The sequence below is a fragment of the Dactylosporangium sp. NPDC051541 genome, from assembly GCF_044454505.1.
GTDB lineage: Bacteria > Actinomycetota > Actinomycetes > Mycobacteriales > Micromonosporaceae > Dactylosporangium.
On the sequence record NZ_JBITDU010000007.1, the window covers coordinates 1 to 57,671 of the forward strand.

The window sequence follows — 57,671 nt, forward strand, 5'->3', positions numbered from 1 at the left end:
TCCACCTGCCCGGCCTGCTCGTCGGACAGCCGGGCCGGGCGTCCCAGCCGCGCCGCACCGACCAGCGCGTCCCGGCCGCCGGACCGCCATGCCTGGTACCACCGCGACGCCGCCTGCGCCGTGACACCCAACGCGTTGACCACGTCGACCTGCCGACTGCCGGCCTCGAACATGTCCACCGCCCGCATCCGCTGCTCCCGCAACGCATCCACGTCACGAACGACACCGCGACGCGGACCGGCCGACCGAGGTACAGCAGTCATACCCCTGATTGTCTTACCCGCCAACCCGATCGACCGGCAGCGACTCACCGAGAACCCGAAAGATCTTTAATGGCTCGGGAGCGCCGGTGGCCGGCTCCAATCACTCACCACCGCGAGGTGGGCGATCGGAGCTCGGCCAATTCCGCCGGTTGCTGTGCTCGCACGGGCAGGGTCACCTCGCCTCGCGCTGCGCGACCGCCGTCGAGGGCGTGGGCTCGGTGGCCGGTGCGGCGGTCATGCCTTTGCGCACGGTTTCCAGCAGCATGGTTCCCTGCGCGGCGAGCGAGGCCACGACGCTGTTGAGCCCCTCGGCCCCGTCCAGGACGGTGAGGTTGGCCCCCTGCAGACCCTCCGCGGCGGCGCGGAGCAGGTCCGGCAACTGCTCGATCATCATCTGGTCGAGGGCGATGCGACCCTGCGCGGCGGCGGCCTCCGCGGACAGTTTCGTGGCGTCGGCGTCGGCCCGGGCCAGGGTGACGATCCGTTCCGCCTCGGCCTGGGCCGGGCGGATGACCTCGGCGATGAGCTGGGCCTGGCGCAGCTCGGCGTTCTTCTGCGCGACGAGAGCCTGCTCGGCCAGCACGTGCTGCTGCGCCTGGGCGGCGGCCAGCGGGCCGGCCTGCGCCGCGGTCTGCTGAGCCTGGTCGATCTCGGCCTGGTAGCGGGCCTGGGCGATGGCCGTCTGGCGGGCGTACTCGGCCTGGTTGCGCGTGCTCTCCTGCCGGGCCATCGCGCTGGCCTGGTCCGCGATCGCCTGGGCCACGTTGGCCTCCTGGTTGACCCGGGCCTGGTGCGGGGCGGCGAGGGCCTTGATGTAGCCGACGCCCTTGTCGTGGATGCTGCTGATCTGCAGCGAGTCAATCTCCAGACCGATGCGGGCCATCTCGGTCTTGCTCGCGTCGACGATCGCGTCGGCGAGGGTCTGCTGCTCGCGGATGATCGCCTCCACCGTCATACTGCCGATGATGCTGCGCAGGTGACCGCTGAAGATCCGGCCGACCAGCACCGGCATCTGCGACTGGTCACCCTGGAACCGGCGGGCCGCGGCCGCGATCGACTCGTGGTCATCGCCGACCTTGAACGCGATCACGGCCTGGACGTGCAGGGTCAGGCCCTGCTGGGTGTAGCAGTCCTCCTCGACCTCGGCCTCCTGCATGGCCAGGGTCAGCCGGGACGCCTTGGAGAAGATCGGGACGACGAACGTGCCGTGCCCGGTGACGATCTTGAACGGCAGGGCATCGGCTCCGCGCTGCTTCCTGCCGCTGATCAGCAGGGCTTCGTTCGGGGCGGGTACACGGTAACCGAACATCGGGTTGGCCTCTCTCAGCCAGAAGGGGTGTGATCCGCCGGCATCGGCGGCCACGGTTCGACGTCGACCTGACGCGTGCCGCGGAAGTTGATGACGAGCACCTCCGCGCCGGTCGGCAGCGGCTCGACGGCATAGGCGAGGTAGTGGTGCGGGGTGCCTTCGACCACAACGCGGATCTCGCCGGGCAGCTCACCGCCACGCACCGCGGTGACCACCACGCCGACCTTGCCGACCAGCGACTGACCGCGCACAGACTGCTCCAAACCAAGTCGCCCGCCCCGCACGAACCCCAGAGCGACCACGCATCGTTGACGTGTGCGATCCAGATTGTGCACCCGCCACGCCACCGCGTGTGTCCCCGGGCCCGGACGGACGGGGTGGCGGTGGTCACGCGCCGGCACACCGGTGGCTCACCAGGGCACAGGTTCAGTGGAACGGGATGGAACACGGTTCAGGCAAGGATCTATCGCACCCTATGCGTGGAGATCCACTCACTGAGGACGTGACCATGCTGCGCAGGGGTACGGCAGATCGCATGCTGCTCCTCGACGTCCTCCGGGCCACGTTGGCCCGCTGCGGCGCCGACCGGTGGGAGGTGATCGCCGACGAGGCGTGGTGCCGGGTCAACCCGCCGGCGGTGGCGCCGCGGCCGCACGGCTGGAAGCTGCACGTCACCGCGACGCCGCTCGGCGCGCCGCTGGTGCTGGCCCGGGCGGTCGAGGTCCTCGTCGCGCACGAGGCCCGGTTCAAGTTCGCGGCCGACATCCCCCGGGTCGAGGCGCTGGTCGACGTCTGGCACCACCGCGGCGGGGCCGGGAAGTTCATCACGGTGTACCCGCGCGACGACGCCCACCTGCGCGAGGTGGCCGGCGAACTGGACCGGGCGCTGCGCGGCCTGTCCGGGCCTCGTATCCTCTCCGACCGGCCGTACCGCCCGGGCAGTCTCGTGCACTACCGGTACGGCACGTTCGACGAGAAGCCGACGTTCACCGCGGACGGGCGGTACGAGTCCCGGATGGTCGGGCCGGACGGCACGGCCGTGTCCGACGAGCGCCTGGCCTGGTTCGCCCCGCCGCCATGGGCCGAGTCGCCGTTCCCGGCCGATCCGGCCGCCGGGGACCCGCACCCGGCGTCGGTGCGGCTGGCCGACCGCTACGAGGTGCGCAGCGCCCTGCGCCACGCGAACAAGGGCGGTGTGTATCGCGCGCGGGACACCAGTACCGATGCCGAAGTGGTTATCAAACAGGCCCGAGCGTTCGTCGGTGCGCGACTGGACGGCACCGACGTGCGCTCGGTGCTGCGTGACGAGGCCCGGATGCTGGAGGCGCTGGCCCCGCTGGGGGTCGCGCCGGCCAAGGTGGAGCTGTTCGAGGAGCAGGGCGACCTGTTCCTGGTTGAAGAATTCCTGGCGGGTACTGTCCTGAGCCGCTGGACCATCGCGCGCACTCGGCTCGCACCGGACGTGGCGCTCGCGCTGGCCATCCGGCTGGTCGAGCTACTCGCGACCGTCCACGCGGGCGGGTTCGCGGTGCGGGACTTCAAGCCGGCCAACGTGATGGTCGACCCGGACGGCGGCGTACGCCTGATCGACGTCGAGTACCTCACCACGATCGGCCGGGAGCACACGTACATCGGCACGCAGGGGTACGCCGCGCCCGAGGCCGAGGCGGCCCGCGACCGCGACGACCCGGTGACGGCCACGGTGGCCGCGGACCTGTTCGGCCTCGGGGCCACGCTGTTCTGCGCGATCACCGGCACGCCGCCGGGCTGGGTCCAGGGCCGGCCCGAGCTGGCCCGTCCGGCCGTGGAGCGGCGCCGGGTGCTCACCCGGATCGCCGCCACCCACCCGGTTCTCGCCCCGTTCATCCCCGTGATCGTCGGACTCACCGACGAGGAGCCCGGCCGGCGCTGGTCGCTCGAGCGGGTCCGCGCCCACCTCGGGCAACAGATCCCCGCACCGTCGGCCGGTATCCGGACGATGCCCGCCCTGGCCCGCGACGACGGGTGGCCGACGCTCGTCGACGACGCCCTGGCTCACGTGCGGCGGGGGATGCGGGCGCGGCCGGGAAGCCTTTGGGAACCGTCGGCCCCCGCCCGCGAGACCGACCCGGGGAATCTGTGGCACGGCGCGGCCGGCGGACTGGCGGTCCTCACCCGGGCCGCCGCCGTCCGGGACGAACCGTGGCTGCCGGCCGCCGTACGGGAGGCGGCGGACTGGCTCGACGCCCGCCGGTTCGACGTGCCGCGCCTGCTGCCCGGGCTGGCCTTCGGGCGCGCCGGCACCGCCTGGGCCCTGCACGACGCCGCCCAGCAGCTCGGCGACCCGCGCCTCGGCGGACGGGCGGTGGAGCTGGCCGCCGCGCTCCCCACCACCGCCCCGAGCGCTGATGTCACGCACGGGCTGGCCGGGGCCGGACTGCTGCACGTCGCCCTCTACCAGCGCACCGGCCGCCCGGAACTGGCCGAGCGGGTACGCCACTACGCCGACACGATCCTGGGCGCCGCCCGGCGCCGCGGTCCGGACTGGGCCTGGCCGGTCAGGTCCGACGCCGACTCGCGCTTCGCGGGCCGGGCCGCGCTCGGGTTCGCCCACGGTGTGGCCGGCATCGGGGCGTTCCTGCTGGCCGCGGCCACGACGCTGGGCGAGGACCGGTACCGTGCGGCGGCCGTCGGGGCCGGTGACACACTGGCCCGGGCCGCCCAGGTGGAGGACGGCGCGGCCCGGTGGCGCGGCGACGTCGACGAACCATACGACCCGGTGGTGGTACGGCTGGTCGGCCACTGGTGCAGCGGGCCGGGCGGCATCGGTACCTTCCTCATCCGCCTCTTCACGGCCACCGGCGAGCAGCGCTACGCCGACCTCGCCGTCCAGGCCGCCGCCGCGACCGCCCAGGACGTCTGGTCCGCCGCGGTGGGTGCCTGCTGCGGGCTGGCCGGTGACGGGCACTTCCTGCTCGACCTGGCCGAACGAACCGGCGATGAGCGGTATCGGGCCCGCGCCGAGGAGATGGCCGAGGTGATCCATATCGAGCGGTATCGGCGCGACGGACTCGACCTGCCGTCCGACCCCGACCGCGGGTACGACTACGGCCACGGTACCGCCGGCGTCCTGGATTTCCTGCTCCGGCTGCGATACGGGGGACCCCGCCCCTGGACCGCGGATGCCGATGTGGGCAGGGAGCGGGAGCAGCAGCACCGGCGAGAGGAGGAGTACGCCGTACCACCCCGAACGTGACCGCAACCGCAACGAAGGAGATCAACCATGTTCGACATCGCCGCACTGCAGACCCTTCCCGAGGAGCAGGGCCCGGAGAGCGACCTGATGGTCGCCGAACGGCTCATCTGTACTGAGTGGGGCACCTGCAGCTACCAGGTGACCGAGTCCACGGTGTCCAGCACCCACTGCAACTGACCCCGTAGCGCCCCGGCGCCGCGGCACCACGCCGCGGCGCCGGGCTCCGCCGTCCGATTCGCCGCCGTCCGCGGGGAAGGTCTGGATTAGACGGAGCCGGTAGCCTGTCGTGATGATCCGAGGACACGCCCGGGTGTACGGATGAACGCGGAGCGGCGGGCCTGGGGCTCGCTCGAGTCGGAGGTCATGGCGGTGCTCTGGGCCGCGACCGCCCCGCTGGCCCCGGCGCAGGTGCAGCAGCTGCTCGGAGGTCAGCTCGCCTACAACACCGTCCAGACCATTCTCACCCGGCTCCAGGAGAAGGGACTGGTGCGGCGGCGGGCCAACGCCACCGGTGGCCGCAGCTACCTCTACTTCGCGGCCGAGGACCGGGCCACCGCGGCCGCGCGGCGGATGCGGGCGGTGCTGGAGAGCCCCGGTGACCGCCGGGCGGTCCTGCAGCAGTTCACCGCCGGCCTCGACCCGGCCGACGCGGAATTTCTCCGGGCGCTGCTGCGCGATCCTGAGCCGGGAGAGCGCTGAAAGGGCAGCCTTCGCCACGGTCGGCGCCCCGCCTCAGGCCGGTCGGCCGCCGTCCACGGCCGTGATGTGCCGGACGGGGTTGAGGCCGAGCACTCGGGCCGGCGCGCCGCTGCCGTCGACCAGGGCCGGGACGCCGACGACGACGATCGCGCCGGCCGGTGCGAGCAGATGCAGGTTGGTCAGGTTCTCCACGCCGTATCGCCGGTCCCGCAGCCAGCATCGATGCACGGCGGAGCCGGCCCGCTCGCCGGCCGCCGAGTCCAGGCTCGGCGTGTCGATACCGAGGGCGCGGACCTGAGGCCGGTGCGCGACGAGGAACCGCGCGAGCTCCGGTGCGAATCCCGGCCAGTGCGGGTCACCGGTGGCATCCAGGCCCAGGTAGCGGCGGCGGTCGCCGATCCGCTCGGACCAGCCGGTCAGCGCCAGCACCGCGCACGCCTCCGGCAGCGGGCCGTGGCATTGTTCCCAGGTGAGAACGTCCTCGACCCGCACGTGTGCATCGGCGTCGGCCCGCGCCCGGATGTCGAGGACCGCGGCGAGCAGGACCAGATCGCCCGCGGGAATGGCGTCGACGGAAAGCCCGGAATCGGTGAAGTGCGCGGGCGCGTCGACATGGGTGCCCGAGTGCTCATCGAGGTCCCAGCGACCGGCCCGGCATCCGTCCCGGTCGAAGCCGGCCACCCCGGTCACCCGGGGCGGGTCGACGGCAGGGTGGTGCGGCAGGGCCGCCGACAGTGGATGGGTCAGATCCACCGTGGCGCCGATCCACTCCCCGAGACCCGGCACGGGCGTCAGCGTACGCGTCGCGAACCTGGCGACCGGACCTCGCGCTGGACCCTGGGTGGCGCGCCGGCGGTGTGCGGCTGGCCGCGGGCCACCGTCGCGTTGCCGGCCCGTGACGACCGCGAGCCGATCGGGGCAGCGGCGGCCATCGCTTGTCGCTAATGTGTGGGTGAGGTCTCCCACCGCGGCCGGCCCGCCGGCGCCGAGGAGGGCACGACGTGGTCTGGCTGGTGCTCGTACCGCTGCTGCTCCCGCTCCTGCTCTGGCCGCTGGCCCGGCTCACGGCCGGATCGGCCCGGCCCGAGCGGGCCGCCCGCGCCCTCGCGCTCGTCGCGTCGATCACGGCGGCCTCCGGGCTGACCGGTCTGATCCTCGTCGCGGCCACGCTCGCCGACGACATCCCGTCGGTCGTGGCCTACTCGCATCGGGCCCGCAGCCTGGGCCATGTGCTGCCGGAGCCGATCCCGGACGCCGTCGCCATCGCCGTCACCGTGCTGCTGGCGTTGATCGCCGGGCGGGCGGTCGTCGAACTGCGCCGCCACCGGCTGGTCGCCCGCGACCTGCACGCGATCGGGCCCGCACCGCACTGGCTGCTGGTCGTCGACTGGGACAGCCCGCGCGCGGTCGCCGTGCCGCCACACCGCGGTCGCCGCGGCCACGTGCTGGTGACCAGCGGGCTGCTGCGCCTGCTCAGCCCGCGCGAGCAGGCCGCGGTGCTCGCACACGAACGCGCCCACCTGCGGCGCCGGCACTACCGCACGACCGCGCTCGCCGCGGCCGCGGCGGCCGTGAACCCGCTGCTGCGGCCGGTCGAGTCGGTGGTGCGGCTCCTCGCCGAGCGCAGCGCCGACGAGGACGCCGCCCGGGAAGTCGCCGACCGCCGCCTGGTCGCGCAGACGGTGGCGAAGGTCGCGATCGCCGCCCACGGCTCCGCCGACGCGCTCGGCTTCGGTGGATCGAACACCCGGCGGCGGGTCGAGGCCCTCGTGCTGCCGCAGGTCGGCCGGCTCCGGTCGGTCGCCGCCCCCGACGCTGGGGCGGCCCTGCTGGGCGCGGCCGCACTCCTGGCCACCGCGGCCGCCTGCATCGGGTTCGTCGAGCTGCTGCTGGCCTGGTTGCCGGGCCGCTGACCCGGCCGTACTCCGGATCCCGCCTTGCCGCTCCGCAGCCAGCGGGGTGGCCGGGGCTTGACCAGGGGTTTTCACCAGTATTCACGGCCATATCCCCGCGAATCGGACACCCCCTTGTGTTGATATTGATCGGTCTCTACGGTGCCAGGAAAGCGCTTTCCCCGCCCAGGAGAGCGCAATCGACCTTCGGAAGGTGAGGCACGGATGAGACGAGCCCCAGTCTCTGTGCGGTGGCTGGCCGGCGGTGCCGCGGCGGTTGCGGTCGCCGCGGTCACGCTGGCGATACAGATCCCCAACGCCGCGGCCGCCACGAATCTCAGCATCGGCGCCGGTGCGGACGGCTCCAGCAAGGCCAGCGGCACCAGCTACGGCAACGTGATCGACGGCAACACGAGCACCTACTGGTCGCCGAGCGGCAGCACCGGCCAGATCAACGTCAAGTGGAGCAGCGCGACGACGGTGTCCTCGGCCGTCATCAAGCAGGCCTCGGGCGGCGGCTCCATCAGTTCGTGGCGGCTGCTCAACTACGACTCGGGTGCGGTCCTGGCCAGCGGCAGCGGCACGCCGAGCACGATCAACTTCTCGTCGACCTCGTTGAAGAAGATCTCGCTCGACATCACCGGTGCCTCGGGCACGCCCCGGATCGCCGAGTTCGAGACGTACTCCTCCGGAGGCTCGAACCCGACGCCGACCTCGACCGGCGGTGGCGGCAACCCGACACCGACCGCGACCGGTGGCGGTGGCGGTGGCGGCGGCAACCCGACCACGTCGTGGCCGTCGTCCGCGGGCAACGTCTCGCTCTCCAGCACCAAGAGCGTGTCCGGGACGTTCGACGGCGGGATGAAGACGTACTGCTGCATCGGTGACGGCAGCCAGTCCGAGAGCCAGGACCCGATGTTCGAGCTGGCCAACGGGGCCACGATCCAGAACGTGATCATCGGCTCGCCGGCCGGCGACGGCATCCACTGCCTGGGCACCTGCACGATCCGCAACGTGTGGTGGAACGACATCGGCGAGGACGGCGCGACGTTCCTGCAGACCAACGGAGGGACGTCGTACGTGATCGGTGGCGGTGCGCGCTCCGGCAGCGACAAGATGTTCCAGCACAACGGCAACGGCACGGTCAGCATCAGCGGCTTCTACCTCAAGGGCACCGGCAAGCTGTACCGGGCCTGCGGCAACTGCACCAACTCGTACACCCGCAACGTGAAGGTCGACAACGTGATCGTCGACGACGTGGACTACGTCGTGGGCATCAACTCCAACTGGGGCGACGTCGCGACCATCACCCGGGTCCGGGTGCTCAACAACAACAGCATCAAGGTCTGCGCCAAGTACAAGGGCGTCGCGAAAGGCAGCGAGCCGACCTACCTCGGCGTGGGCTGGAACGACGCCAACTGCAAGGTGAGCCAGAGCGACATCACCTACGGCTGAACCTAGCCACGCAAGGGGGCGCTCACCGAATCCGGTGGGCGCCCTTCGGCGTCTCCGCACCGAGTTGATGCTCGGGCCAAATGGGCGGATGTGCAGTACCTGAAACTCGAATAGAGGAATATTTCGTCTGTGTCGATGCCTCGATAATCTGCGCTGTTCGGATGCGTCAATGTCTCGTGGGGAGCCATGACCGGTCACGTGCAGCAGCTGGTGAACGACTCACGCAACTTCCGCTTCCTCGCCGATCCGGCACTGGCCGGCGTGCCCGAGGCAACGCTGCTGGCCGGCGACGCGGCTACCGCCGAGGCGTACGTGCACACCGACCCGGATGCCGCCATGGCCCGCGGGCGCCGGTTCACCGAGACACTCGCCGAAGACGTCGCCCGCCGGGCCGCCGTCACCCTGCGGCCCCGGGCCCCGCAACAGCAGCGCACGCAGTCGCTGTTCACCGCCGGCGCCATTCCTGCTCGCGTGCGCGACCTGCTCGAGATCGTCCGGCAGTACGGCAACGCGGCGGTGCACGGCTATTCGGGCGACCGGGTGAAGGCGATGACGGTGTTGCAGTCCTGTCACGAGCTGGCGCTGTGGTGGTACCGGGAACGGACCGGAGCCGCCCCCGGCCCCGCCTTCGTGCGCCCCGACCCACCGGCTCAACTGACACGGGCGATGCTGCGCGACATCGAGGAGCAGATCGACCGGCTGCGGGCCGCCTTCGAGGCCACGCCGCCCCCCGTCGCGCGGATCCGGATCGGCTCGACCACGCCCGACGGGCGGCGGTGGCGTGGCGGCTCGGAGGTCGTCGGTGCGACCGGCACCTACCTGGTGCACGACCCGGTCGAGACGGTGCGGGCCGAGGACGGCGCGTGGACGCTCATGCAGGCGGCCGGCCGCCATCTCGACGGCGCCGGCCGGTCGGTGTGGCTGCGCGGCCTGCGTGTCGACGACGACGGGCCGGTCGCCGGCCGGGTACGTGACGGCCTCGACGCTCAGGCCGCGTGCCTCGAACGCCCAGCGGCCGGACTGCCCGCACTCGTGGAGCGCCACCGCGACGGGGATCTGCACCTGCTCGTGCTCGACGCGCCGGCCGGCAAGAGCTGGCTGGAGATGTTCGGTGACGGGCGGCCCGGGCTGGACCCGTTCATGCTGCCGCTCGCCCTCGCGGTGCTCGCCGACGTCGCTGACGGTCTCGCCGCGCTGCACCGCCGCGGTCACGCGCATCGAGTGCTGGACGGCCATTCGGTACGAGTCGTATTGCCCGGGCGGCACGGTCGGCTGCGCGATCCCGGACTCGTCGGCTGGCCGCACCGCCCGGGGGAGGGAGGCGAGCATCCGGCCCCGGAGCAGCGGGCGCTGGCGCGCGGGCGGCCGGGCCCACCGACCGATGTCTTCCAGCTGGCCGCGCTGCTGCACGCCGGTGCGGGTGCGGGTGCGGGTCCGGGTCCGGTCGCGGTGCCGCTGCGCGATCTGCTGCCGACGTTTCCGGAGCGGCTGGACCAGCTCCTGCTGCGAGCGCTCGATCCCGATCCGGGGCGCCGGCCCGGAGCTGGCGAGATCGCCGCCGGGTTGCGCCAAGGCCGCCGGGAACTGACGGCCGGGGTCGTCGCATGATGCCAGTGCCGGTGCGTGTGCCCGGCCCGATCGCGCTTGTGTACTCCGACAAGTTCCTCGCCGATCTGGAGTACAACCCGACCCCGTTCTTCCAGGAGCTCGACGCGCTGGTCAAGCAGGGCGCGCTCCCGCTCACCCTGGAGAGGACCCGGACGGGCTGGCGGATGGCGGTGTACGCCGGCCGCTATGTCGGCTGGCTCTACCCCACTCGCGCCGGTGACGCCTACAACCTCGGTCACGCCGCCCGGCGGCGCTTCCGCGACGAGGACCGCCTGCTCGACGCGGCGCTACTGCTGGCCGGCCCGGGCATCTGCGCGGTACCCGACCTCGCGAGCCTCAACCAGGCGTTCGCGCAGGGCAGCCTGCCCCGGACCACCACCTACGGCGACGCGCTGTGGAACGCGTGGAGTGCCGCGATCGCGGCCGCGGACCGCCCGGCCCCAGACGGCCCGTCGCTCGCCCCGGCCCACGTCCGATACCTCGACCGCGTCGACCAGGTGATCGAAGCCGGCCGGCAGATCGAACTCGACCGGCTCGAGGGCCGCGCCGCCCAGGCCTACGTGCACCGCGAGGCGGCGAAGGAGCGGCGGCATTCCGCGCGCGGCGTCTACCGGTTCCGGATGGCGCGTCGGCCCGAGCTCACCAAGAACACGATGGTGTACCTCGGTGACGTACCCAAGATGCGCGGACGCGTCATCGACATCGAAGGCCGCGACGTCGTCGTGCGCTTCGAGCCCGGTGCCGACTACGACCAGATCGGCGCCCAGGGCACGCTCGGAGAGCTCGGCGGGGACCGGATCTTCCGCGCCCAGCGCGATGCCGTCGCGGCCCTGCGCACCGGCTCCGCGCGCAACCCGCGGTTGCTGGAGCACCTCGTTGACGCTCGCTACCGGCCCTATCAACCGGCCCGTGACGCGGTGCCGGCCGCCGGCCTCGACGAGGACCAGCGCGAGGCGTTCCAGCGTGCCGTCGCCGTGCCCGACCTGCTCGCGGTGCTCGGCCCGCCCGGGACCGGCAAGACCCGCACCATCGTCCAGGTCGTGCGGGAATGCGCCGCCCGGGGCGAGCGTGTCCTCATCACCTCGCACACCCACCGCGCCGTCGACAACGTGCTCGAAGGCCTGGCAGCGGATCTCAACGTGGTACGTATCGGCAACGAGGACCGGATGAGCGCCAAGGTCCGGGCCATGTCCGCCGAGACCCGGGCCGAAGCCCTGCGCGGGGAGATCCTCGCCGATCGCGGCCGGTTCGACGCGCTGCGCGAGTTCCGGGGGCAGCGGCCGCTGGTCGAGCGCTACCTGGCGCATCTCGAGTCGGTCGTCGGCCGGGGCGCCGCCGCCCGGGCCGAGCTCGACACGGCACCGGCCCGGATCGCGGCCGCCGTCCGAGCCGCCGGAGGCCCCCTGGCCGGGCAGCTCGACATCGTCGAGCGGGACCTGGCCGCCGCGCGGGCAGTGCACGCCGTCCGTACGAGTGCGGCCGAGACGGCCGGTCGGCGGCTGGCCGCGGCGCGGGCCCGCGCCGAGCGCAACGCCATGCCGGCCTTCGTGCACCGATGGATTGCCGGCTGGTTCGAGGGCCGGGCCCGGCGAGCCCAGGCGGCGCTGAGCGCTGCCGGTGCCGCACTGGCCGGATTGGATTCCTCCCGCGGCGCACTGTGGCAGCGGATCTCGGCCCTCGCGGCCAAGGACCCGGTGGTGGTCCGGCTGCACGCGGCTCAGGGCGCCGCCCGCGGCACGCTCGCGGAGCTGGCCCCCGAGCCCGCCCGGCTCGGTGGGTTGCTGCGGCAACTGCTCCGCCCCGCGGCGGCGCTCCCGCCGGACCCGCCTGACCTCGCCGATGGCCCCGACTGGGCCGGTTGGGCCGCGTTCCGGGCCGGTGCGGCGGCGGCCACGGCGACCGCCGAGCGGCAGGCGAACCTGCTGGGCGAGTGGCGTGAGCGTGTCGCCGACCTCGGCGGCGAGTTGGAGCGCGAGATCGCCCGCTACTGCGACGTCGTCGGCGCGACCTGCATCGGCACCGACACGTCGGCGCTGGTGTCCCAGCTCGACTTCAACCTCGCCATCGTCGACGAGGCCGGCCAGATCTCGACCCCGAACCTGCTCGTGCCGCTGGTGCGGGCGCGGCGCGCGATGCTCGTGGGCGATCACCGCCAGCTGCCGCCGTTCCTCGACGAGGAGGTGCGCCGCTGGGCCGCGAACCTCGCCGCCAACGTCGAGCCGGAGGTGACCGACCTGCTCGCCCGGAGCGCATTCGAGCTGCTCTTTCCGCGTGCGCCGCAGTCCAACGCGATATGGCTGCGCACGCAGCGGCGGATGCCCGAACAGATCGCCGGGTTCGTGTCCGAGCACTTCTATTCCGGCCGGGTGACGACCCGGCACGCGGGCGGCGTGGGCGCTGACCTGTTCGCCTCGCCGTTCGCGATGGTCGACACCTCGGATCGGCCAGGCGCCGATCGGGCCGAGACCGCCATGCGCAGCCTGCGCGAGGTCGTCCGGCACGGATATCGCAACGATCTGGAGGCCGACCTGATCATCGACCTGCTGCGGGTGCTGCGGCCGCAGTTTCGGGACTGGGCGGTCATCGTGCCGTTCAACGCCCAGAAGGACCTGCTCATCGACAAGCTCCGGGAGACGGCGACGACCGAGCACGTCGGCAGCGTCGACTCGTTCCAGGGCGGCGAACGCGACCTCGTCATCTTCGGCTTCACGCGCAGCAACAGCGGCGGCGAGATCGGCTTCCTGCGCGAACTGCGCCGGTTCAACGTCGCCATCACACGCGCCCGCCGGCAGTTGGTACTCGTCGGCGACCTCAGCACGCTGCGCGCGGCCCGCGACGAGCCGTTCCGCGATTTGATGCTGGCAATGGGCCGGCACCTCGATCGGCACGGCGACCGCCGCGGCTCCCTGGAGATCGCGGCCACCCTGGCCGACGGCGCCGGGCGGCGTTCATGAAGCGGCGGGTCATCTACCCGGCCACCCGGGCGGTCGAGCACGCCGTCACCCAGCCGGGGGTCCGGCCGCTGCGCCTCTTCGCCGTCCTGTGGCCGCTGTGGCAGGTCGAGACGAGCGCGCAGGTGTACGACGGGCAGGACTTCGAGCTCATCGACCACTTCGTGCTGCGGGCCCTGCACGAGGCCGACATCCACGACCGGCCCGGGCTGGCCCGCCTCCTCGGCCTCCCGCCCGGCATCGTCGAGCGCTGCGTGGCCTTCCTCATCGCCATCCAGCTCGTCGCCGACGACGGCGGTCGGCTGCGCGTCCGCGAGCTCGGCCGCCGGTCGCTGCGCGACGGCCTGCGATACGTGCCGTCGACGAGCCGGCTCAAGGTGCTCTTCGAGCGCCAGACCGGCCGGCCGCTGCCGCGGCCTTACTACGACAGCGCGGTGACGGTGCTCGACGTCGCCAAGGTCGCCGACGAGCAGCTCGGCGATCGCACACGCTTCCGGTCACTGTTCACCGCGGCACCGTACGACCCCCAGGTTCTGCCGCGGCTGGCCGAGCGGACCGACCGGGCCGAGTTCAACCTGCCCACGCAGCTGCGCGAGCTGCGCCAGGAGAACGTCCGTGAGGGCTATCTGCCCTGCTATCTCATCGAGACGACCGATGGGCAATTGCTGGCCTACAGCAACGTCGCCGAGCACCGCGACTCGTTCCTTGAACAGGTTTGTGCCGACTCCGCGGTCGAACACCTCATCGAGGCCGAGGACACCGGTGATCCCGCCACCATCTGGCGGACCTGGCTCGGCCGATCGACGGCCTACAAGGGCGGCCGGCTCGACCGGGCCGGCGGCCGCTGGCGGGTGGTGATGGCGGCCGGCACGTTCGGCGAACCGCCCCGCCTGCCGCCGTCGCGCGTCGGTGCCTACCAGTTCTGGGACAACCACTTCATCCAGGTCTGGTGCGGCGACGTCGCGGTGCGACGGGCCGCCCTCCTGGACCGCGCGCTCGGGGTGGCGACCGTGCCGGCGGTCACGACGCTGGCGGATTTTCAGACGCGGGTCCGGTACCTCGCCGAAGTCCTCGAGGTCCCCGAGGTCTCCGTCGCCGACCTGCGCCGCCATGCTGGCCACACCGGCGACACCCGCCGGCTGCAGAGCCTCGACGCGCTGGAACGGGGTACCGCATGACCGCCCGCGACACCGGCACCGGCCACCGAGCGTCATCTGGGTGCCGATGGTTCGTCCTTGCCCGCGTTGCGGGCGCCGATCAGGTCGTCGGGCAGGGCGTCCGGCACCCGGTCGTCGAAGCGGGCGATGGCCGGGATGCGCAGCGCGGCGAAGACGATGAGCGCCATCGCCGCCGCGAACACGACGTACATGAACGCGGTACCGCGGCCCGGTCCGACGCCGATCACCGCGCCCACCGTGCCGGCCAGGGGGCCGTCCGCGCGCAGCAGCGGCTCGAACAGGCGGCTGCCGAACGGCACGACCAGGCCCCAGGCCAGCGGAATCGTGGACCAGGCGAGCAGCGTGTTCAGCGCGAACACCCGGCCGTGGTAGCGCTGCGGGACCTTGACCTGCACGACGGTCTGGTAGATGCCGTTGACGATGGTCAGGCCGAAGCTCATGCCGAACGCCCCCGCCGCCACCACCGCCTCGACCGGGCGCAGGGCGGTGACCAGGCTGGCCCCGGCGAGCACCAGGACGCAGAGCAGCATGCCGCGGACCCGGGCGTGGCGGGGGCCGCCCCAGAAGCCCATGACCAGGGCGCCGACGACGGCGCCGAGGCCGGCGCAGACGCTGACCCGGGCCACCGTCGACAGGGTGCCGAACGACAGCACGAGCGGCGACACGAGCAGGAACAGCGGGCTCAGGAAGATGTTGAGGATCGCGAAGAACCCGAGCAGCGACCCGAAACCGCCCTTGCCCATGCTGTACTTCCACCCGCCCACGATCTCGGCGACGAGTGACTCGCGCCGGCGCCAGGGCATGGTGTCCGGGAACCGCACGGCCAGCAGGACGCCGACCGCGACCAGATAGCTGACGACGTCGATGAGCAGGATTCCGCGCAGGCCGATGGCGGCGAAGAGCCCGGCGCCGAGCAGCGGGACGAGGAACTGCGCGACGCCGATCGCGAGCTGCACGACGCCGTTGGCGTGGCCCAGGTAGCGCTTCGGCACCAGCTGCGGCACCGCGGAGAAGTACGCCAGCCGCTGGAACGACAAGGCGATCGAGAGCACGACGAGCAGCACGAAGATGTAGGGGACCCGGAGATGGCCGGTGACGGCGAGGACCAGTAGCACCGCCTGGGTGCCGCCGGCGGCGAGGTCGCCGGCGAGGATGACCCGGCGCCGGTCGAAGCGGTCCACGAGGGCACCGGCGACCGGGGCGATGAGGATCCCCGGCACCAGGCCGAGGACGGCGAACACCGCGAAGTTGGCGAGGGAGCCGGTGGTCAGGTAGATCCACAGCGGCAGGGCGAACTCGGTCAGCGCGGTGCCGATGATGGAGATCTGCTGCCCGGCGGCGACGGCCAGGAAGCGGCGCATCGTCGGCTCGACGGCCGGGCGGCCCGGCTCCGCTCTCCCGGCCCGGCCGGTGACCGCCCAGCCGCCACCGGGGTCACGCACCGGCTCGGTGGTGCGGTGCACGGTCGTGATGATGGCGGCGAGCTCCTCGGCGCGGTACTTCAGGAAGAAGTGTCCGGCCTCGTCGAGCTCGACGAGCGCGACCGAAGGGCTCAGGAACAGCCATTCCTTGTACCGTTCGGCCGCCCACTCGGTCGTCGGGTCGCGGTCGCCGGCCACCGAGATGATCGGCGTGCGCAGCGGCGTGACGTCCCGGTCGAACAGCTCGGTGAAGTAGTCCTCGGCCTGGTCGGAGCCGGCCCGCATGTTGGCGACGATCTGGTCGGCCTGCTCCGCGTCGAACTCGGCCATCTCCACGCCCATGGAGCGCAGCCAGTTCTCGTAGGAGCGGTTGCCCTTGAGCTTCTCCCGGCGGGCCAGCAGCCGGCTGAGGCGGGACAGGACCCGCCCGGAGGGCCGCGCGAACGGGAAGATGCCGCCGACGTACACGGCGTCCAGGTCGCGCCCGGCCTCCTCCAGGGCCCGGGCGAGCGCGACGGCGACGGCGCTGCCGATCGCGCAGTGCCCGTAGAGCACCAGCGGGCCGTCCACGGCCGCGAGGATCTCGGCCGCGCACCGGCGGACGAGCTCGTCGAGGGGGATCGCCGCCTCGTCGAGGCCGATGTCCTGGCCCGGGATCGACACCGCGTAGAGCGAGCAGGTGTCCGGCATGGCGTCGGCGAGCGGCTGGTAGACCACCGCGCTGCCCCCGCCGTAGGGGACGCACACGAACGACATGGTGCGCCGCCCGGCCGGGACGGGCCGGGTCAGCTCGTGGACGAGCCGGCGCGGCCCCCGCTCGGCGGCCGGGGTCGACACCAGCGCGGCCAGCTCCCGGATGGTCGGCTGCTGGAAGACGTCGAGCACGGAGACGCCGGCGCCGAACTTCTTGCGCACCCGCGCGACCAGCTGGGTGGCGAGCAGGGAGTGCCCGCCGAGGTCGAAGAAGTCGTCGTCGATGCCGACGGCGGGCAGCGTGAGCAGGTCCCGCCAGAGCTCGGCCAGCCGGACCTCGGCCGGGGTCCGCGGCTCCGCGAGGGCGGTGGAGGCGTCGCGGACGATCTGCGGCGCGGGCAGGGCGCGGCGGTCGAGCTTGCCGCTGGGGGACAGCGGCAGCGCGTCGAGGGCGACGACGGCCACCGGCACCATGTAGTCGGGCAGCCGTTCCTTCAGGGCCGACCGGGCGGCGACGACATCGGCCGCCCCGGTGACGTAGGCGACGATGCGCCGGTCGCCGGGCTGGTCCTCACGCACGACCGCGGCGGCGTCGGTCACGCCGGGCTGCTCGCGCAGCGCCGCCTCGATCTCGCCGAGCTCGATCCGCAGACCGCGCAGCTTGATCTGCCCGTCGATACGGCCCAGGAATTCGGCGGTACCGTCAGCACGCCAACGAGCCAGATCGCCGGTCGCATACATGCGCGATCCCGGCGGGCCGAACGGGTCGGGGACGAACCGCTCGGCCGTGAGGGCGGGGCGGCGCAGATAGCCGCGGGCGAGCCCGACGCCGGCGATGTAGAGCTGCCCGGCCACGCCGACCGGGGCCGGCCGCCGGTGCTCGTCCAGCACGTAGAGGGCGATGTTCTGGATCGGCGCGCCGATCGGCACCCGGGCCAGGCCGGCGAGGGCGTCGGCGGTGCACTCCCAGGCCGAGACGTCCACGGCCGCCTCGGTCGGGCCGTACAGGTTCCACAGCCGGGCCGGCAGCGTCTGCAGGCAGCGGGTGGCGACGGCGGGCGGGAGCGCCTCGCCGCTGCAGATGACCCGCCGCAGCGACGGGCACGCGCCCGCGCCCGCCTCGGCCAGGAACACCGCGAGCATCGACGGCACGAAGTGCGTGGTGGTGATCCGCTCGGCGTCGATCAGGTCGCGCAGGTAGGCCGCATCACGGTGGCCGCCGGGGCGGGCCAGGACGAGGCGGGCCCCGACCAGCAGCGGCCAGAAGAACTCCCACACGGAGACGTCGAAGCTCGCCGGGGTCTTCTGCAGGACGGCGTCGGTGGCGTCGAGCCGGTACTGCCGCTGCATCCAGTCGAGCCGGTTGACGATGCCGCGGTGGGTGTTGCCGACGCCCTTGGGCCGCCCGGTCGAGCCGGACGTGTAGATGACGTAGGCGAGGTCGTCCGGGGTGGCCCGGGGGAACGGCCCGGCGTCCTCGTCCGCGGGATCCAGCGGCAGGGCGGTCAGGTCCTCCTGGGTGAGCATGACCGCGGCGGTGGCGTCGGTGCGCATGAACGCCAGCCGGTCGGCCGGATACTCGGGGTCCATCGGCACGTAGGCCGCGCCCGCCCGCAGCACGCCCAGCAACCCGGCGACGAGCTCGAGGGAGCGTTCGGCGCACACGGCGACCAGGTCGCCCGGGCCGACGCCGTCCCGTCGCAGCCGGCGTGCGACCTTGCCGGCGGCGGCGTCGAGCTCGGCGTAGGTCCAGGTCCGGCCCTCGAAGGTGACCGCGGGCGCGTGCGGCGTCCGGCGGACCTGGGCCGCGAGCAGGTCGGTGAGGGTGGCGTCGGGCACGTCCACGGCCGCGGGCGCGGCGAGCACGCCCGGCGCCAGGTCCACCGCGGACAGTCTCCGGCCGGGGTCGTCGACGACGGCCCGGATGAACGTCACCAGGTGCTCGGCCAGCCGTTCGATCGTCTCCGGGAGGAACAGGTCGGGGTTGTAGGTGAGCACGCCGCCCAGCTCGGCACCGAACTCGGCCCAGTAGAGCTCCAGGTCGAACCGGCTTGCGGCGAGCGGCACCCGGAACGGCTCGACACCGATCCGGCCGGGCCGCGCCTGGCCCGGTGCGGTGTAGTTCTGCAGCACGTGCAGCACCTGGAACAGTGGCGGCCGGGCCACGTCGCGGATGACCTTCAGCTCGGTGACCAGCCGCTCGAACGGGACGTCCTGGTGCCCGTACGCGTCGAGGCACGCCTCGCGGGTGCGGGCGAGCAGCTCGGTGAACGTCGGGTCGCCGTCCAGGCGGGCGCGCACGGCGAGGGTGTTGACGAACATCCCGACGAGGCCCTCGACCTCCGGGTGCGGCCGGCCCGCGACCGGGGTGCCGACGGCGAAGTCCCGCTGGCCGCTGTGCCGGGCCAGGACCGCCTGCCAGCACGCCAGCAGCGCCATGGACAGCGTCGCGCCGCGGTCGCGGGCCAGCCGCCGCAGCCGTCCGGTGAGCCCGGCGTCCAGGCCCATCGGCCGGTTCGCCCCCGCGTAGGTCTGGCGGGCCGGGCGGGGCCGGTCGGTCGGCAGGTCGAGCGGTTCGAGCCCGGCCAGGGCGGTGCGCCAGTAGTCGACGTCGCGGCCGAGGGTGGTGCCGGTGAGGTGCTCGCGCTGCCAGGCCGCGTAGTCGCCGTACCCGATGGGCAGCGTTCGCAGGTCCGGCGTCCGGCCCTCGACGGCGGCGTCGTAGCCGGTGACGACCTCGTGGTAGACGAGGTCCATCGACCAGCCGTCGGTGGCGATGTGGTGGATCAGGATCAGCAGGACGTGCTCGGCCGGGCCGAGCCGCACCAGCAGCGGGCGCAGCAGCGGTCCGGTGGCGAGGTCGAACGGCACCGCGATCGCCTCGCCGAGCAGGTGCCGGGCCGCGGCCTCGTCCGCCGCGGCCACGACCGGCACCTCCACAGGTGTCCACGGGTCGATTCGCAGGTGCGGCTTCCCGTCGTCGCCGGCCGGGAAGCGGCTGCGCAGCGGCTCGTGCCGGGCGACGAGGCCGTTGACGGCGGTGGTGAGGGCGGCGTGGTCGAGCGCGCCGCGCAGGCGCACCAGGAACGGCAGCGAGTAGGCGGCGCTGCCGGGCGCGAACTCCTCCATGAACCAGAGCCGCTCCTGCCCGAACGACAGCGGCGGGTCACCGGCCCCGGCCGGGCGCCGGGGGATCACGGCCGTCGTCGTGGCCGCCGAGGCCCGCAGCCGCTGCTCCAGCAGCGCCCGCTTGACCGGCGACAGGTTCGACTGCGACGGTGCGGCCGTCACGCCGCACCGTCCGCGGAGAGCAGGGCGGCGGCCTCGTCGTCGGAGAGCAGGTCGATGTCGGCGACGAGCAGGTCCTCGACGAGGATCGCCAGCTCCTCGAGGGTCGTGTGACTGAAGATCATCCGGATCGGTACCTCGACTCCGACCGCCGCCCGCAGCCGCGCGGCGACCTTCGTGGCAAACAGGGAGTGCCCGCCGACCTCGAAGAAGTCGTCGTGGGCGCCGGCGCGGTCCAGGCCGAGCACGTCGCACCAGACGGCCGCGACCAGCTCCTCGGCGCTGGTCCGCGGCGCGACGAAGCCGTGCTGGACCCGGTCCGGCGCCGGCAGGGCCCGCCGGTCGACCTTGCCGCCGGGGGTCAGCGGGATGCGGTCCAGCACCACGATCTGCGCCGGCACCATCCACCGGGGCAGCGTCTCGGCGGCGAACGGCCGCAGCGCCGCGACGTCGATGCCGGAACCGACCACGTAGGCGACGAGCTCGTGCCCGCCCGGCGGGACCACCACGAGGGCCTGTTCGACCTGGGGGTGGGCGACCAGGCGGGTCTCGACCTCGCCCGGCTCGACCCGATAGCCGCGGACCTTCACCTGCTCGTCGGCGCGGCCGAGGAACTCCAGCTGCCCGTCGGGGCGCCAGCGGACGCGGTCGCCGGTGCGGTACATGCGCGAGCCGGGCGGTCCGAAGGGGTCGGGCACGAAGCGCTCCGCGGTCGCCGCGGGCCGGTGCAGGTAGCCGCGGGCCAGCCCGGCGCCGGCGATGCACAGCTCGCCCGGCATGCCGGGGCCGGCCAGCCGGAGGCGGTCGTCGAGGACATAGACCGATGTGTCGGCGAGCGGGCGCCCGATCGGCGGGCGGCGGTCGATGTCGGCCGCGCCGAGGGTGGCGGTGGTCGCGATGACCGTGGTCTCGGTCGGGCCGTAGGTGTTCACCAGCTCGATCGCGTCGGGTAATTGGTCCCGCCAGCGGGCGACGGCGTCCGGGCGGACCTGCTCGGCCCCGAGGATCAGCAACCGCAGCGCCGGCGGCCAGTCGATGCCGTCGGCGACGAGCTCGTGCCAGTAGGCGGTCGGCAGGTCCAGCACGGTAATGCCGGGCTCGGCCTTGAGCAGGTCCGGCAGGTGCTCGCCGGGCGGCAGCAGCACCAGCTCGGCGCCGGCCGTCAGCGCTGGCCAGACCTCCTCGACGTGAGTGTCGAAGCTCGTCGCGGCGAACTGCACGACCCGGTCGCCGGGACCGATGCGGTACCGCTCGCGCATCCACGCCACCCGGGCCGCGACCGCGCCATGCGGCACCGCGACGCCCTTGGGCTGCCCGGTCGAGCCGGACGTGTAGATGACGTAGGCGAGCTCGCCGGCCTCGGGCGCGCCGGCCTCGAGCGCCGCAGTCTCGCCGCCGTCGAGGTCGGCGGGGCCGGTGACGACGTGCGTGGCCCGGCTGTCGGCCACCATGTACTCCCGCCGCGCCGCCGGATAGGCCGGGTCCAGCGGCAGGTAGGCGGCGCCGCAGCGACCCGCCGCGACGAACGTGGCGATGAGGTCGGGGCCGCGCTCCAGGCCCACGCCGACGACGGCGCCCGGGCCGACCCCGGCCGCCCGCAGCCGCCCGGCGATGTGCTCGGCCCGGGCGTCGAGCTCGCGGTAGGTGATCCGCCCGGTGCCGCAGGACACGGCGATCGCGTCCGGGGCGCGCCGGGCCTGTTCCCGCACGGCCGTGACGAGGTCCGGTGCGGTGCCGGCGGCCGGGCCGCAGCCCAGCTCCAGCAGCCGCTCCCGGTCGCCGTCGGTCGAGGTGTCCAGTGTGGACAGCGGAGCGTCCGGCCGGGCGGTGGCCGCCTCGAGCAGCCGGGCCAGCCGGGCCGCCATCAGCTCGGCGGTGGCCCGGTCGAACAGGTCGGTGTCGTACTGCAGCATGAGCCGCAGCCCGCTCGCCGAGCGCCACACGTCCAGCGACATGTCGATCTTCGCGTGCTGGAAGCCGGTGTCGAAGTGCTCCGAGTGCAGCCCGGGCACGATCTGCTGGTCGATGTCGTCCTCGTTGTGCAGCACCAGCATCACGTCGAACAGGGCCGCACGGGAGCCGCGGGCCACGTCCGGGTCGCTGATCAGCCGCTCGTAGGGGACGTCGATGTGGGCGTAGGCGCCGAGGCAGGCCTCCCGGGCCCGGCCGAGCAGCTCCCGGAACGTCGGGTCGCCGGACAGGTCGCCACGCAGCACGACGATGTTGATGAAGAACCCGATCAGCGGCTCCAGCTCGACCCGCGGGCGACGCTCGACCGCGGCGCCGACGCTGATGTCGTCCTGTCCGGCGAAGTCGCCGAGGACCACCTGGAACGCGGCCAGCATGGCCATGAACAGCGTGCACCGCTCGGCCTGGGCGAGGCGTTCGAAGGCTGCGGCGAGGTCCGGGTCGAGGTGGAACAGCACGCCGTCGCCGCCGCTCAGCGCCACCTCCGGCCGGACCCGGTCCAATGGAAGGGTCAGCGGGGGAGCGCCGGCGAGCCGGTCCCGCCAGTAGTCGAGGTTGTCGATGCCGAGGTCGCCGCGGGCCCGCTGCCGGGTGGTGAACTCGTGGTACTGCACGGGCAGCTCGGGCAGCACGACCGGGGCGCCGGCGGCCAGCGCGGCGTAGGCGGCGCCGAATTCGGCGACGATCCGCCCGCGCGAGCCGCCGTCGCCGACCAGGTGGTGCAGCACGACGCACAGCACGTGGTCGTCGGGGCCGAGGCGGATGACGGCCGCCCGCACGAGCGGCGCGACGGCCAGGTCGAACGGCTCGTTCACCAGCGCCGTTACGAGGTCCTTCGCGGCCGCGGCCGGGTCCGGCGCGGCGGAGGTGTCGGGGAAGGCGACCGGCAGGCCGGCGGGCGGCTCGACGATCTGGACCGGCTCGCCGTCGCGCTCCTCGAAGCGGGTCCGCAGCACGGCGTGCCGCTCGACGATCAGCCCGATCGCGGTCGCGGCCAGGCCGGTGTCCAGTGGCCCGCGCAGCCGGTAGACGACGTGGACGTTCTCCGAGGCGTCGCCGGGCTGGAGCAGCTCGGCGAACCACAGCCGCTCCTGCGAGTACGAAAGCGGCGCCTCAATCATGCGTTTCCTCACCGTCGGGGAGTAGGTCCTGCACCTGGCGGGTGAACTCCCGCAGGGTGCTGCCATGGAAGACCGCGGTCAGCGGCACGTCGACGTGCAGCGCCGCGCGCAGCCGGGCCACGACCCGGGCGGCGTGCAGCGAGTGCCCGCCGAGGGCGAAGAAGTCGTCGAGCGGGCCGATGTCGAGCGGCTCGGCCCCCGGGGACGCCTCGGCCGGGTCGAGCACCTCGGCCCACACCAGCGCGACCCGCCGCTCCAGGGCGGTCGCCGGGGCGTCGGCGTCCACGGCCGCCCCGGTCCGCGGCGGGGCCGGCAGTGCGGCCCGGTCGAGCTTGCCGTTGGGGGTCAGCGGCAGCCGCTCCAGGGCCACGAAGACGACCGGCACCATGTAGGCCGGCAGGCGACGCTGCAGGTGGGCGGCCAGCTCCTCGGCGGGCACGGCCGCGCCGGCCGGCACCACGTAGCCGACGAGGCGGCCGTCGGGGTGTACGCGGGCCGCGGCCTGCGCGACGGCGGGGTGCGCGGCCAGGCCGGCCTCGATCTCGCCGAGCTCGATGCGGTAGCCGCGCAGCTTGACCTGGCCGTCGGCGCGGCCGTGGAACTCCAGCTCGCCGTCGGCGCGCCAGCGGACTACGTCGCCGGTGCGGTACAGCCGCGCGCCCGGCGGGCCGAACGGGTCGGGGACGAATCGCTCCGCGGTCAGGCCCGGCCGGCCCCGGTAGCCGCGGGCGACGTGCGGCCCGCCGATGCACAGCTCACCCGGCACGCCGATCGGCACCGGGCGCAGCGCCGCGTCGAGGACGTACACCCGGGTGTCCTCGAGCGGCCGGCCGATCGTCACCCGGTCCGGATCCTTGGGCACGGTGGCCGTGGTCGCCCAGACCGTCGCCTCCGTCGGGCCGTACATGTTGCCCAGCCGCGCGGCCCGCGGGCGCAGGGCCCGGGCCACGTCCAGCGGCAGGGCCTCACCGCCGGCGAGCGCGACGACGGACGGCTCGTCGAAGCCGGCCTCAAGCAGCAGCCGCCACGTCGACGGCGTCCCCTCCACGTGGGTGACCCCGCCGGTGCGGATCAGGCGCAGCAGGCCGGCGCCGTCGCGGCCCTCGTCGGCGATGACCACGCGCCCGCCGGTGAGCAGCGGCACGAACAGCTCCGGCACCGACATGTCGAACGCCGGCGTGGTCAGCCACAGCCAGGCGTCACCGGGGCCGGTCGCGAACCGGGCGGCCATGGTCTCCAGCAGCCGCAGCATCGCGCGGTGCTCGACCTCGACGCCCTTGGGCCGCCCGGTCGACCCGGACGTGTAGAGCACATACGCGAGATCGTCCGGACCGGCCGGCACCGGTCGGCTGCGCGCCGCCGGTGCCGATGCCGTTTCGAACAACAGCGTCGCCGGTACTGCCGGCAGCCCGTCGGCGTGCGCCCGCCCGGTGACGAGAATCCGGGCCCCCGCGTCGCCGACGATGTGGGCGAGGCGCTCCGGCGGGTGCGCCGGGTCCAGCGGCAGATAGGCGGCACCGGACAGCAGCACAGCAACGATCGCCGTGTACAGCTCCAGGGACCGCTCCGCGCAGACGGCGACCACGGCCCCCGGCCCGGCGCCGGCCCCGGCGAGCCGGGCGGCGAGGTCCTCGGCGTCGGCGAGCAGCTCGGCGTAGGTGACGGACCGGTCCCCGGCCACGACCGCGACCGCGGCGGGGGTCGCCGCCGCCTGCGTCCGGATCCGCTCCGGCAGGGTCGGCGGCCCGGCCGCAGGGCCGCCGGGCGGGCCGGCGGCGAACTCGTGCAGGACGAGCCGGCGCTCGGCGGCGGGCAGCGGGTTCAGCCGGGACAGCGGCGCCGCCGGGTCGGCCGTCACCGCCTCCAGGGTCGCGATCAGGTGCGCGGCCAGCCGCTCGGCGGTGGGCGGGGCGAACAGGTCGGTGTTGTAGACGAGGTCGCCCTCCAGCCGCCCGTTGCCCTCGCGCAGGTGCAGCTCCAGGTCGGTGCGGGTGACGGTGGTCGTCAGCGCGGCCGGCCCGATCGCCAGGCCGGGCGCGGCCGGGGCGGGCGGGTCGAACGCCTCCAGCGACAGCACGACCTGGAACAGCGGGGCCCGGCTCGGGTCGCGGCGCAGGCTGAGCTCGCCCAGCAGCTGCTCGAACGGCAGGTCCTGGTGCTCGTAGGCGGCCAGGCAGCGCCGCCGGGTGCGGGCCAGCAGCTCGGTGAAGGCCGGGTCGCCGGACAGGTCGGCCCGCAGCGTCAGCATGTTCATGAACATGCCGATGACCGGCTCCAGCCGCGGGTCGTCGCGGCCGGCGACGGGGGAGCCGACGGCGAAGTCGGCCTGCCCGGAGTGGCGGCCGAGGACCGCCTGCCACACGGCGAGCAGGGTCATGAACAGCGTCGCGCCGTTGGCCCGGCCCAGCTCCGTCGCGGCGGCTGTCAGGGCGGGGCCGATCAGCAGGTCGACGGAGGCGCCGGGGAACGTCTGCTGCGCCGGGCGGGGCCGGTCGGTGAGCAGCTCCAGCGGCGGCAGGTCGCGCAGCTCGTCGCGCCAGAACGCCAGGTGCCGGCCCATCGCCGAGTTGCCGCTGCGCTGCCGTTCGCGCTGCCAGGCGGCGAAGTCACCGTAGCCGAGCTCCAGCGGCTTCAGCGCTTTGACGGGGTCACCGCTCTGCTGCGCGTAGGCGGTGAACAGCTCGTCCACCAGGAGGTTGACCGACCAGCCGTCGCCGATGATGTGGTGGAAGGCCAGCAGCAGCACGTGGTCCTCGGCGGTGAGCCGGACCAGCACCACCCGCAGCAGCGGCCCGGCGGCCAGGTCGAACGGCTCCCCGCAGGCGTCGCTGATCAGCTTCACGGCGAGCCGCTCGCGGGCCGCCGGGTCGGCGTGCTCGACGGTGGCGTGCTCGACCGCGACCGTCACCGCCGCCGGCACGTCGACGGTCGGCAGCCGGTCCGCGTCGACCGGGAAGCGCATCCGCAGGCTGTCGTGGCGGCCGGTGACCACGTCGACGGCCCGCTGCAGCGCCGCCGCGTCCAGGGCGCCGCGCAGCCGCAGCGACTTGAAGACGGTGAACGCGGCCAGGCCGCCGGCGAGCTGCTCCATGAACCAGAGCCGCTCCTGGCCGAACGACATCGGCGGGCGCACCCCGGGCCGCAGCCGCGGGAATCCGCTCGCCGGCCGGGCCGACATCGCCGTGCGCAGCCGGGCCTCGATCGCCGCCCGCTGCGCCGAGTTCAGGGTTCGCCGCTCAGTCATCGCCGCCGCCAAACTCCCGCAGGAACAAGGTCTCGCTGTGGATCGTGCGCGCCAGCTCGCCCAGGTCGAGCCGCTCGTTCGGGGCGTGGATCGCCGAGGCGCGGTCCTCCGCGCCGAACACGAGCAGTTCGGCCCCGGGGAACACGGCGGCGAACGTCGAGGCGACCGGGATCGAGGCGCCGCCGCCGATCTCGCGGGCCGGCCGGCCGTACGCGACGTGCATCGCCCGCTCCATCGCGGCCCGGGCCGGGCCGCCGGGCCGGGACCGGAAGCCGGGGCCGAGCATCTCGTGCGACGCGACGACCTGGACCCCCCACGGCGCGACCCGCTCCAGGTGCTCGACGACGGCGTCCATGGCGGCGCCCGGGTCGGCGTCCGGTGCGACGCGGACGGTCAGCCGGGCCCGCGCGACCGGCTGGATCGCGTTCACCCCGCCCGCGATCGGCGGCACGTCCAGGCCGGTGATGACGATCGCCGGGCCGGCCCAGAGCCGGTCGGCGAGCGGGCCGGTGCCGACGAGCTCGACGTCGTCGAGCAGCCCGGCCGCGGCGCGGATCACGTCCTCGCCCAGCGGCGGGCCGGTCCAGGCCCCGCCGGGCAGCCCGGGCACGGCGACCGCGCCGGCGTCGTCGTGCAGGGTCGCGAGCATGCGCACGAGCGCGGTCACCGCGTCGGGTACGGCCCCGCCGAACTCGCCGCTGTGCAGCGGCTCTCGCAGCGCGCACACCCAGACCGTGAACCCGGCGGCGCCGCGCATCGACGTGGTCAGGGCCGGCTCGCCGACGCGGAGGTTGCCGGCGTCGGCCAGCAGGATCGCGTCGGCGGCGAGCAGGTCGCGGTGGGCCCGGACGAACGCGGCGAGGGACGGCCCGCCGTACTCCTCCTCGCCCTCGATGAGGACCTTCACCCCGCACGGTGGCCGGCCGCCGTGCACGGCCAGGGCGGTGGCGTGCGCGACGACCCCGGACTTGTTGTCGGCGGTGCCGCGGCCGAACATCCGCCCGTCGCGGATCACCGGGGCGAACGGGTCGGTGCGCCAGCGGTCACGCTCGCCGGCGGCCTGCACGTCGTAGTGCGCGTAGAGCAGCACGGTCGGCGCGCCGGGCGGGGCCGGGATTTCCCCGAACACCACCGGCGGGGCGCCGTCCACCGGCAGCTGCCGCACGTGCGGCAGGCCGGCCCGGCGCAGCAGCTCCTCGGTGTGCTTGGCCGCCTGCAGCAGCGGTTCCGGAGGGCTTCCGGGAAACGCGACGGACGGAATCGAGACGAGTTCGGCCAGGTCTTGGATTGCCGCGGGCATAGCGGCCCCTACGGCATCGGCGATGGCACCACGATGCATTACGTACCTCCCCCGTACGCCAGTTCCGGACGATACCCGAGAATGCGGCGAGGTCTAACCCCCCATTTTTGATCTATTGGAGTTGATGCCGGGACCCTGGACAACGCCGCCGGAACGGACATACAGTGGCCGCTCATAGCCGGGCTGACCGCCCTGGGTGATCTACGACGAACAATGTTGATATTCCGCGCAGGCTACGGGGGCCGCGGATGCATAACGCTGTTTCACCAAGCTCGACGTCAATTTTCGAAACACAGGACCGGCTGTTCGGACCCGCACGACCACGCGGCGAAATGCTGCTGTACTGCCTTCCCGACGCCGGCAGCGGCGCGGGTGCGTTCGCCGCGTGGCCGGACCGGCTCCCGGCCCACGTGGACGTGCGGCCGCTGCGGTTGCCCGGCCGCGAGCGGCGCATCACCGAGCCCCTCGAACTGTTACCGGACGCCATCGCGGCCGCGGTCGCCGGGCACGCCGACCGGCCCTACGCGCTCTACGGCCACAGCATGGGCGCCCGCCTCGCCTTCGACGTCGTCCAGCGGTTGCTGGACACGCCGGGCGTGCCGCCGCCGGCGGCCCTCTACGTCGGCGGCTCGCTGCCCCCGGACCGGCGCCCGCCGCTCGTCGACGCGGCCGAGTGGCCCGACGAGCGGCTCGTCGACGGGCTCATCGAGCTCACCGGCGCCGGCCCGGAGCTGCGGGCCGAGCCGGAGCTGCGGGCGCTGATCCTGCCGATCGTCCGGGCCGACCTGCGATGGCTGGGGACCCGCCCGGCCGCGATCGGCCGGGCGCTGCCGATGCCGGTGGTCGCGTTCGCCGGGGCCGGCGACCGCAGCGACGGCCCGCTGCCGATGCTCGGCTGGGCCCGGGCCGCCGCCGGCGCGTTCCGCCTGCACACGGTCCCCGGCGGGCACGCGTTCCACCGCGCCGGGCCCGCCGCCCTGTTCGACACTCTCGAAGCCGAGCTCGGCGCGGCCCTGCACGCGGCCGCGCCCGCCGTCGCCCGGCCCGCCGACGACGAGGTCCACGTGTTCCTCGCCGACCGGGCGTGGCCGGCCGGACCGGGCCTGCGCACCAGCACCGCTACCGCGGGTGACCTCGTGCTCACGGCCGTCACCGGCGGTGCCGACGTCGGCGCGGGCCTGCACGACGAGGCCCCCGAGGCCGGGGACGCCGCCGCCCGGGCCGCGGTGCGCGCGGCGGCCGGCACCGCCTCACCCGCCGGACTCGCGGTGACCCGGTTCCCGATCGCCGGGCTGACGGCCGCGGTCGCGGTCCGGCGGGCCGCCTGGCGGCTGCGATTCGAACGCCTGACGACGTGAAAGATTCACACGGGGGACTGCACCAGCTCGTACTCGCCCAGGCGGCCCGGACGCCGGACGCGCTCGCCATCCGGCAATGGGACCGCCGCGTCACCTACCGGCAGCTCGCCGCGGCGGCCCTGGCCCACGCGCGGGCGCTGCGGGCGGCCGGCGTCGGGCCGGAGGCCCGGGTCGCGGTGTGCGGGCGCCGGACACCGGACATGATCGCGGCGATCCTCGGCGTGCTCGCCGCCGGCGGCGCCTACGTGCCGCTCGACCCGGCGCACCCGCGGGCGCGGCTGCTCGACGTGCTCGACGACGCCGGCATCGCCGTCGCCCTCACCGACGACGCCGGAGCGGCCGCCCTCGCCGGGGCCGGCCGCCGCCTGCTGCCCGTCGTCCCGCGCGCGGGCGCGGCCGGCGCCGCGGCCGAGCACGTCGACGGTGCCCGGGCCGCCTACGTGCTCTACACCTCCGGATCCACGGGCCGGCCCAAGGGCGTCGTCGTGAGCCACGCCGGCGTCGCGGCGTTCGTGACCGCGACCGGCCGCGCGTTCGGCACCGGCGCCGCCTGCCGCGGCATCGGCTTCGCCGCGTTCGGCTTCGACGTGTCGGTCCTGGACGTCTTCGTGCCGCTCGCTCACGGCGGCTCGGTGCAGCTCGTCCCCGACGACGACCGCATCGACCCGGCCCGGCTGCAGGCGTTCCTGGAGGCCCACCGGGTCACCTGGGGCGCGGTCGCGCCGGCCCTGCTCGGCCTGCTCGACCCGGACCGGCTGCCGGACCTCACCGACATCATCAGCGCCGGCGAACCGGCCGGGCCGGAGCAGGTCGCCCGCTGGTCAGCGCCGCCCCGGCGGCGGTTCCACAACTGGTACGGCCCGACCGAGACGACCGTCTGCGTCGTCGGCGCCGAACTGACCGGCGACTGGGACCGCCCGCTGCCGATCGGCGCCGCGCTCGCCGGGTGCACCGCCCACGTGCTAGACGAGCGGATGCGGCCCTGCCCACCGGGGACACCGGGGGAGCTGCACATCGGCGGAGTCCAGGTGGCCCGGGGCTACCTCGGCCGCCCGGCGCACACCGCCGAGCGGTTCGTGCCCGATCCCTTCTCGGCAAAGCCCGGATCGCGCCTGTACCGCACCGGCGACCGCGTGCTCGTGGAGGCCGACGGCCGGATCGGGTTCCTGGGCCGGCTGGACCGGCAGGTGAAGGTCCGCGGGCAGCGGGTCGAGCTCGGCGAGGTCGAGACCGTCGTGCGGGCCTGCCCCGGGGTGCGCCAGGCCGTCGTCGACGTCACCCCGGACGGCGAGCTCGTCGCCTGCCTCGCCCCCGCCACCGGCCCCGACCAGGCCACCCTCGCGGAGCACTGCCGGCGGCGGCTGCCCGGCTACATGGTGCCGACCCGGGTCGTGCGCCTCCCGGCCCTGCCCCTCACCGCGGCCGGCAAGGTCGACGTCGCCGCCCTGCGCGCGGCCGCCGACGCCACCGGCGGCCGCGCCCCGGCCACACCCGTCGAGCGGGCCGTCGCCGCCCGGTGGGAGCGGGTGCTGCAGCGGGGAGGGGCCTCCCTCGACGACGACTTCGCCGGGTCCGGTGGCCATTCACTGCGGGCGATGCAGCTCGTCGCCGCGCTGCGGGCCGAGCTCGGCCGCGACATCGCCGTCGAGGACGTGCTGACGGCCCGGACCCTCGGCGCGCTCGCGAAGCGGGTCGAGGCCGCGGCCACCCTGGACGGGCCGCCGCCGGTGCCGGCCGGGCAGCCGCCGGCGCTCACCCCGGCCCAGCGACGGATGTGGTTCGTCGAGCGGCTCGCCGGGGCCGTCGCCACCCCGGTGCACAACATCGCCCTCGCCCACCTGCTGCCGGCCCCGGTCGACGCGGCCGCGCTGGACCGGGCGCTGCGGGCCGTGCAGGAGCGCCACGCCGCGCTGCGGTGGCGGGTCCTCGACGTCGACGGGGTGCCGACCCCGATCGAGGGTCCGCCGTCGGTCGCCCTGTCCATCGTGGATGGACAGCCGGACACGGAGGGGGAGTGGCTGGAGGCGCAGTCGTCGACACCGTTCAACCTGGCCACCGGGCCGCTGTGGCGGGCGGCGCTGCGCCGGCGGCCCGACGGCCGCGCGGCCCTCGCGCTCACCTTCCACCACCTAGTCTTCGACGGCTGGTCGCAGGACGTGTTCCTGCGCGACCTCGCGGCCGCCTACGCCGGGGAACCTTTCACGCCGCCGGCCGTCGCCGCGACCTTCGCCGACTATGTCGCCTGGCGGCGGGGGCAGGCCCGGGCGGGCGACGCCGACTGGTGGATCGGGCACCTGACGGGCGCGCCGACGGCGCTGGACCTGCCCCGCGACCGGCCCCGCCCGCCGGTGCAGACGTTCCGCGGGGCCGTGCACCGGGCGAGCGTCGGACCCGGCCCGGCCGCCGCCGTGCGCCGCCTCGCCGGTGACCTCGACACCACGCCCGACACGGTGCTGCTGACGGTGTTCGCGCTGCTGCTGCGCCGCCTCACCGGCGCCGCCGACCTGCTGGTCGGGGTGCCCTACGCCGATCGCGGCCACGCCGCCTTCGCCCACGTCGTCGGCGCCTGCCTCGACGTGCTGCCGGTCCGGTTCCGCGTCGACGACACCGCCGGGTTCGCCGCCCACGTCGCCGCGGCCCGCGACGAGCTGGCCGCCGTGACCGGGCACGCCGGGATCGCCCTCGAACGGGTCATCGACGGGCTGCGGGCCGGCCGCGACCTGTCCCGCGGCGGCCTCGTCCAGGTGCTGTTCAACATGTACGGCTTCGCCGAACCGCCGGCCCCGGTGCCCGGCGCCACGGCGCTGCCGGCCGGGCTGCCCGGGTCGCTGTTCGACCTGACGCTCTACGCCGGCGAGCAAGGCGACGGCTACGCGCTGCAGGCGGTGTACAACCCGGACCTGTTCGACGCGGAGCGCATCGACGCTCTCGTCACCAGCTACACCAGGCTGCTCGACGGGCTCCTGGCCGCGCCCGGCCACCCGGTCGGGGCGGTGCCGGCCCGGCCCGCGGCGAGCGACCTGCCCGACCCGGCCGCCGAACTGTCCACCTGGGACGGTCCCGGCCTCCTGGCCGCGATCCGGCCCCCAGCGGACGTGCGGGACCGCATCGAGCGGACCGCGGCCGTGGTGGCCGGCGCCGCCCTGCCGGCCCGGTCCGCGGTCGGCGTGCTCGCCACCCGCCACGCCCACCTGCCGGCCCTGCTGCTCGGGGTCATGCGGGGCGGGGCCCGATGGGCGGTCCTCGACGCGGCGCTGCCACCGGCCCGGCTCCAGGCCCAAGCCGAAGCGGCCGGTGTCGCGGCCCTGCTGTGCGTCCCCGGCGCCGACCCGCCGCCGGAACTCGCCGCGTACCCCGTCCTCGAGCCGGGCCCGGACCGGACCGCGGCGCCACCGGTCGCCGGCGGGGAGTACCTCGCGTTCACGTCCGGGACGACCGGGGTGCCGAAACCGGTCCTGGCCTCGGACCGGCCGCTGGCGCACTTCCTCGACTGGTACCCGCGGGCCTTCGGCCTCACCGCCGCCGACCGGTTCGCGCTGCTGGCCGGGCTCGCCCACGACCCGCTGCTGCGCGACGCGTTCGTCCCGTTCGCCCTCGGCGCGGCCCTGTGCGTGCCGGAACCGGCGCTGCTGCGCGACCCGCGGCGGCTCGCCGGCTGGCTCGCCGCGCAGCGGGTCACCGTCGTGCACCTGACGCCGCCGCTGGCCCGGATGCTGACCACCGCGCCCGGCGCGGCACTGCCCGGCCTGCGCCTCATCGGGCTGGCCGGGGACCGGGTCACCGGCGCCGACGTCGAGGCGCTGCGCCGCATCGCACCGCGGGCCCGCATCCTCAACCTGTACGGCACCACCGAGACCCCGCAGGTCCAGGCCTGGCACGAGATCACCGGACCGGTCCCCGGCGGCGGGCACCCGGTCCCGGTCGGGCACGGCATCCCCGGCGCCCAGCTGCTCGTGCGCAACCCCGCCGGCGACCCCGCGGCCGTCGGCGAGCTCGGCGAGGTCGTCATCCGCAGCCGCTGGCTGGCCACCGGCTACCTCGACCCCGACCTGACCCGGCGGCGCTTCGCCGGGCCGCTGGAGTTCCGCACCGGCGACCTCGGCCGGTACCGCGCCGACGGCGCCGTGGTGCTGGCCGGCCGGGCCGACGACCAGGTCAAGATCCGCGGGTACCGGGTCGAGCCGGGCGAGGTCGAGGCCGCCCTAGCCGCGGACCCCGACGTGGCCGCGGCCGCGGTCGTCGCCGACGCGGACCGCGACGGGGCCCGGCTGCGCGCCTACGCCGTCGGCACCCTGCCCGGCCTCGACCCGGCCGCCCTGCGCGACCGGCTGCGCCGGGTCCTGCCCGACTACGCCGTCCCGGCCGCCGTCGTCGTCCTGCCGGTGCTGCCGCTGACCGCCAACGGCAAGCTCGACCGGGCCGCGCTGCCCCGGGCTGAACCGCGGCCGGCGGCCGGGCGTGATGGGCTCGCCGGCGCCACCGAACGGCTCGTGGCCGGCGTGTGGCGGGCCGTCCTCGGCCTGCCGTGGATCGCGGCCACCGACAACTTCTTCGACATCGGCGGGCACTCCCTCGCGATCGCCGCGGTGCAGGCCCGCCTCAGCGAGCAGCTCGGCCGGGACGTCCCGATCGTGGAGCTGTTCCACCACCCGACCGTCCGTGCCCTCGCATCCCACCTGGATGCCGGGCCGCCGCAACCCGGCCGGGACGGGCTCGACCGAGCCGCCCGGCGGGTGGCCGCACGCCGCGGCCGACTCGACAGGAGGAACCGGTGAACGACACCGACACCGCAGGCGGCGTCGAGCCGATCGCCGTGATCGGCATGGCGTGCCGGCTGCCCGGCGCGGCCGACCTCGGGCAGTACTGGGACAACCTCGTGCGGGGCGTGGAGTCGGTACGGTTCCCGACCCGCGAGGAGCAACTGGCCCGGGGCGTCCCCGCGCACCTGCTCGACGACACCAACTTCGTCCGGGCGACGTCGCTGCTGGACGGCATGGACGAGTTCGACGCCGCGTTCTTCAGCATCGGCGCCCGCGAGGCCGAGCTGCGCGACCCGCAGCAGCGCACGTTCCTGGAGCTGTCCCACACCGCGCTCGAGGACGCCGGGTACGACCCGCAGCGCTACCCCGGCGAGGTCGGCGTTTACGGGGCGATCGGCTCGGACGCGTACCAATGGATGAACATCCGCCGCAACCCGAGGGTCTTCTCCGCCGCCGGGGACATGGCCGTGATGGTGGCCAGCCACCCGCACTACCTCGCCACGCTGGTGTCGTACAAGCTCAACCTCCGCGGGCCCAGCATGACCGTCTCCACCGCGTGCTCCAGCTCCCTCGTCGCCGTCCACCTGGCCTGCGAGGCGCTGCGCAACGGCGAGTGCGAGATGGCCCTCGCCGGCGGCGTCTCCTTCGAGCTGCCCCCGGCCTGGGGGTACATGTACGACGACGACGGCGTCCTGTCGCCCGACGGGCACTCACGGGTCTTCGACGCGGGCGCCCGCGGCACCATCTGGGGCAGCGGCGGCGGCATCGTCGTGCTCAAGCGCCTCGCCGACGCCGTGGCCGACGGCGACCACGTCCGGGCCGTCGTGCTCGGCAACGCGGTCAACAACGACGGCGCCGCGAAGGTCGGCTTCTCCGCGCCCAGCGCCGAAGGCCAAGCCGCGGCGATCGCGCAGGCGCAGGGCGTCGCCGGCGTCGACCCGCGCACCGTCACCTACGTCGAGGCGCACGGCACCGCCACCCCGCTCGGCGACCCCATCGAGGTCTCCGCCCTGTCCACCGTGTTCGGCCGGGGCAGCGACGATACCGGCTGGTGCGGGATAGGGTCGGTGAAGACGAACTTCGGCCACCTCGGCCCGGCCGCCGGGATCGCCGGGCTCATCAAGACCGCCCTGGCCCTGCAGCACGGCCTGATCCCGCCGAGCCTGCACTTCGAGCGGCCCAACGAGAAGATCGACTTCGCGGGCAGCCCGTTCTACGTCAACGCGACCCTGAGCAAGTGGGAGACCGACGGCCTGCCCCGCCGCGCCGGGGTGAGCTCCTTCGGCATCGGCGGCACCAACGCGCACATCGTCATGGAGGAGCCGCCACCCGGGCCGTCGACGGCCGGTGACGGGGCCCGCGCGGCCCACCCGGCGCACGTGCTGCAGCTGTCGGCGCGGACCGACACCGCGCTGCAGGCGGCGGTCGAACGGCTCGCGGCGCACCTGGCCGAGCGGCCCGGCCTCGACCTCGCCGACGTGGCCCACACCCTGCGGATCGGGCGGCGCGGGATGCTGCACCGGGCCGCGCTCGTCGCCGCCGACACCGCCGACGCCGCCGCCGGCCTGAGCGACCCCAAACGGGTCGTGCGCGCCGTCGCGCCGAAGCGGCCGGCCCAGGTCGCGCTGCTGTTCTCCGGGCAGGGCGCCCAGTACGCCGGCATGGGCGCCGAACTGTACGCCACCGAGCCGGTCTACCGCGCCGCCGTCGACCGCTGCGCCGAACTGCTGCGCGAACCGCTCGGACTCGACCTGCGCGACCTGCTGCACGGCGCCGAGGACGACCGGCTGCGGCCGACCGCGATCGCCCAGCCGGCGCTGTTCACCGTCGGCTACGCCCTCGCCCGGCTGTGGCAGTCCTGGGGCGTCGAACCGGCCGCCATGCTCGGGCACTCGATCGGGGAGTACATCGCCGCGACCCTCGCCGGGGTGTTCACCCTGCCCGACGCGCTGCAGCTGGTGGCGACCCGCGGCCGGCTGATGCAGGCGCTGCCGCCCGGCTCGATGCTCGCGGTCCTGCTCGACGCCGACGGCGTGCGCCGGTACCTGCCCGACGGGGTGGCCGTCGCCGCCGTCAACACCCCCGAGACCTGCGTGGTATCCGGGCCGACGAGCCTCATCGACGAGCTGGCCACCGAGCTCGTCGTCGCCGGCGTCGGCACCACCCTGCTGCAGACCTCGCACGCGTTCCACTCGCCGATGATGGAGCCGGCGCTGGCCGCGTTCCACGACGCGGTCGCCGCGGTGCCCCGCCACGCCCCGCGGATGCCGTTCCTGTCCGGCCTCACCGGCGACTGGATCACCGAGGAGCAGGCCACCGACGCCGCCTATTGGACCCGCCACCTGCGCGAGCCGGTCGCCTTCGCCGCCGGCGTCGCCACCCTGCTGGCCCACGGCGAATGGCTGCTGGTCGAGTGCGGCCCCGGCCGCCAGCTCACCGACCTCGCCCGCGCCCAGACCCCGAAAGGCGCCCCGCCGATGCCGAGCCTGCCCGGCGCCGGCCACGGCGACGGCGACTGGGCGGTCCTGTCCGCGGCCGCCGCCCGGCTGTGGGTCGCCGGCATCGAACTGGACGCCGACGCGCTCGCCGGGGGCGCCCGGCGGGTGCCGCTGCCCACCTACCCGTGGGAGCGCAAACGGTACTGGGTCGAGCCGACCGCCGGGGTGGAGGACCCGTACGCCCCGGCCCAGCCCGTCGCCGGCCAGCGCCCGGTCGACGAGTGGTTCCAGGTGCCGAGCTGGCGGCAGGGCCCGCCGGTCACCGGCACCGAACCCATCGACCGGTGCCTGCTGTTCACCGACGGCACCGACGGGCTCGCCGCCACCCTGCGCGCCGCCGGAACCGAGGTGATGACGGTCCGGCCCGGCGCCGGGTTCGCGGAAGGCCCCGACGGGTTCACCGTCCGGCCGGCCAGCCGCGAGGACTACGACGCCCTCACCGCCCGGGTCGGGCCCCTCACCCGGGTCGTGCACGCCTGGACCGCGACCGCGCCGCCCGCCGGCGCGCACGGCGCCTGGGCCGCGCAGGACCTCGGCTTCTTCAGCCTCCTGTTCCTCGTCCAGGCGATCGCCGCGACCCAGCCGGCCACCCCCGTCGACCTCGACGTGCTCACCAGCGGCGCCGTGGCCGTCACCGGCGGCGACTGCGTGCGGCCCGAACACGCGACCGTCGCCGGGGTCGTGCGGGTCGGCCCGCTCGAGGCGCCGTGGCTGCGCACCCGCCAGATCGACCTCGACTCGATCGCCCACGCGCTGCCGGCGCTGCTGGCCCCGGCCGGCGACGAGATCGTCGCCGTGCGCGGCGGGCGACGCTGGCTGGAGGGCAACGCCCAGGCCCACGTCCCGGCCCCGGCCGATCCGGCCCAGGGGCTGCGCGATCGCGGCGTCTACGTCATCACCGGCGGGCTCGGCGGCATCGGCATCACCGTCGCCGAGGACCTGGCCCGCCGGGTCCGGGCCCGGCTGGTCCTCGCCTCCCGCTCGGACCTGCCGCCCCGCGCGGAGTGGAGCGCCTACGTCGACGTCCACGGCACCATCGACCGGACCGGCCGGGCGATCAGCGCCATCGGCCGGATGGAGGCGGCCGGAGCCGAGGTCCTCGTGCTGGCGGCCGACGTCACCCGCCCCGACGACCTGCGGCGGCTGCGGGCGGCGACGACCGAGCGGTTCGGCCGGATCGACGGCATCGTGCACACCGCCGGCATCCCCGGCGGCGGCATGACCGAGATCAAGACCCGGGCGACGGCCGAGTCCGTTCTCGCCCCCAAGGTCCTCGGACCGCTCGCCCTGCACGAGGTCTTCGCCGACCTCGACCTGGACTTCGTCGCGATCTGCTCGTCGGTGGCCGGGATGGCTGGCGGCTTCGGGCAGATCGACTACTGCGCCGCCAACAGCTTCCTGGACTCCTACGCGCACAGCGCGCACGGCTGGCCCACCCGGGTCGTGTCGATCGACTGGAGCGGCTGGGCCGAGGTCGGCATGTCGGCCGAGGTCGCCGCGCCGGAGGCGTTCCGCGGCCTGCAGCGCGGCGAGCGGGTCAGCCCGATCGAGCACCCGATGCTCACCGCCCTGCACGCCGGCGACGCCGACCGGCTGCCGTGGTGCAGCGCCGTTGTGCTCCCACGCACCCAGTGGGTTCTCGGCGAGCACCGGCTGATGGACACCCCGCTGATGCCCGGCACCGGCTACCTGGAGCTGGCCCGGCGGGCGTTCACGGCGGTCGCCCCGGCGAAGCGGCCCGGCCTCGTGGTGGAACTGCGCGACGTCGCGTTCGTCGAGTGGCTCGCCGTCCCCGACGACACCGCCGTCGAGCTGCGGGTCACCTTCGCCCCCAACACCGACGGACTCGACTTCGAGGTCCGCAGCCTCGCCGCCGGCATCCAGCGTGTGCACGTGCGGGGCAGCGCCGCCTGGGCCGACCCGGGCCCGGCCCCGGCGGCCGACATCGCCGCCGTGCGGGCCCGCTGCTCGCTCGCCGTGCGAGAGGTCAGCGGCCTCAGCGACGTGTCCAACTCGGGCCTGATCACCTTCGGTTCCCGCTGGCACAGCCTGCGCACCGTCCACCGCGGCCAGAGCGAGGCACTGGCCCGGCTCGACGCGGCCGACGTCGTCGCGGCCGAACTGCCGGCGTGGGGCCTGCACCCGGCGATGCTCGACGAGGCGACGTCGTTCGGGCAGATGAGCGGCGAGTACCTCCCGATCGGCTACGGCCGCATCGTCGTGCGGGGCCCGCTGCGCGAGCGCATGTGGAGCCACTGGCGCTACCACGACAGCGGCGGCGGCGAGGTCGTCGCGGCCGACCTGTCCATCATGGACGACGACGGCACCGAGATCCTCGGCATCACCGACTACCTGTGGCGGCGCATCGACCCCGACACCGTCACCTCGACGGTCAGCCGCGGCGTCGCGGCCGCCGCCCGCCCGCCGGACGAGCACGACGCCGACCGGCTCATGCGCCCCACCGACGGCGCCGACGCGCTGCACCGGCTGCTGGCCAACGACCTCGGCCGGCAGGTCTCGATCACCGTGGTGCCGCTCGACGAGCTCATCCCGCACATCCGCGAGGTCACCCAGCACAGCGTCGAGACCGGCCTGGACACCGGCGCGGCGGCCGACCGGCCCGGGGGCCCGCACGCCGACGGCGCCGCCCCCGGCGCGACCAGCGAGCTGGAGGCCGCGCTGCTGCAGATCTGGGCCGACGTGCTAGGCCTGGACGCGATCGGCCTCGACGACGAGTTCTTCGAGCTCGGCGGCAATTCGCTGGTCGCCGTCCAGCTCATCGCGCTGGTCCGCAAACGGCTGTCGGTGCGCCTGCCGATGCGTGACGTCTTCAACGCGCCGACGATCGCCGGGATGGCCGCGACCGTCGAACGCGTCCGCGCCGCCGCCCAGCCCGCGGCGGCCGCCCCTTCGACCATCCCGCGATTGGAGCGCCCGCAATGACGGAGCAGTACAAGGTCGTGCACAACGACGAGGAGCAGTACTCCATCTGGCCCGACGGCGACCCCGCCCCGGCCGGCTGGCACGAGGACGGCTTCACCGGGCCGAAAGAGGACTGCCTGGCCCACATCGAGGAAGTGTGGACCGACATGCGCCCCCGCAGCCTGCGCTCGTGAGCTACAGCCTCCCCGCCTCGTTCGCGCAGGAGCGGCTGTGGTTCCTGGCGCAGCTCGACCCCGGCGTGCCGCAGTACAACCTCAACGTACTGACGCAGCTGCCCGGCCGGATCGACCCCGACCGGCTGCAGCGGGCGTTCGCCGCGGTCGTCCGGCGCCATGAGACGCTGCGCACCGCACTGGCAGTACAAGACGGGGCGCTCGTGCAGTTGATCGAGGCGGACCCCGAGTGCTCCATCGCCCGGTCCGACCTCGGTGCGGTCCCGGCCGAGCGGCGGGAGGCGGCGTTCGACCGGCTCGCCCGGGCCGACGCGAGCGAACCGTTCACGTTGGACCGGGCGCCGCTGTGGCGGGCCCGGCTGGTCCGGCTGGCCGACGACGACTGGCGCCTCGTGCACGTCATCCACCACGCCGTGTTCGACGGCTACTCCGCCGGCAACTTCGACGCCGAACTCCTCGAGTGCTACACCGCGCTCGACGAGGGGCGCCCGCCCCGCCTGCCCGACCTGCCGATCCAGTACGCCGACTACGCGGCGTGGCAGCGCCGGCAGTTCACCGACGGGCAGCTCGACCACTGGCGGGCCGCCCTCGCCGGCCTGCCCGCCGACATCGGCCTGCCCACCGACCGGCCCCGCCCGGCCCGCCGCCGCTACGCCGGCGACGAGCACCGCCTCACGCTGCCCCCGGCCGTCGGCAAGGGCCTGCGGCTGGTCGCCCAGCAGCACGGCGCGACGCTGTTCATGACCCTGCTGGCCGGCTACGCCGCGCTGCTGAGCCGGGTCTGCGGCCACACCGACATCGTCGTCGGCACGCCCGTCGCCGGCCGCGGCCTGCCCGAGCTCGGCCCGGTCATCGGCATGCTCACCAACCTGCTCGTGCTGCGCATCGACGCCGCCGGCGACCCGACGTTCCGGGAGCTGCTCGGCCGCGTGCGCGGCACCGTCCTGGACGCCCTCGACCACCAGGACGTGCCGTTCGAGAAGGTCGTCGAGGCCCTGCAGCCGCAGCGGGACCTGTCCCGCCCGGCGCTGTATCAGGCCGGGTTCAACCTGCTGCCGGGCGAGCGCCGCGGCCAGTTCGGCAACGGCACCGCCAAGATGGACCTCGACCTGGAGGTCGTCGACAGCGGCGACACCCTCGACATCTGGCTGTACTACGACACCGAGCTGTTCGACGCGGCCACCATCGCCCGCCTCGCCGACAACCTGGCCCTGCTGCTCGCCGCGGCCGTCGCCGACCCGGGCACCCAGCTGCACGCCCTGCCGGTCACGACCCCGGCTGAACTGGCCGACCTCGACCGCTTCGGCCGCGGCCGCGGCCCCGGCCCGGCCGGCACCGTACTCGAGGCGTTCCGGGCCCAGGTCGCCCGGTCCGGCCCGGCCACCGCGGTCGTCTCGGCCGCCGGCACGCTGACCTACGCCGAGCTCGACGCCCGCTCCGACCGGGTCGCCCGGCACCTGCGCGCGGCCGGCGTCGGCCCCGGCCACCTCGTCGCCCTCACCCTGCCCCGCTCCCTCGACCTGCACATCGCCGTCTGGGGCGTGCTGAAGTCGGGCGCCGGGTTCGTGCCGCTCGACCCGGAACACCCTGAGGCGCGGACCCGGTTCGTGCTCGCCGACGCGGCCGTGTCCGCCGTGCTGGACTCCACCGATGTCGACGGGCCGCCTTCGCCGCTGCCGGATGCCAGCGCCGGTGACCTCGCCTACGTCATCTACACGTCGGGCTCCACGGGCCGGCCGAAGGGCGTCGAGGTCGAGCACCGCGCGCTGCGCAACCTGCTCGACGCCATCGCCGGCCGCCTCGGCAGCGGCGACAGCGACGTGTGGCTGCACCTGACCACCCCGGCGTTCGACATCTCGCTGCTGGAGATGCTGCTGCCCGTCGCGACCGGCGGCCGTGTCGTCATCGCCGAGACCGTCGATCCCGCAGCTCTGTGCGACCTCGTGCGCCGGCACGCCGTCACCCACGTGCAGGCGGTACCCACCACCTGGCGCCTCATGCTCGACGCCGGCTTCGCCGAACCGTCGGTGACCGCCCTGGCCGGCGGCGAGGCCGTCCCGCTCGAGCTGGCCCAGGCCCTGCGGGGGCGGGTGCGGCGGCTGTTCAACGTCTACGGCCCGACCGAAACCACCATCTGGTCGGCCATGCGGGAACTGACGTCCGACGCCGACCTCGGCGGCCCCCTGGCCGGCACCAGCCTGCACGTCCTCGACGCGACCCTGCGGCCCGTGCCCATCGGCGTCGTCGGCGAACTGTGCATCGGCGGCACCGGCGTGGCCCGCGGCTACCGGCGCCGCCCGGCCCTCACCGCGGAGCGCTTCGTCCCCGATCCGTCCTCGGACACGCCCGGGTCGCGGCTGTACCGCACCGGCGACCTCGCCCGCTGGCGCCCCGACGGCCGGCTCGAGTTCCGCGGCCGCGCCGACCACCAGGTGAAAGTCCGGGGCTACCGCGTCGAGCTCGGCGAGATCGAGTCGGTGCTCGAAACTCACCCGGGCGTGGCCCGAGCCGCCGCCGCAGTGCACGACACAACGATCTACGCCTATCTTGTACCGCATGAGGGCCCGCCGCCACCCGACGCCGAACTGCGCGCACACCTGGCCCGCGCGCTGCCGGCCTACATGCTGCCCGCCGCGTTCGTCGCTGTCGAAGGACTGCCCATGACCCCCAACGGCAAGCTCGACCGGGCCGCCCTGGCCGCGCCCGACCCGGCCGACGCCGCGGCCGCCGCGCACGTGGCCCCCCGGACCACCGCCGAGGAGTACGTGGCCGGCATCTGGACCGAGGTCCTCGGCGTCGACAACCCCGGCGTCCACGACGAGTTCTTCGCCATCGGCGGGCACTCGGTGCTCGCGGCTCGGGTCGCCGCCCGCCTGCGCGCCGCATTCGACATCGAGGTGCCGCTGTCGCTGCTGTTCGTGAACACCACCATCGAGCAGATCGCCGCCGCCCTGGAGGAGCTCCTCGCCGCCGACTCGGGCTACTGAGCACCACGGTGGGTGACGGCGCGGGTGGCACCGGCCGGAAGCGCGGCCGAGGCGGCGCGAGCGGCGCGACGCTACGGTGATGGTGCTGCACAGTGGCCGCTCACCGCGGCGGACGGACGCGCTGGGGGCCGGGAACCCGTTCGTGACCGTCGCCGACCCGGTGCCGGCCGACCGGGTCGCGACGCCGCGGGACGCGCTGGCCGAAAGCCCCGTGCCGGCCGACACCGCGTGGCAGCTGGTGCACGACGAACTGATGCTCGACGGCAACGCGCGGCTGAACCTGGCCACGTTCGTCACGACGTGGATGGAGCCGCAGGCGGCCCGCCTGATGGCCGAGTGCGTCGACAAGAACATGATCGACAAGGACGAGTACCCGCAAACCGCCGAATTCGAGCGGCGCTGCGTCGGCATCCTCGCCGACCTGTGGCACGCGCCGGACCCGGCCGACGTGATCGGCTGCTCCACGACCGGCTCCAGCGAGGCCTGCATGCTGGCCGGCCTGGCCCTCAAGCGGCGGTGGGCGGCGCGGGGCACACCCGGCCGGCCGAACCTCGTGATGGGCGTCAACGTGCAGGTGTGCTGGGAGAAGTTCTGCAACTACTGGGACGTCGAACCCCGGCTCGTACCGATGCAGGGCGATCGGCTGCACCTGTCCGCGGACGAGGCGGTGGCCCGCTGTGACGAGAACACCATCGGCGTGGTCGCGGTTCTCGGCTCGACGTTCGACGGCAGCTACGAACCCGTCGCGGAGATCGCCGCGGCACTCGACGGGCTGCAGCGGCGCACCGGATGGGACGTCCCGGTCCATGTCGACGGCGCCTCCGGCGCGATGATCGCGCCGTTCCTGGACCCGGACCTGGCGTGGGACTTCCGGCTCGCCCGGGTCGCGTCGATCAACACCTCCGGCCACAAGTACGGCCTCGTGTTCCCCGGCGTCGGCTGGGTCCTGTGGCGCCACCGCGCCGCGCTGCCCGAAGACCTCATCTTCAACGTCAACTATCTGGGCGGCGACCTGCCGACGTTCGCGCTGAACTTTTCCCGCCCGGGCGCCCAGGTCGTCGCCCAGTACTACACCTTCCTGCGGCTCGGCCGGACCGGGTTCCGGGCCGTGCAGCAGGCGTCCCGCGACGTGGCGCTGCACCTGTCCGGCCAGATCGCCGCCATGGGCCCGTTCCGCCTGCTGACCCGCGGCGACGAGCTGCCGGTGTTCGCGTTCACCACCACCGCCGACGTCACCGCGTTCACCGTCTTCGACGTGTCGCGGCGACTGCGGGAACGCGGCTGGCTGGTGCCGGCGTACACGTTCCCGGCCGAGCGCACCGACCTGTCCGTCCTGCGGATCGTCGTGCGCAACGGCTTCACCCGCGACCTGGCCGACCTGCTGTTGTCCGACCTGCGCCGCCTCCTGCCGGAACTGCAGGCCCAGCCCGGCCCGCTCGGCGGCGCCCAGCCCGCGTTCCACCACTGACATGTGCCGCCTCTTCGGCCTCTGCGCCGTGCCGGACCGGATCACCGCCACCTTCTGGCTCCTGGACGCCCCCGACAGCCTCGCCGTGCAGAGCCGCCGCGAACCCGACGGCGTCGGCCTGGGCGTCTTCGCCCCTGACGGCACCGCCGAGGTCCACAAACGCCCGGTCGCCGCATACGAGGACGAGGAGTTCGCCCGCGAAGCCAAGGAGGTGGCGAGCGGGACGTTCCTGGCGCACGTCCGCTACGCCAGCACCGGCGCCCTCCGCCCGGAGAACACCCACCCGTTCCTGCAAGACGGCCGCCTCCTCGCACACAACGGCGTCGTCACCGGCCTGGACCGGCTGCGGGCCGAGGTCGGCCGGGTCCTGGGCGGCCCCGTCACCGACCTCGTCCACGGCGACACCGACTCCGAACTCGTGTTCGCCCTGATCACCGCCTACGCCCGCCGCGACGGCGACCTGGGCCGGGCCATCGCGAGCGCGGCCACCTGGATCGGCGCCAACCTGCCCGTGTACGCCCTCAACCTGATCATCACCACCCCGACCGACATGTGGGCCCTGCGCTACCCCGACACCCACGAGCTGTACGTCCTGGCCCGCCCGTCCGGCGGCCACCACGGCCACCGCCACCTGGAGCACGCGAGCGCCTCCGGCCGGGTGCGGGTCCGCTCCGGCGCCCTGGCGGACGCCGCCGCGACGATCGTGGCCAGCGAACCGATGGACGAGGACCCGGGCTGGCGCCTGCTGGCCCCCGGCGAGCTCCTCCACGTCGCCGCCGGGCAGCACCGCACCAGCCGGACCGCCGTCCCCGACCCACCCGCACACCGGCTGCGCCTCGCCGACCTGCACCCGCAGGCCGCCGCATCACAACAGGACCACCCGGCACCGTAGCGCCAGGAGGATCAGCCTCGCGACGGCTCGGGCTCGGGCTCGCCGAGTCCCGCACCCTGCAGCGGCGAGAGCGCCCACGCCCGCATCCGCCGCAGCAGCCGGGCGTTGACCGGCCGGACGTGCGGGTGCGTGCCGCCGGCCGCCGCCACCTGTGCCTCCCAGCGCGCGCGGCGCTCGGCCGCCGTGGCCTCGTCGCCCAGCTCGACACAGTCGAGGGTGTCCTGGTTGATGTCCACGACGATGGTGTCGCCGTCCTCGATGAGGGCGATCGGGCCGCCGAGCGCGGCCTCGGGCGAGACGTGGCCGATGACGAGGCCTACTGACCCGCCGGAGAACCGGGCGTCGGTCATCAGCGCGATGGTGATGCCCTTCTGCCGGCACAGCGTGGTGATCCGCGATGTGGGGTCGAGCAGCTCGGGCATGCCCGGCGCGCCCTTCGGGCCCTCGTAGCGGATGACCACCATGTCGCGGTCGACGAACTCGTCCGGCGTGGTGGCGAGCGCGTCGATCAGCGCCTGCTCGCTGTCGAACACGCGGGCGCGGCCGGTGAACCGCCCGTCGACGATGCCGCCTTCCACGCCGGCGAGCTTGATCACGGCGCCGCCCGCGGGTGCCAGGTTGCCCCGCAGCAGCCGCAGGCCGCCGGTGGGCTTGTACGGCGCCGAGAACGGGTGGATCACGTCGCCGTCCGGCGCCGGCGGGTCGAGCCGCTCGACCTGTTCGGCGAGCGTCTCGCCGGTGCAGGTCAGGCAGCTGCCGTCGAGTACACCGGCGTTGAGCAGCTCCCGGACGATGACCGGCAGGCCGCCCCGCGCGTCGATGTCGACCATGAAATACCGGCCGAACGGGCGGGCGTTCACCAGCACCGGCAACGAGCGCGACACCCGATTGAACTCGTCCTGCGTGATGACCTCCCGCCAGAAGTCGATACCCGCGGCGCGGGCCAGCTCCGGGGCGTGCAGGACCACGTTGGTGGAGCCGCCCATGGCGATCGCCACGAGCGTGGCGTTGCGCAGTGCCGCGGCGGTCACGATGTCGCGCGGCCGGATACCACGGCTGGACAGCAGCTGCAGGACATCCAGTAGCTGGCCCGGGAACTCCCGGACGCGCCGCTCGTCCTCCGACGCGGGGCTCACCATGTGCAGCGGCTCCATGCCGCACGTCGCGATGAACGCCTGCATGGTGTTGTAGGTGAACATGCCGCCGCAGCTGCCGTGGCCGGGCGAGGCCTCGAGCGCGACGCGCCGCCGCTCCTCCGGCGCGGCGGCCGCCGCCTGGAAGCAGGTGATGATGTCGATCGCCTCGCCGGTGCGGGAGTCGATGCCGGGGCGGATCGACCCGTCCGACATGATCACCGCGGGCACGTTGCGCTCCAGGATCGCCGCCAGGGTCCCCACCGGGGGCTTGTCGCAGGCGACGACCGCGATCACACCCTGCAGGTCGCTGCCTTCCAGGTGCAGGCAGACACCGTCGTTCGTCGTCTCCCGGCCGATGAGCGAATACCGCATCTGCGGCGTGCCGTTGCGCTGCCCGTCGGAGATGCCGCCGGAGAAGCTGGGCGCGATGACCCGGACCGGCAGGTCGGCATCGACGACGCGGCGGCCCAGCTCGGCCTGGATGGCGTCGACCTTCGCCGGGACGCCCGCGTAGCAGATGCTGTCGCCGAGGGTGCCGACGAGACCCCACGCCGGACAGTGGATCTTCTCGGGGTCCTGACCCAGTGTCCGCGCGGTGGCGACGCGCTGCGTGTCCTGCCCCGGCTTCCAGATCTCCGTCGCGCCCACCGCAGTCCTTCCGTACGCCGTCGTGTTACCACCTCAAGACTGTCACCGAACGTATCATCGGCGGCGGCGGACCCGACGAGATCAACGCAAACCACATCCGCGTCGCTCCGAAGGACTGAACTGCGACCGTGCGCCGGAAACGGCTGCGGCTCTACTGCCGGATGAAGGCGAGCAGGTCGGCGTTGAGGACGTCGGCGTGGGTGGTCAGCATGCCGTGCGGATAGCCCTCGTACGTCTTGAGGGATCCGTGTTTCAGGACGTCGACCGCGCGCGGCGCCGAGCTGCCGAACGGGACGATCTGGTCGTCGTCTCCGTGCATGACCAGCACCGGCACGGTGATGCCGCGGAGGTCGTCGGTGTAGTCCTGCAGCCAGGAGAGCACTGTCTCGTAGTGGGCCTGTGCGCTGCCCGCCATGCCCTGGCGCCACCAGTTCGCCACAACCGCCTCGGACGGTGTCGCGCCCGGCCGGTTGTACCCGTAGAACGGGCCTTCAGCGACGGCGCGGAAGAACTCCGACCGGTTGCCCAGCACGCCGCCCTGCACCGCGTCGAACCACTCCCGGGGCTGGCCGGCCGGGTTCTCCTCGGTCCGCACCATGCTCGGCGTCGGGGAGCTGACCAGCACCGCCTTGGCCACCCGGTCCTGGTGCCGGCCGACGTAGCGGGCCACCTCGGCGCCGCCCGTCGAGTGCCCGATGTGGACGGCGTCGTGCAGGTCGAGCTGCCCGGTCAGGGCGGCCAGGTCGGCGACCCAGTGGTCGATGTCGTTGCCGGTGCCGACCTGGGCGGAGCGTCCGTGTCCCCGCCGGTCGTGCGCGATGACGCGGTACCCGTGATGGAGGAAGAACAGCAGCTGGGCGTCCCAGTCGTCGGCGGACAGCGGCCATCCGTGGCTGAAGACGATCGGCTGGCCGGAGCCCCAGTCCTTGTAGAAGATCTCCGTGCCATCAGTCGTCGTGATCGTGGGCATCGTGCACCTCGGTTCGCTCGATGGTTGCCGGCGATTTCGCTTGCCGCGGCGAAGGTACGTCGGCCGGTGCGACAGCGAGTGCACGCGCGCGACGATCAGTGAACGATCGGTGCATCGGACTCCAGTTCCTTGACGAACCCCTCGACCTGTTGCGCGAACAGGCGGGCATCGGCGGCGAGCCGCTCGGCCGCACGGATGAGTGCGCTGGCCGCGTCCACCCGGTCGCGCGGCGGCCCCGTCACCCGCCGGTGCGCGGCCAGCAGCGCCGGGCCCGGCGCGACCCCGACCTCGGCGGCGAGGCGGTCCCGGACCCGGCCGTACACCTCCAGTGCCTCGGCTTGCTGCCCGGTCGTGGCCAGGACGGTGACCAGGCTCGCCTGGACGCCCTCGTGCAGCGGCGCCATCGCCGCCGCGAGGCGCAGCGGCTTGAGGACGACCCCCGGCCGGTCCTGCGCCAGCGCCAGCTCGGCCGCGGCCAGGCAGGCCGCGAAGAACTCCGCGTCCAGGGCCGCGAACACCGCCATCGCCGCCGCGGCCGGGTCGAGCCCGCCACCCGCGTGGCCGTGCCACAGCTCGAGTGCCTCGACGAAGCGGCCGAGCGCCTCGTCCGGGTCGCGGGCGGCCTTCGCCGCATCGATCAGCTCCCGGAACACGACCAGGTCCAGCTCGGCGGCGCCCGGCAGGAACGTGTACCCGTTGCTCCTGGGCAGCACGTACGAGCCGGTCCCGCGGATCGGCAGCTCCGGCTCGAGGACGCGGCGCAGCAGCCCGACGTACTTGCGGATGATGTTGACCGCCGAATCCGGGTCGTCACCGTCCCAGAGCTGCTCGATCAGCGCGTTCCTGCTCACCGGCCGGCCCGCGTTGGCCAGCAGCAGCGCGAGCAGGTACGCCTGCTGCCGGGGCCCGGCATCGAGCTCGACCCCGTCCCGCCACAGCCGCATCGGCCCCAGGATCTGTAAGCGAAGACCTTCCACGCAGCACAGTCTTCGGGCCCCGGGGCTGGGGCGTCCAATACACAGATCCGTGCGCGGCAATCGGTTTCAGCGATGCACGGTGGCCCGGAACTGTTCGACGAACGCGGCGGCCGCCGGCGAGAACCGGGCCGGATTCCAGATCAGGCCGACCGGGTGCAGGGCCTCGGCGTCGGCCAGCGCGACGATCGCGAACGACGTCTGGCCGGACCGGTGCGCGTCCAGGGCGTCGGAGCGCGGGACGATCGTCACGCCGACACCGGAGCCCGCCATCCGGACCATGTCCCGCACGTGGCCCAGCTCGAACGACTCGGCCGGCGGCCGCCCGGCCCGGATGAACGCGTTGTCGACCTGCTGCCGCAGCCCCGACGAGCGAGTGAACTGGATGAAGGTACCGGCATCGATCAGCTCGGGGATGGTCAGCCGTTCCCGGGCGGCGAGGGGGCTGGTGGCCGCGACGATCGCGACGAGCGGATCGACGACCAGCGACAGGTAGGCGACCCCCTCGGGCAGCTCCGCCGCACCGAGCCCCACGACGGCGACGTCCAGCTCACCCGCGACGATGCCGGCGACGAGCGGCCCGGACGGCCGGTCGGTGATGTCGAACTCGATGCCGGGATAGCGCCGATGAAACGCACCGATCACCGCGATCACGTCGACCTCGGTCCCGGCCGTCTGGATCAGCCCGAGCCGCAGCTTGCCCCGCCTGACCCCGGCCAGCGCGTCCATCTCCATCTTCGCCAGCTCGACATCCGCGAGAATGCGCCGTGCCAGCGGCAGCAACACCTCGCCCGCCTCGGTCAGCGTGACCGCTCGCGACGTACGGTGGAACAGCTGGTTGCCGACCTCCTTCTCCAGCGCGGCGACCTGCTGGCTCAGCGCCGACTGCGCGACCAGGCTCTGCTCGGCGGCGCGAGTGAAGTTGCGCGTCTCGGCCACCGCCACGAAATACCGCAGATGCCGCAGCTCCATGTCATCACCCCGTCGGTTGAAGGCGTGGCCATTATGCCCGGCCTCCCCACCGAGACCCATCCTGCTCGCCCGCGCGGAGCACCGATCGCACCGGAACCGGTGACGGGCTCGGGTAGGCGTTCATGAGCCGGGACGCATATACCTCCAGGTCCCAGGACGCGACGCCGTAGGGCGCGTCGACGACCATGCTGTGTGGGCCGGTGAACCGGTCGTCCACGCTTGAGCCCGGGGGAAACGCCCGTCGAATCGAGGCGCCCGGTCTTCACTGCCGGCGGCCACGGCGACGGGCCAGGGCGGGGCACGCATAGTCCACTATGATGCCGCTGTGGAGGAGAGCATCCCCGCCCTGATCGAGCGCATGACCGCGGCCGGCGGCCGGCTCGCGGCGGGCGATGCCCGGCGGCACTTCCACGGCACCTATCTGCGCACCACCCACGCGGTCGCGGCGGAGATCGACCGGGGTGGCTTCTTGGACGGGCCTTGGCTGGTCCGCTGGGACGTGGTGTTCGCCGAGCTGTACCTCGACGCCCTCGCCGCGGACCTCGACGGCGCGGCGGTCCCGGCGCCGTGGCGGATCGCGTTCGACACCGCCCGCACCCGGCCGGAGCTGCCGCCGCTGCGGCACACGCTGCTCGGCATGAACGCCCACATCAACTACGACCTGCCGCAGGCGCTCATCGCGGTGATCGCGGCGGAGGAGTTCGACGACCCGGCCGTCCTGGCTCGGCGCGAGCGCGACCACACCCACGTCGACACCGTGCTGTTGGCCCGGGTCGGGGCCGAGGACGCCGAGACCCGCGCGGTCAGCCGGGTCTCGGCGCTGGACCGGGCGCTCGCCCCGCTCAACCGGGCCGCCACCCGCCGGCTGCTCGCCGAGTCGCGGCGCAAGGTCTGGCACAACACCGCCGCCCTCGACCGGGCCCGCCGCGCCGGGCCGGACCGCTACGCCGCGGTCCTGGCCGATCTGGAGCGCCGGTCCGCGGCGAAGCTCGCCGAGCTGGTCGCGCCCGGCCAGGTGCTGCTGCGCCTGGCCCGGAAGGGCTTCGGCGTGACCCTGTGACGGCCCGGCCGGCGGCGGATGCCGGTTGGACGCGCCGGTAGGGCTAGCCCCCTCCATGGCTCGGGGGTCTGCGGGCCTGTGCCGGCGGTGGGAATCGGGAACGCTCGGATGCATGGTCATCACTCGCCGCGCCGTGCTCGGCGCCGCCGCGTTCGTTCCGTTCCTGGGCAGCGTGGGCTCCAGGAACCCCGAGGACCTCGTCGCTCTTCGCCGCGATCTGCACAGCCATCCGGAGGTGGCCGGGCAGGAGGTGTACACGTCCGGTGTCGTCGCGCAGCGCCTGATCGCCGCCGGGCTCGAGGTGACGACCGGGATCGGGGGTCATGGTGTCGTCGGTGTGCTGCGGGGGGCGCGCCGGGGCCGGACCGTCGCGTATCGGGCGGACATGGACGCAGTACCCCCGGAATCGCAGTTTCATGGCGGGCCCGTCGCTGCGCACGTGTGTGGGCACGACATCCACACCACCGTCGGCGTCGGCGTGGCCGAGACCCTGGCTCGCCGGCGGCGGAGCCTCGAAGGCGCTTTCGTGTTCGTGTTCCAGCCCGGTGAGGAGAACCTGACGGGCGCCTCGGCGATGCTGGCCGAGCACGTCTTCGACCGCACCGCGCCGGCCGAGATCCACGCCCTGCACTGCGCGCCGTTCCCGGTCGGGCAGTTCGCCGTCATGCCCGGGTTCGGCCTGGCGGGCCTGGACCGCGCGCAGATCGCCCTGCCCGACGCCGCCAGCGCCCAGTCGCTCGCGGCCGCGCTGAACGGGCTGGGCACGGTACAGTTCCCGCAGTCCACGGCCGACATGGAGCGGCTCGTCGCCGATCTGCAGACCCCCCGCGGCCCCCTGGCCGACTTCGTCTTCATGCGGGCGTCGGCGAACGGGGCGCAGGTCGCGCTGGCGTACAAGTGCTGGCCGGAGTCCCGGTACACCGCCATCCGCCAGGAGATCGAGCGTCTCGCCGCACCCGCCACCGTCGCCTGGGCCGGCGACCCGTTCCCGGCGATGGTCGTGGGCGAGCGGGAGGGTACCGCCGTCGAGCGGTACCTGCGCCGGGCCGCCCGCAGCGTGACCCGGCTGCACGGCTCCATCCCGTTCAACGGCGAGGACTTCGCGCTGTTCCTCAAGCGGCTGCCGGGGACCTACACGTTCCTCGGCGTCCGCCGCCCGGGCAGCACCATCGACACCGCCTACCCACACTTCGGCGCCTTCGACCCGGACGAGCGGGCCATCGCCCACGGCGTCCACGCCATGTCCGGCTGGCTCGCCGAACGGGGCCGTGCGCGGTGAGGTGACCGGCGGTCGATCCGGTGATGGTTCAGGGCCGTTCCCCGATGCGGCTCAGGGTGGTCCGGGCCATAGGTTCGGCGCATGCGCAGAACATGGGGGATTGTCGTTGCCGTGACCGTGACGGCTTCGCTTTTGGTGGGCGCCGGCGGTACGGCCGGCGCCATGTCCGCGGGGGTGCCGGTCGACGACCCGGCGGCCGCGCGGTGGGTGGCGACGCTGGCGTTGCCCGGGGACGCGCCGCTGTTGCAGCGGGCCGGGTGCGGTGGTGCGCTCATCGCGCCGGACCGGGTGGTGACCGCGGCGCACTGCGTCGACCGGACCGACCCGAGCCGGACGGAGGTGCACGTCGGGGCGCGGGTGTTGTCGGCCGAGCCGGGTCAGGTGCGCGGGGTGCGCGGGATCGCGACGCTGCCCGGGTATCAGCTGCTGCCCTCGCCGGTCGATCCGTCGGTGCCGGACCTGTCCAGCGCGCGCGACGACCTGGCGGTGATCCTGCTCGACCGTCCGGTGACCGGCATCGAACCGGTGCGGGTGGCCGCGGCGCGGCCGCCGGCGGGGGAGCCGGTGTGGTTCTTCGCGCACGGCACGACGGGGGTCGCGGGTCCGGACGCGTACCGCAATGACGTGCTGCACCGCGGGGACCTGACGGCACTGGATCGCCAGGCCTGCCGGGCCGGCACCCCGGCGGTCGTCGACGTGGCTTCGGTGCTGTGCGCCGCGGACGTGCCCGCCGGGGCCGTGACCGGCTGCTACCAGGACAGCGGCAGCCCGCTGGTGCGGACGGTGCACGGGCGGCCGGTGCTGGTCGGCGTGTTCAGCTTCGGCGGCGAGACCGCGGGCCGGTCGTGTGGCGAGCCGTCGCCACTGTACTTCGCCGACCCGGTCGCGTTCCGCGGCTGGCTGTCTGCGCCGATCCTGCCCACACAGCCGTACCCGGCCGGTCGGGCGGCGGTCTCCGGGGACGTCGCGGTCGGCGGTACCGCCCGCTGCACCGCACCGGCGTGGGACCCGCGTCGTGGCCTGCTCCCGGCGCACGTGGAGTACCAATGGACGACCGTCATCGTGATCGGGCCGTTCGTCATCCCGGTGCCCATCGACGGCGCCACCGGCCGGACGCTGCCGGTCGGGCCGGATCTGGCGGGCGCCTTGCTCGCCTGCCAGGTGACCGCACCGAGCCCCGCCGGCGTCACCACCGTCCTGTCCGACCCGGTCACCGTCGGATAGCCGGTGCGCAGCAGCACGCCGACACCGTGATTCGCGGTGTCGCCGAACAATACCGGGCCCGGAAACGGGCACGGTATTTTCGCCATTTGTCAATCAGGACTAAAGCTCCCGACTTTCGAATCGGCGGCTTATAGGGCTGGGCCCTATCGGCTCGCTCTCGATCCTCTATCGTCGATTGAAGGCCACGCTGAGCTGGCAATACGCGTTCCTGGGAGATCGCTGAAAGTAATCATTGACAGTTGTCGCATGCGCATCCTTAGATAGCCCTCGGTCTGTTCGGCCGCCAAGGGGGAAACGGGGAGGGCGTCATGCCCAGCTCGGCCATGCGCCGTTTATCGGCGCTTGTTTCGTTCGTCACATTCGCCGTGGTGGGTGCGGTCGCGCTGCCGCCGGCGACCGTCCAGGCCCAGGCACCGTCCTGTGTGGACACCGCCGGCTCCGACGCCGCCGCCTCGGCGCTGGCGAAGGCCTGCGACGGGCGGGTGGAGGTGCTCTCCCGGCGGACCGAGACCGCGCAGGTGTTCGCCAACCCGGGCGGCAACTACACGTTCGTGAGCACGCTCAAGCCGGCCCGGGTCAAGCGGGCCGACGGCTCGTGGGTGAAGACCGACGCGAGCCTGGTCCGCGCGGCCGACGGCGGTGTGGCCCCGCGGGCCTCCGCACTGGCCATCGCGTTCTCCGGCGGCGGGACGGGGCCGATCGCGCAGATCCGCCGGGGCGACCAGCGCCTCGCACTGCGCTGGATCGACGACTCGCCGCTGCCGGCGCCGGTGCTGTCCGGCGCCTCGGCGATCTACCCGGACGTCCTGCCCGGCGTGGACCTCAAGCTGACCGCGGACGTCGACGGCTTCGCCGAGGTGCTCGTCGTGAAGACCCGCGCGGCCGCGGCCAACCCGGCGCTGAAGGCGCTGCGGTTCCGTACCGAGAGCGAGCACGTGGCGCTGAAGGTCGACCCCGTCACCGGCGGCGTGTCCGCCGTGGACGCGGCCGGCGCGGTCGTGTTCGGCGGCTCCACCCCGACGATGTGGGACTCGGCCAGCACGCTGAGCCCGACGCAGGGGGCCGGCGTCAACGGCCGGACCCTGGAGACCGACCGCGGTCACGTCGACGCCGGCAAACCGGAGCCGCGGCAGCGGCGGATGCACGCCACCGCCGACGCCGGCTCGCTGACCGTGGTGCCGGACGCGACGCTGCTGACCGACCCGGCCACCACGTTCCCGGTGCAGATCGACCCGACGTTCCCCGGCGGCCGCCAGCACTGGACGATGCTGTGGAAGGAGAACGGCGGCACCTCCTACTGGGACCGCAGCTGCGTCAACTGCGACAGCGACGAGAGCGACTCCGGCGTCGTGCGGGTCGGCTTCCAGAACTTCAAGGGCGTCTCCACCGTCCGGTCGCTGTTCCAGATGGACGTCTCCGGCGTGGTCGGCGCCCAGATCTCCAAGGCCACGTTCTCGCTGACCCAGTCCTGGTCCGGCAAAGCCTGCGGCGGCCCGGCCGGCCCGACCAGCCTCTACTGGGTCGGCGCCATCAACAGCGGCATGACCTGGGACAACTCGACCGGCTTCGGCTGGATCCAGAAGATGGGCAGCAACTCGCAGGTCCGCCGCTACAACGGCTCCGGCGCGTGCGCCAAGGGCAACGTCGAGTGGGATGCGATGGCGGCGGTCACCGCCGCCACGAACAGCGGCTCCGGCGCGACCACGGTCGGCCTGCGGGCCGACAACGAGGGCGACGAGTTCGCGTGGCGGCGCTACCAGCTCGACCCGATCCTGTCGGTCGAGTACAACAACCCGCCGTGGGCGCCGGACTATCTCAGCGTCGCCGCGACGCCGCAGGAGCCGGGCGTGGCCTGCACCGCCGGGGCCAGCCGGCCGATCCTGCGCTCGACCTCGGTGAGCCTGCGCGCGCACGTCTGGGACCCCAACGGTGACACGATGTACGTCCCGTTCACGGTGGCCCGGCAGAACGCGGACAGCAGCTGGACGGACGTGGCCAACGTGACCGCGGACAACGTCGCCAACAACGCCATCGCGACGGTGAACGTGTCCGGGCTGGCGGACAACGGGCGCTACAGCATGCGGGTGCACGCCGACGACTACCACTGGTTCGGCCCGACCTCCGGCGGCCCCGGACAGTGCGAGTTCGACATCGACGCGACCGCACCCAACGCACCGGGCGGCGTCACGTCCGCCATGTACCCGAACAACGGCGAGTTCGGCGGCAGCAAGGGCAAGACCGGTGACTTCGTCATCACCCCACCGTCGGTCCACCCCGAGGACGTCGACCATTACGTCTACGCGCTGACGCCGTTCACCGCACCGCCGATCGACGGGACCCGGACCATCGCCGCCAACCCGGCGAACCACGGCGCGACACTGTCGCTCACCCCGAGCATCAGCGGGGCGAACCAGCTGAAGGTCTGGTCGGTCGACAAGGCCGGCGGCGTCTCGCCCCTGCAGACGCCCGCCGTCTACAACTTCGCGGTGAGCGACCCGACCTTCCCGGTCGGCACCTGGGTCAGCGGCGACGCTGCCGGCTCGGGCGTCCTGACCGACACGTCAGGCTGGGGGCACGACGCGATCCCGGCCCAGGCCGGTGTCGTACTCGGCTCGCCGGGCCGGGTCATCGGTACGACGTCAACGGCGTACAGCGGGGCGCCGATCTCCGGTGCGAACACGGCCGCGGGTTCCGCGCCCGAGTTCGACACCGCGCGCAGCTTCACGGTCTCGGCCTGGGTCTCGCTCACCAGCACGCCCAGCACCACCCCGTTCGCGGCGGTGACCCGCGAGGGCATCCACACGTCGGCGTTCCAGCTCGGCTACGGTTCCGACGGGCGCTGGCGGTTCGTGCTCGCCGGCAACGACGTCGACGGGCCGATCACGAAGACGGTGTCGTCCGACGCGCTCGCCAAGGCCAACACGTGGACGCTGCTGACCGGCACGTTCGACTCGGCCACCGGCACGATACGGCTGTACGTCGACGGCGCTGCCCAGACCGCGGTCGTCACCGGCGCCACCGGCTTCACCGCGACCGGCAGCCTCGACATCGGCCACCGCAAGTGGGCCGGCAACTATGACATCGGCTTCTCCGGGCGGATCACCGACGTGAACGTCTGGGACCGGGTCCTCGACGGCGACGAAGTGAGCCTGCTCAGCGGCACGAGAGCCGGGTCGTGGCAGTTCACCGGCAACGGCGACGACGACCTGGGGCGGCACCCGGTGGCCCCGGTCGGCGCGGTGACCTACGGCAACGACCGGTTCAACGCGCCCGGCAGCGCCGCCGTGATCAGCCGCAGCGGCTCGCAGTCGCTGGCGGCGAGCGGTCCGGTGGTGCACACCAACCAGTCGTTCACCGTCTCGGCCTGGGTGTACCTCGGCGCCGTGACCGGCACCAGCAACTACGCCGCGGTCGCGCAGGACGGCACGCACACGTCCGGGTTCGTGCTCGGATACGAGGGCAAGACCAAGGACCACTGGCGGTTCGGCATCTCGGCCGCCGACGCCGACGGCACGAACATCCCCAGCGTCTACTCCAATGCCCCGGTCACGCACAACAAGTGGACCCAGCTGGTCGGCGTGTACAACGCCAACGCCGGGACGCTGACGCTGTACGTCGACGGCCAGTTCCAGGGCACCACGGCCGCGACGATCACCTGGGACGCCACCGGCCCGCTGCGGATCGGCCGGGCGACCTACTCGTCGCACGACACCGACTGGTGGAACGGCAGTGTCGACGACGTCAAGGTCTACCAGGGCGCCTACGCCCAGCCCGCGGTCGTCAGCGCGACCGGCGTCTACGTGACCGAGTCCATCCCGCCGCGCACCCCGTGACCCGCTCCGCGACCTCCTGGAGGATTTGACGTGGCCCGTGCCCAGATGTGGCCGGCGGCCGGGTTTTGCCGGCTGGCCCGATCGAGACTGACCCGGACGGTGGCGTTCGCGCTGCCGATCACCCTCGCGCTCACCGTCGTCGGCGACGGCCCGGTCATGGCCGGACCGAAGCGCGACACCCCGCCGGCGGTGCAGAAACTGGCATCGGTACCGGTGAAGACGGTGACCGGCACGGCCGGGGTGCCCGATCCGGCCGTCGCCGCCGCGGCGCACAAACCACCGGCGGCGCGGTTCCCGGCCGCGGCCACTGGCGTTGTGGACCTCGGCGGGGCGGTGGCGACGGAGACGCTGCGCAGCGGCTCCGCCGCCAAGGGCCCCAAAGCCAGTGCGATTCCGGTGTACTTCCAGCCGCTCGCGAGCACCGCCGCGCAGACGGTCGCCGGGGTGCAGGGGGCCGCGCCGGCGAGTGTCGCGGTCAGCCTCTACGGCCAGGACACCGCGGCCCGCGCGGCCGGCAAGGGCATCGTCCTGCGCCTGGCCCGCCGCGACGGTGGCGTCGCGGCCGGACCGCTGCGGGTCTCGCTCGACTACGGGGCGTTCCAGTCGGCGTACGGCGCGGACTGGTCGAGCCGGCTCACGTTCCTGGCCCTGCCCGAGTGCGCGCTGAGCACCCCGGGCGCCCCGGGTTGCCAGGGCACGCCGGTGCGCACGGTCAACGACCTCAACCACTCGCTGCTGACCGCGGACGTGGCGGTTCCGGGGGCGGCGCCGAGCACGGCGCACTCCCCGGCCGCGGCGGACGCCGCGGCGCGCACGGCCGGGCTGCTGCTGGCCGCCGTGTCGACGCCGTCGGGCGGGGCCGGCGACTTCG

The 57,671-nt window shown here is 74.1% G+C and carries 32 protein-coding genes (1 of these 32 running past the window's edge); 20 read left to right on the forward strand and 12 right to left on the reverse strand.

What is annotated here, in order from left to right:
- From ACIA8L_RS29235 to ACIA8L_RS29245, 3 genes are all read right to left on the reverse strand, one after another.
- On the reverse strand, positions 1-212 hold a 212-nt coding region (locus tag ACIA8L_RS29235), incomplete at its 3' end, for a helix-turn-helix domain-containing protein (protein WP_395909731.1).
- Between the two features lie 223 nt (positions 213-435).
- Entirely contained in the window at positions 436-1,572 is a 1,137-nt protein-coding gene (locus tag ACIA8L_RS29240) for an SPFH domain-containing protein (RefSeq protein WP_395909733.1), read from the reverse strand.
- Between the two features lie 14 nt (positions 1,573-1,586).
- Positions 1,587-1,823, reverse strand: coding sequence for a hypothetical protein (locus ACIA8L_RS29245; RefSeq protein ID WP_395909734.1), 237 nt, complete (start codon positions 1,821-1,823; stop codon positions 1,587-1,589).
- 284 nt (positions 1,824-2,107) lie between these two features.
- Here ACIA8L_RS29245 and lanL point away from each other — a divergent pair, with 284 nt between their 5' ends.
- The 3 genes from lanL (at position 2,108) to ACIA8L_RS29260 (ending at position 5,506) form a co-directional block, all read left to right on the forward strand.
- Positions 2,108-4,807 (forward strand): class IV lanthionine synthetase LanL, encoded by a 2,700-nt coding sequence (lanL, locus tag ACIA8L_RS29250; protein ID WP_395909736.1) that lies wholly within the window; start codon positions 2,108-2,110, stop codon positions 4,805-4,807.
- Positions 4,808-4,834: 27 nt separating this feature from the next.
- The gene (locus ACIA8L_RS29255; RefSeq protein ID WP_395909737.1) at positions 4,835-4,984 is read left to right on the forward strand and encodes a hypothetical protein; all 150 of its coding nucleotides are present in this window, start codon (positions 4,835-4,837) and stop codon (positions 4,982-4,984) included.
- A 141-nt stretch (positions 4,985-5,125) separates the two neighbouring features.
- Positions 5,126-5,506, forward strand: coding sequence for a BlaI/MecI/CopY family transcriptional regulator (locus tag ACIA8L_RS29260; RefSeq protein ID WP_395909738.1), 381 nt, complete (start codon positions 5,126-5,128; stop codon positions 5,504-5,506).
- A gap of 33 nt (positions 5,507-5,539) precedes the next feature.
- Here ACIA8L_RS29260 and ACIA8L_RS29265 read toward each other — a convergent pair whose 3' ends face one another.
- On the reverse strand, positions 5,540-6,292 hold the full coding sequence (locus ACIA8L_RS29265) for a cyclase family protein (RefSeq protein WP_395909739.1): 753 nt from the start codon (positions 6,290-6,292) through the stop codon (positions 5,540-5,542).
- A gap of 215 nt (positions 6,293-6,507) precedes the next feature.
- On the opposite strand from ACIA8L_RS29265, the gene ACIA8L_RS29270 reads away from it, so the two are divergent.
- The 5 genes from ACIA8L_RS29270 to ACIA8L_RS29290 all read left to right on the forward strand — a co-directional run bounded on the left by ACIA8L_RS29270 (position 6,508) and on the right by ACIA8L_RS29290 (position 14,590).
- Positions 6,508-7,419: a M56 family metallopeptidase gene (locus ACIA8L_RS29270; protein WP_395909741.1), complete on the forward strand. Its 912-nt coding sequence runs from the start codon at positions 6,508-6,510 to the stop codon at positions 7,417-7,419.
- A 204-nt stretch (positions 7,420-7,623) separates the two neighbouring features.
- Positions 7,624-8,853, forward strand: a complete 1,230-nt coding sequence (locus ACIA8L_RS29275) for a pectate lyase (protein ID WP_395909742.1) — start codon at positions 7,624-7,626, stop codon at positions 8,851-8,853.
- A gap of 186 nt (positions 8,854-9,039) precedes the next feature.
- Positions 9,040-10,461 (forward strand): DUF4145 domain-containing protein, encoded by a 1,422-nt coding sequence (locus tag ACIA8L_RS29280; RefSeq protein WP_395909743.1) that lies wholly within the window; start codon positions 9,040-9,042, stop codon positions 10,459-10,461.
- Entirely contained in the window at positions 10,458-13,415 is a 2,958-nt protein-coding gene (locus tag ACIA8L_RS29285) for a DEAD/DEAH box helicase (RefSeq protein WP_395909745.1), read from the forward strand. Before ACIA8L_RS29280 ends, ACIA8L_RS29285 begins: the two co-directional genes overlap by 4 nt.
- The gene (locus ACIA8L_RS29290) at positions 13,412-14,590 is read left to right on the forward strand and encodes a hypothetical protein (RefSeq protein WP_395909746.1); all 1,179 of its coding nucleotides are present in this window, start codon (positions 13,412-13,414) and stop codon (positions 14,588-14,590) included. The genes ACIA8L_RS29285 and ACIA8L_RS29290 overlap by 4 nt, the downstream gene beginning before the upstream one ends.
- Positions 14,591-14,622: 32 nt before the next feature.
- On the opposite strand, the gene ACIA8L_RS29295 is transcribed toward ACIA8L_RS29290, so the two are convergent.
- The 4 genes from ACIA8L_RS29295 to ACIA8L_RS29310 are packed head-to-tail and all read right to left on the reverse strand — an operon-like array spanning position 14,623 to position 27,664.
- Positions 14,623-19,995: an amino acid adenylation domain-containing protein gene (locus tag ACIA8L_RS29295; RefSeq protein WP_395909747.1), complete on the reverse strand. Its 5,373-nt coding sequence runs from the start codon at positions 19,993-19,995 to the stop codon at positions 14,623-14,625.
- Positions 19,992-23,081, reverse strand: coding sequence for an amino acid adenylation domain-containing protein (locus ACIA8L_RS29300; RefSeq protein WP_395909748.1), 3,090 nt, complete (start codon positions 23,079-23,081; stop codon positions 19,992-19,994). Before ACIA8L_RS29300 ends, ACIA8L_RS29295 begins: the two co-directional genes overlap by 4 nt.
- Positions 23,074-26,325: an amino acid adenylation domain-containing protein gene (locus tag ACIA8L_RS29305; protein WP_395909749.1), complete on the reverse strand. Its 3,252-nt coding sequence runs from the start codon at positions 26,323-26,325 to the stop codon at positions 23,074-23,076. Before ACIA8L_RS29305 ends, ACIA8L_RS29300 begins: the two co-directional genes overlap by 8 nt.
- Positions 26,318-27,664: a M20/M25/M40 family metallo-hydrolase gene (locus ACIA8L_RS29310; protein ID WP_395909750.1), complete on the reverse strand. Its 1,347-nt coding sequence runs from the start codon at positions 27,662-27,664 to the stop codon at positions 26,318-26,320. Before ACIA8L_RS29310 ends, ACIA8L_RS29305 begins: the two co-directional genes overlap by 8 nt.
- Positions 27,665-27,957: 293 nt before the next feature.
- Here ACIA8L_RS29310 and ACIA8L_RS29315 point away from each other — a divergent pair, with 293 nt between their 5' ends.
- The 7 genes from ACIA8L_RS29315 (at position 27,958) to ACIA8L_RS29345 (ending at position 44,704) form a co-directional block, all read left to right on the forward strand.
- Positions 27,958-28,983 carry a thioesterase II family protein gene (locus tag ACIA8L_RS29315; RefSeq protein ID WP_395909751.1) on the forward strand — a complete coding sequence of 342 codons (1,026 nt, stop codon included), beginning with the start codon at positions 27,958-27,960 and terminating at the stop codon, positions 28,981-28,983.
- Positions 28,980-33,758: an amino acid adenylation domain-containing protein gene (locus ACIA8L_RS29320; protein ID WP_395909752.1), complete on the forward strand. Its 4,779-nt coding sequence runs from the start codon at positions 28,980-28,982 to the stop codon at positions 33,756-33,758. The genes ACIA8L_RS29315 and ACIA8L_RS29320 overlap by 4 nt, the downstream gene beginning before the upstream one ends.
- A complete protein-coding gene (locus ACIA8L_RS29325) occupies positions 33,755-39,184 on the forward strand; it encodes an SDR family NAD(P)-dependent oxidoreductase (RefSeq protein ID WP_395909753.1) in 5,430 nt (1,809 codons plus the stop codon). Before ACIA8L_RS29320 ends, ACIA8L_RS29325 begins: the two co-directional genes overlap by 4 nt.
- Positions 39,181-39,357: an MbtH family protein gene (locus tag ACIA8L_RS29330; protein ID WP_395909755.1), complete on the forward strand. Its 177-nt coding sequence runs from the start codon at positions 39,181-39,183 to the stop codon at positions 39,355-39,357. Before ACIA8L_RS29325 ends, ACIA8L_RS29330 begins: the two co-directional genes overlap by 4 nt.
- Positions 39,354-42,344 (forward strand): amino acid adenylation domain-containing protein, encoded by a 2,991-nt coding sequence (locus ACIA8L_RS29335; protein ID WP_395909756.1) that lies wholly within the window; start codon positions 39,354-39,356, stop codon positions 42,342-42,344. Before ACIA8L_RS29330 ends, ACIA8L_RS29335 begins: the two co-directional genes overlap by 4 nt.
- A gap of 79 nt (positions 42,345-42,423) precedes the next feature.
- On the forward strand, positions 42,424-43,812 hold the full coding sequence (locus tag ACIA8L_RS29340) for a glutamate decarboxylase (protein ID WP_395909758.1): 1,389 nt from the start codon (positions 42,424-42,426) through the stop codon (positions 43,810-43,812).
- A gap of 1 nt (position 43,813) precedes the next feature.
- Positions 43,814-44,704 carry a class II glutamine amidotransferase gene (locus ACIA8L_RS29345; RefSeq protein ID WP_395909759.1) on the forward strand — a complete coding sequence of 297 codons (891 nt, stop codon included), beginning with the start codon at positions 43,814-43,816 and terminating at the stop codon, positions 44,702-44,704.
- 11 nt (positions 44,705-44,715) lie between these two features.
- On the opposite strand, the gene ACIA8L_RS29350 is transcribed toward ACIA8L_RS29345, so the two are convergent.
- The 4 genes from ACIA8L_RS29350 to ACIA8L_RS29365 form a co-directional block, all read right to left on the reverse strand.
- The gene (locus ACIA8L_RS29350; RefSeq protein ID WP_395909760.1) at positions 44,716-46,488 is read right to left on the reverse strand and encodes a dihydroxy-acid dehydratase; all 1,773 of its coding nucleotides are present in this window, start codon (positions 46,486-46,488) and stop codon (positions 44,716-44,718) included.
- 151 nt (positions 46,489-46,639) lie between these two features.
- Positions 46,640-47,458 carry an alpha/beta fold hydrolase gene (locus ACIA8L_RS29355; protein ID WP_395909761.1) on the reverse strand — a complete coding sequence of 273 codons (819 nt, stop codon included), beginning with the start codon at positions 47,456-47,458 and terminating at the stop codon, positions 46,640-46,642.
- Positions 47,459-47,553: 95 nt separating this feature from the next.
- Entirely contained in the window at positions 47,554-48,402 is an 849-nt protein-coding gene (locus ACIA8L_RS29360) for a BTAD domain-containing putative transcriptional regulator (RefSeq protein ID WP_395909762.1), read from the reverse strand.
- A gap of 99 nt (positions 48,403-48,501) precedes the next feature.
- On the reverse strand, positions 48,502-49,404 hold the full coding sequence (locus tag ACIA8L_RS29365) for a LysR family transcriptional regulator (RefSeq protein WP_395909763.1): 903 nt from the start codon (positions 49,402-49,404) through the stop codon (positions 48,502-48,504).
- Positions 49,405-49,729: 325 nt separating this feature from the next.
- Between ACIA8L_RS29365 and ACIA8L_RS29370 the strand changes: the two genes are divergently transcribed.
- From ACIA8L_RS29370 to ACIA8L_RS29390, 5 genes are all read left to right on the forward strand, one after another.
- Positions 49,730-50,464: a DUF5995 family protein gene (locus ACIA8L_RS29370; RefSeq protein WP_395909765.1), complete on the forward strand. Its 735-nt coding sequence runs from the start codon at positions 49,730-49,732 to the stop codon at positions 50,462-50,464.
- Between the two features lie 112 nt (positions 50,465-50,576).
- Positions 50,577-51,743 carry a M20 family metallopeptidase gene (locus ACIA8L_RS29375; RefSeq protein ID WP_395909766.1) on the forward strand — a complete coding sequence of 389 codons (1,167 nt, stop codon included), beginning with the start codon at positions 50,577-50,579 and terminating at the stop codon, positions 51,741-51,743.
- 81 nt (positions 51,744-51,824) lie between these two features.
- Positions 51,825-52,967, forward strand: coding sequence for a S1 family peptidase (locus tag ACIA8L_RS29380; RefSeq protein ID WP_395909767.1), 1,143 nt, complete (start codon positions 51,825-51,827; stop codon positions 52,965-52,967).
- Between the two features lie 308 nt (positions 52,968-53,275).
- Entirely contained in the window at positions 53,276-56,800 is a 3,525-nt protein-coding gene (locus tag ACIA8L_RS29385) for a LamG-like jellyroll fold domain-containing protein (RefSeq protein WP_395909768.1), read from the forward strand.
- A 30-nt stretch (positions 56,801-56,830) separates the two neighbouring features.
- On the forward strand, positions 56,831-57,671 hold the beginning of the coding sequence (locus ACIA8L_RS29390; RefSeq protein ID WP_395909769.1) for an RHS repeat domain-containing protein. The gene runs 5,777 nt beyond the window's last position; 841 of the gene's 6,618 nt are visible here — the first part of the coding sequence; it begins with the start codon at positions 56,831-56,833; its stop codon lies beyond the right edge, outside the window.

Bases quoted from the DNA above. Each gene is read 5' to 3' on its own strand.
- ACIA8L_RS29240 (WP_395909733.1), bottom strand. From the start codon at position 1,572: ATGTTCGGTTACCGTGTACCCGCCCCGAACGAAGCCCTGCTGATCAGC.
- lanL (WP_395909736.1), top strand. From the start codon at position 2,108: ATGCTGCTCCTCGACGTCCTCCGGGCCACGTTGGCCCGCTGCGGCGCC.
- ACIA8L_RS29255 (WP_395909737.1), top strand. From the start codon at position 4,835: ATGTTCGACATCGCCGCACTGCAGACCCTTCCCGAGGAGCAGGGCCCG.
- ACIA8L_RS29260 (WP_395909738.1), top strand. From the start codon at position 5,126: ATGAACGCGGAGCGGCGGGCCTGGGGCTCGCTCGAGTCGGAGGTCATG.
- ACIA8L_RS29275 (WP_395909742.1), top strand. From the start codon at position 7,624: ATGAGACGAGCCCCAGTCTCTGTGCGGTGGCTGGCCGGCGGTGCCGCG.
- ACIA8L_RS29280 (WP_395909743.1), top strand. From the start codon at position 9,040: ATGACCGGTCACGTGCAGCAGCTGGTGAACGACTCACGCAACTTCCGC.
- ACIA8L_RS29285 (WP_395909745.1), top strand. From the start codon at position 10,458: ATGATGCCAGTGCCGGTGCGTGTGCCCGGCCCGATCGCGCTTGTGTAC.
- ACIA8L_RS29290 (WP_395909746.1), top strand. From the start codon at position 13,412: ATGAAGCGGCGGGTCATCTACCCGGCCACCCGGGCGGTCGAGCACGCC.
- ACIA8L_RS29300 (WP_395909748.1), bottom strand. From the start codon at position 23,081: ATGATTGAGGCGCCGCTTTCGTACTCGCAGGAGCGGCTGTGGTTCGCC.
- ACIA8L_RS29305 (WP_395909749.1), bottom strand. From the start codon at position 26,325: ATGACTGAGCGGCGAACCCTGAACTCGGCGCAGCGGGCGGCGATCGAG.
- ACIA8L_RS29310 (WP_395909750.1), bottom strand. From the start codon at position 27,664: ATGCATCGTGGTGCCATCGCCGATGCCGTAGGGGCCGCTATGCCCGCG.
- ACIA8L_RS29315 (WP_395909751.1), top strand. From the start codon at position 27,958: ATGCTGCTGTACTGCCTTCCCGACGCCGGCAGCGGCGCGGGTGCGTTC.
- ACIA8L_RS29330 (WP_395909755.1), top strand. From the start codon at position 39,181: ATGACGGAGCAGTACAAGGTCGTGCACAACGACGAGGAGCAGTACTCC.
- ACIA8L_RS29340 (WP_395909758.1), top strand. From the start codon at position 42,424: ATGGTGCTGCACAGTGGCCGCTCACCGCGGCGGACGGACGCGCTGGGG.
- ACIA8L_RS29345 (WP_395909759.1), top strand. From the start codon at position 43,814: ATGTGCCGCCTCTTCGGCCTCTGCGCCGTGCCGGACCGGATCACCGCC.
- ACIA8L_RS29355 (WP_395909761.1), bottom strand. From the start codon at position 47,458: ATGCCCACGATCACGACGACTGATGGCACGGAGATCTTCTACAAGGAC.
- ACIA8L_RS29360 (WP_395909762.1), bottom strand. From the start codon at position 48,402: ATGCGGCTGTGGCGGGACGGGGTCGAGCTCGATGCCGGGCCCCGGCAG.
- ACIA8L_RS29365 (WP_395909763.1), bottom strand. From the start codon at position 49,404: ATGGAGCTGCGGCATCTGCGGTATTTCGTGGCGGTGGCCGAGACGCGC.
- ACIA8L_RS29375 (WP_395909766.1), top strand. From the start codon at position 50,577: ATGGTCATCACTCGCCGCGCCGTGCTCGGCGCCGCCGCGTTCGTTCCG.
- ACIA8L_RS29380 (WP_395909767.1), top strand. From the start codon at position 51,825: ATGCGCAGAACATGGGGGATTGTCGTTGCCGTGACCGTGACGGCTTCG.
- ACIA8L_RS29385 (WP_395909768.1), top strand. From the start codon at position 53,276: ATGCCCAGCTCGGCCATGCGCCGTTTATCGGCGCTTGTTTCGTTCGTC.